General features: G+C 36.3%; 52 protein-coding genes and 2 tRNA genes (1 of these 54 cut by a window edge). 36 read left to right on the forward strand and 18 right to left on the reverse strand.

What is annotated here, in order from left to right; all coding sequences use genetic code 11:
• A protein-coding gene (gene pcaF, locus CHB66_RS07995; RefSeq protein ID WP_089239758.1) for a 3-oxoadipyl-CoA thiolase crosses the window boundary here: on the forward strand, positions 1 to 120 show its final stretch. Its footprint begins 1,089 nt before the window's first position; only the last 120 of its 1,209 coding nucleotides appear in the window; its start codon lies beyond the left edge, outside the window; the stop codon is at positions 118 to 120.
• A gap of 29 nt (positions 121 to 149) precedes the next feature.
• On the opposite strand, the gene CHB66_RS08000 is transcribed toward pcaF, so the two are convergent.
• Positions 150 to 1,334: an aspartate aminotransferase family protein gene (locus tag CHB66_RS08000; protein ID WP_089239760.1), complete on the reverse strand. Its 1,185-nt coding sequence runs from the start codon at positions 1,332 to 1,334 to the stop codon at positions 150 to 152.
• A gap of 36 nt (positions 1,335 to 1,370) precedes the next feature.
• Positions 1,371 to 2,270, reverse strand: coding sequence for a class I SAM-dependent methyltransferase (locus tag CHB66_RS08005; protein WP_089239762.1), 900 nt, complete (start codon positions 2,268 to 2,270; stop codon positions 1,371 to 1,373).
• Positions 2,271 to 2,380: 110 nt separating this feature from the next.
• Between CHB66_RS08005 and CHB66_RS08010 the strand changes: the two genes are divergently transcribed.
• The gene (locus tag CHB66_RS08010; RefSeq protein WP_141107380.1) at positions 2,381 to 3,049 is read left to right on the forward strand and encodes a hypothetical protein; all 669 of its coding nucleotides are present in this window, start codon (positions 2,381 to 2,383) and stop codon (positions 3,047 to 3,049) included.
• Here the strand turns inward: CHB66_RS08010 and CHB66_RS08015 are convergent.
• Positions 3,046 to 3,879, reverse strand: a complete 834-nt coding sequence (locus CHB66_RS08015; RefSeq protein ID WP_089239766.1) for an SDR family NAD(P)-dependent oxidoreductase — start codon at positions 3,877 to 3,879, stop codon at positions 3,046 to 3,048. The two genes, CHB66_RS08010 and CHB66_RS08015, sit on opposite strands and share 4 nt — an antisense overlap.
• Before the next feature lie 243 nt (positions 3,880 to 4,122).
• Here CHB66_RS08015 and CHB66_RS08020 point away from each other — a divergent pair, with 243 nt between their 5' ends.
• The 3 genes from CHB66_RS08020 to CHB66_RS08030 are packed head-to-tail and all read left to right on the forward strand — an operon-like array spanning position 4,123 to position 6,265.
• Positions 4,123 to 4,944, forward strand: a complete 822-nt coding sequence (locus tag CHB66_RS08020) for a 1-acyl-sn-glycerol-3-phosphate acyltransferase (protein ID WP_089239768.1) — start codon at positions 4,123 to 4,125, stop codon at positions 4,942 to 4,944.
• A gap of 5 nt (positions 4,945 to 4,949) precedes the next feature.
• Complete coding sequence (locus CHB66_RS08025; protein ID WP_089239770.1) at positions 4,950 to 5,903, forward strand: GNAT family N-acetyltransferase; 954 nt, start codon at positions 4,950 to 4,952, stop codon at positions 5,901 to 5,903.
• On the forward strand, positions 5,900 to 6,265 hold the full coding sequence (locus tag CHB66_RS08030) for a CoA-binding protein (RefSeq protein ID WP_089239772.1): 366 nt from the start codon (positions 5,900 to 5,902) through the stop codon (positions 6,263 to 6,265). Before CHB66_RS08025 ends, CHB66_RS08030 begins: the two co-directional genes overlap by 4 nt.
• Here the strand turns inward: CHB66_RS08030 and CHB66_RS08035 are convergent.
• The 3 genes from CHB66_RS08035 to CHB66_RS08045 all read right to left on the reverse strand — a co-directional run bounded on the left by CHB66_RS08035 (position 6,262) and on the right by CHB66_RS08045 (position 9,081).
• Positions 6,262 to 7,134, reverse strand: coding sequence for a Brp/Blh family beta-carotene 15,15'-dioxygenase (locus tag CHB66_RS08035; protein ID WP_089239774.1), 873 nt, complete (start codon positions 7,132 to 7,134; stop codon positions 6,262 to 6,264). The genes CHB66_RS08030 and CHB66_RS08035 overlap by 4 nt on opposite strands.
• Positions 7,121 to 8,263, reverse strand: coding sequence for a lycopene cyclase family protein (locus CHB66_RS08040; RefSeq protein WP_089239776.1), 1,143 nt, complete (start codon positions 8,261 to 8,263; stop codon positions 7,121 to 7,123). Before CHB66_RS08040 ends, CHB66_RS08035 begins: the two co-directional genes overlap by 14 nt.
• A 68-nt stretch (positions 8,264 to 8,331) precedes the next feature.
• Positions 8,332 to 9,081, reverse strand: coding sequence for a bacteriorhodopsin-like (locus tag CHB66_RS08045; protein WP_089239778.1), 750 nt, complete (start codon positions 9,079 to 9,081; stop codon positions 8,332 to 8,334).
• A 379-nt stretch (positions 9,082 to 9,460) separates the two neighbouring features.
• Here CHB66_RS08045 and gyrB point away from each other — a divergent pair, with 379 nt between their 5' ends.
• Both gyrB and ppk1 read left to right on the forward strand, forming a co-directional pair.
• The gene (gyrB, locus tag CHB66_RS08050) at positions 9,461 to 11,422 is read left to right on the forward strand and encodes a DNA topoisomerase (ATP-hydrolyzing) subunit B (protein WP_089239780.1); all 1,962 of its coding nucleotides are present in this window, start codon (positions 9,461 to 9,463) and stop codon (positions 11,420 to 11,422) included.
• A 125-nt stretch (positions 11,423 to 11,547) separates the two neighbouring features.
• Positions 11,548 to 13,671, forward strand: coding sequence for a polyphosphate kinase 1 (gene ppk1, locus CHB66_RS08055; RefSeq protein ID WP_089239782.1), 2,124 nt, complete (start codon positions 11,548 to 11,550; stop codon positions 13,669 to 13,671).
• Between the two features lie 41 nt (positions 13,672 to 13,712).
• Here the strand turns inward: ppk1 and CHB66_RS08060 are convergent, their stop codons facing one another.
• The 4 genes from CHB66_RS08060 to CHB66_RS08075 form a co-directional block, all read right to left on the reverse strand.
• Positions 13,713 to 14,603 carry a Ppx/GppA phosphatase family protein gene (locus CHB66_RS08060; protein WP_089239784.1) on the reverse strand — a complete coding sequence of 297 codons (891 nt, stop codon included), beginning with the start codon at positions 14,601 to 14,603 and terminating at the stop codon, positions 13,713 to 13,715.
• A gap of 108 nt (positions 14,604 to 14,711) precedes the next feature.
• The gene (locus tag CHB66_RS08065) at positions 14,712 to 14,921 is read right to left on the reverse strand and encodes a hypothetical protein (RefSeq protein ID WP_089239786.1); all 210 of its coding nucleotides are present in this window, start codon (positions 14,919 to 14,921) and stop codon (positions 14,712 to 14,714) included.
• A gap of 48 nt (positions 14,922 to 14,969) precedes the next feature.
• Positions 14,970 to 15,956: a TerC family protein gene (locus tag CHB66_RS08070; RefSeq protein WP_089239788.1), complete on the reverse strand. Its 987-nt coding sequence runs from the start codon at positions 15,954 to 15,956 to the stop codon at positions 14,970 to 14,972.
• A gap of 55 nt (positions 15,957 to 16,011) precedes the next feature.
• Positions 16,012 to 16,293, reverse strand: a complete 282-nt coding sequence (locus CHB66_RS08075; protein WP_076502075.1) for a DUF202 domain-containing protein — start codon at positions 16,291 to 16,293, stop codon at positions 16,012 to 16,014.
• 125 nt (positions 16,294 to 16,418) lie between these two features.
• Between CHB66_RS08075 and CHB66_RS08080 the strand changes: the two genes are divergently transcribed.
• Positions 16,419 to 16,901 (forward strand): deoxycytidylate deaminase, encoded by a 483-nt coding sequence (locus tag CHB66_RS08080; RefSeq protein WP_089239790.1) that lies wholly within the window; start codon positions 16,419 to 16,421, stop codon positions 16,899 to 16,901.
• Here CHB66_RS08080 and murB read toward each other — a convergent pair.
• On the reverse strand, positions 16,898 to 17,974 hold the full coding sequence (murB, locus tag CHB66_RS08085) for a UDP-N-acetylmuramate dehydrogenase (protein ID WP_089239868.1): 1,077 nt from the start codon (positions 17,972 to 17,974) through the stop codon (positions 16,898 to 16,900). The two genes, CHB66_RS08080 and murB, sit on opposite strands and share 4 nt — an antisense overlap.
• 28 nt (positions 17,975 to 18,002) lie before the next feature.
• On the opposite strand from murB, the gene CHB66_RS08090 reads away from it, so the two are divergent.
• Positions 18,003 to 18,944: a succinylglutamate desuccinylase/aspartoacylase family protein gene (locus CHB66_RS08090; RefSeq protein WP_089239792.1), complete on the forward strand. Its 942-nt coding sequence runs from the start codon at positions 18,003 to 18,005 to the stop codon at positions 18,942 to 18,944.
• An 18-nt stretch (positions 18,945 to 18,962) separates the two neighbouring features.
• On the opposite strand, the gene tamL is transcribed toward CHB66_RS08090, so the two are convergent.
• Positions 18,963 to 21,377 (reverse strand): translocation and assembly module lipoprotein TamL, encoded by a 2,415-nt coding sequence (tamL, locus tag CHB66_RS08095; protein ID WP_089239794.1) that lies wholly within the window; start codon positions 21,375 to 21,377, stop codon positions 18,963 to 18,965.
• Between the two features lie 17 nt (positions 21,378 to 21,394).
• Here tamL and CHB66_RS08100 point away from each other — a divergent pair, with 17 nt between their 5' ends.
• From CHB66_RS08100 to CHB66_RS08110, 3 genes are read left to right on the forward strand one after another with little or no spacing between them, the layout of a single operon-like run.
• The gene (locus CHB66_RS08100; protein WP_089239796.1) at positions 21,395 to 22,135 is read left to right on the forward strand and encodes an RNA methyltransferase; all 741 of its coding nucleotides are present in this window, start codon (positions 21,395 to 21,397) and stop codon (positions 22,133 to 22,135) included.
• 11 nt (positions 22,136 to 22,146) lie between these two features.
• The gene (locus CHB66_RS08105; RefSeq protein WP_089239798.1) at positions 22,147 to 23,142 is read left to right on the forward strand and encodes a bile acid:sodium symporter family protein; all 996 of its coding nucleotides are present in this window, start codon (positions 22,147 to 22,149) and stop codon (positions 23,140 to 23,142) included.
• Position 23,143: 1 nt separating this feature from the next.
• Complete coding sequence (locus tag CHB66_RS08110; RefSeq protein ID WP_089239801.1) at positions 23,144 to 23,932, forward strand: PhzF family phenazine biosynthesis protein; 789 nt, start codon at positions 23,144 to 23,146, stop codon at positions 23,930 to 23,932.
• Positions 23,933 to 23,993: 61 nt separating this feature from the next.
• Here CHB66_RS08110 and CHB66_RS08115 read toward each other — a convergent pair whose 3' ends face one another.
• Positions 23,994 to 25,073, reverse strand: coding sequence for a 3-oxoacyl-ACP synthase III family protein (locus CHB66_RS08115; RefSeq protein WP_089239804.1), 1,080 nt, complete (start codon positions 25,071 to 25,073; stop codon positions 23,994 to 23,996).
• A 310-nt stretch (positions 25,074 to 25,383) separates the two neighbouring features.
• Between CHB66_RS08115 and CHB66_RS08120 the strand changes: the two genes are divergently transcribed.
• From CHB66_RS08120 to CHB66_RS08150, 7 genes are all read left to right on the forward strand, one after another.
• Entirely contained in the window at positions 25,384 to 25,716 is a 333-nt protein-coding gene (locus CHB66_RS08120; RefSeq protein WP_089239806.1) for an arsenosugar biosynthesis-associated peroxidase-like protein, read from the forward strand.
• A gap of 27 nt (positions 25,717 to 25,743) precedes the next feature.
• Positions 25,744 to 26,787, forward strand: coding sequence for an arsenosugar biosynthesis radical SAM (seleno)protein ArsS (gene arsS / locus CHB66_RS08125; RefSeq protein ID WP_089239808.1), 1,044 nt, complete (start codon positions 25,744 to 25,746; stop codon positions 26,785 to 26,787).
• A gap of 3 nt (positions 26,788 to 26,790) precedes the next feature.
• Positions 26,791 to 27,411 carry a TIGR04282 family arsenosugar biosynthesis glycosyltransferase gene (locus tag CHB66_RS08130; protein WP_089239810.1) on the forward strand — a complete coding sequence of 207 codons (621 nt, stop codon included), beginning with the start codon at positions 26,791 to 26,793 and terminating at the stop codon, positions 27,409 to 27,411.
• Positions 27,408 to 28,379, forward strand: a complete 972-nt coding sequence (gene arsM, locus CHB66_RS08135) for an arsenosugar biosynthesis arsenite methyltransferase ArsM (protein WP_089239812.1) — start codon at positions 27,408 to 27,410, stop codon at positions 28,377 to 28,379. The genes CHB66_RS08130 and arsM overlap by 4 nt, the downstream gene beginning before the upstream one ends.
• Positions 28,380 to 28,539: 160 nt before the next feature.
• Positions 28,540 to 29,139, forward strand: coding sequence for a DUF6134 family protein (locus tag CHB66_RS08140; protein WP_089239814.1), 600 nt, complete (start codon positions 28,540 to 28,542; stop codon positions 29,137 to 29,139).
• Positions 29,139 to 29,831: a TIGR04283 family arsenosugar biosynthesis glycosyltransferase gene (locus CHB66_RS08145; RefSeq protein WP_089239816.1), complete on the forward strand. Its 693-nt coding sequence runs from the start codon at positions 29,139 to 29,141 to the stop codon at positions 29,829 to 29,831. The genes CHB66_RS08140 and CHB66_RS08145 overlap by 1 nt, the downstream gene beginning before the upstream one ends.
• Positions 29,832 to 29,845: 14 nt before the next feature.
• Positions 29,846 to 30,922 (forward strand): VOC family protein, encoded by a 1,077-nt coding sequence (locus CHB66_RS08150; protein WP_089239818.1) that lies wholly within the window; start codon positions 29,846 to 29,848, stop codon positions 30,920 to 30,922.
• A 208-nt stretch (positions 30,923 to 31,130) separates the two neighbouring features.
• Here CHB66_RS08150 and CHB66_RS08155 read toward each other — a convergent pair whose 3' ends face one another.
• On the reverse strand, positions 31,131 to 32,465 hold the full coding sequence (locus CHB66_RS08155; protein ID WP_089239820.1) for an amidohydrolase: 1,335 nt from the start codon (positions 32,463 to 32,465) through the stop codon (positions 31,131 to 31,133).
• 90 nt (positions 32,466 to 32,555) lie between these two features.
• On the opposite strand from CHB66_RS08155, the gene CHB66_RS08160 reads away from it, so the two are divergent.
• A complete protein-coding gene (locus tag CHB66_RS08160; RefSeq protein ID WP_089239822.1) occupies positions 32,556 to 33,527 on the forward strand; it encodes a YheT family hydrolase in 972 nt (323 codons plus the stop codon).
• A gap of 294 nt (positions 33,528 to 33,821) precedes the next feature.
• Here the strand turns inward: CHB66_RS08160 and lhgO are convergent, their stop codons facing one another.
• Positions 33,822 to 35,021: an L-2-hydroxyglutarate oxidase gene (gene lhgO, locus CHB66_RS08165; RefSeq protein WP_089239824.1), complete on the reverse strand. Its 1,200-nt coding sequence runs from the start codon at positions 35,019 to 35,021 to the stop codon at positions 33,822 to 33,824.
• 301 nt (positions 35,022 to 35,322) lie between these two features.
• On the opposite strand from lhgO, the gene CHB66_RS08170 reads away from it, so the two are divergent.
• The 5 genes from CHB66_RS08170 to rplT all read left to right on the forward strand — a co-directional run bounded on the left by CHB66_RS08170 (position 35,323) and on the right by rplT (position 39,918).
• Entirely contained in the window at positions 35,323 to 36,546 is a 1,224-nt protein-coding gene (locus tag CHB66_RS08170; RefSeq protein ID WP_089239826.1) for a 6-bladed beta-propeller, read from the forward strand.
• Positions 36,547 to 36,658: 112 nt separating this feature from the next.
• Positions 36,659 to 38,608 (forward strand): threonine--tRNA ligase, encoded by a 1,950-nt coding sequence (gene thrS / locus CHB66_RS08175; RefSeq protein ID WP_089239828.1) that lies wholly within the window; start codon positions 36,659 to 36,661, stop codon positions 38,606 to 38,608.
• Positions 38,609 to 38,697: 89 nt separating this feature from the next.
• Entirely contained in the window at positions 38,698 to 39,249 is a 552-nt protein-coding gene (gene infC, locus CHB66_RS08180; protein WP_076502942.1) for a translation initiation factor IF-3, read from the forward strand.
• Between the two features lie 22 nt (positions 39,250 to 39,271).
• On the forward strand, positions 39,272 to 39,469 hold the full coding sequence (rpmI, locus tag CHB66_RS08185) for a 50S ribosomal protein L35 (protein ID WP_014773228.1): 198 nt from the start codon (positions 39,272 to 39,274) through the stop codon (positions 39,467 to 39,469).
• A 104-nt stretch (positions 39,470 to 39,573) separates the two neighbouring features.
• Entirely contained in the window at positions 39,574 to 39,918 is a 345-nt protein-coding gene (rplT, locus tag CHB66_RS08190; RefSeq protein WP_089239830.1) for a 50S ribosomal protein L20, read from the forward strand.
• 169 nt (positions 39,919 to 40,087) lie between these two features.
• Here the strand turns inward: rplT and CHB66_RS08195 are convergent, their stop codons facing one another.
• Together CHB66_RS08195 and CHB66_RS08200 are read right to left on the reverse strand one after the other, a co-directional pair.
• Positions 40,088 to 40,255, reverse strand: coding sequence for a GIY-YIG nuclease family protein (locus tag CHB66_RS08195; protein WP_089239832.1), 168 nt, complete (start codon positions 40,253 to 40,255; stop codon positions 40,088 to 40,090).
• A gap of 47 nt (positions 40,256 to 40,302) precedes the next feature.
• Positions 40,303 to 40,376 (reverse strand) — tRNA-Met (locus CHB66_RS08200).
• Between the two features lie 227 nt (positions 40,377 to 40,603).
• Here CHB66_RS08200 and CHB66_RS08205 point away from each other — a divergent pair.
• From CHB66_RS08205 to bshB1, 8 genes are all read left to right on the forward strand, one after another.
• On the forward strand, positions 40,604 to 40,999 hold the full coding sequence (locus CHB66_RS08205) for an START-like domain-containing protein (protein ID WP_089239834.1): 396 nt from the start codon (positions 40,604 to 40,606) through the stop codon (positions 40,997 to 40,999).
• Positions 41,000 to 41,080: 81 nt separating this feature from the next.
• The gene (locus CHB66_RS08210) at positions 41,081 to 42,946 is read left to right on the forward strand and encodes an LptF/LptG family permease (RefSeq protein ID WP_089239836.1); all 1,866 of its coding nucleotides are present in this window, start codon (positions 41,081 to 41,083) and stop codon (positions 42,944 to 42,946) included.
• A 46-nt stretch (positions 42,947 to 42,992) separates the two neighbouring features.
• Positions 42,993 to 43,268, forward strand: coding sequence for a 30S ribosomal protein S15 (gene rpsO / locus CHB66_RS08215; RefSeq protein ID WP_076502947.1), 276 nt, complete (start codon positions 42,993 to 42,995; stop codon positions 43,266 to 43,268).
• Between the two features lie 106 nt (positions 43,269 to 43,374).
• Positions 43,375 to 45,510 carry a polyribonucleotide nucleotidyltransferase gene (gene pnp, locus CHB66_RS08220; protein WP_089239838.1) on the forward strand — a complete coding sequence of 712 codons (2,136 nt, stop codon included), beginning with the start codon at positions 43,375 to 43,377 and terminating at the stop codon, positions 45,508 to 45,510.
• Positions 45,511 to 45,608: 98 nt separating this feature from the next.
• A complete protein-coding gene (locus tag CHB66_RS08225) occupies positions 45,609 to 46,472 on the forward strand; it encodes a sigma-70 family RNA polymerase sigma factor (protein ID WP_014773234.1) in 864 nt (287 codons plus the stop codon).
• Between the two features lie 205 nt (positions 46,473 to 46,677).
• Entirely contained in the window at positions 46,678 to 47,616 is a 939-nt protein-coding gene (gene trxB / locus CHB66_RS08230) for a thioredoxin-disulfide reductase (RefSeq protein WP_089239840.1), read from the forward strand.
• A 15-nt stretch (positions 47,617 to 47,631) separates the two neighbouring features.
• Positions 47,632 to 48,666, forward strand: a complete 1,035-nt coding sequence (locus CHB66_RS08235; RefSeq protein ID WP_089239842.1) for a M23 family metallopeptidase — start codon at positions 47,632 to 47,634, stop codon at positions 48,664 to 48,666.
• 56 nt (positions 48,667 to 48,722) lie between these two features.
• A complete protein-coding gene (gene bshB1, locus CHB66_RS08240; protein ID WP_089239844.1) occupies positions 48,723 to 49,439 on the forward strand; it encodes a bacillithiol biosynthesis deacetylase BshB1 in 717 nt (238 codons plus the stop codon).
• 21 nt (positions 49,440 to 49,460) lie between these two features.
• Here the strand turns inward: bshB1 and pdxH are convergent, their stop codons facing one another.
• The gene (pdxH, locus tag CHB66_RS08245; RefSeq protein WP_089239846.1) at positions 49,461 to 50,096 is read right to left on the reverse strand and encodes a pyridoxamine 5'-phosphate oxidase; all 636 of its coding nucleotides are present in this window, start codon (positions 50,094 to 50,096) and stop codon (positions 49,461 to 49,463) included.
• A 139-nt stretch (positions 50,097 to 50,235) separates the two neighbouring features.
• On the opposite strand from pdxH, the gene CHB66_RS08250 reads away from it, so the two are divergent.
• The 3 genes from CHB66_RS08250 to CHB66_RS08260 all read left to right on the forward strand — a co-directional run bounded on the left by CHB66_RS08250 (position 50,236) and on the right by CHB66_RS08260 (position 52,904).
• Positions 50,236 to 50,805 carry a YqgE/AlgH family protein gene (locus tag CHB66_RS08250; protein WP_089239870.1) on the forward strand — a complete coding sequence of 190 codons (570 nt, stop codon included), beginning with the start codon at positions 50,236 to 50,238 and terminating at the stop codon, positions 50,803 to 50,805.
• Between the two features lie 50 nt (positions 50,806 to 50,855).
• Positions 50,856 to 52,706 carry a DUF349 domain-containing protein gene (locus tag CHB66_RS08255; protein ID WP_089239848.1) on the forward strand — a complete coding sequence of 617 codons (1,851 nt, stop codon included), beginning with the start codon at positions 50,856 to 50,858 and terminating at the stop codon, positions 52,704 to 52,706.
• Positions 52,707 to 52,831: 125 nt separating this feature from the next.
• Positions 52,832 to 52,904 (forward strand) — tRNA-Thr (locus CHB66_RS08260).
• The last annotated feature ends 163 nt before the right edge of the window (positions 52,905 to 53,067 follow it).

Raw genomic sequence — 53,067 nt, forward strand, 5'->3', positions numbered from 1 at the left:
GGCACTAGAATAACCTTAACTGCTGCCAAATCATTGGAGAGATTAAATAAGAAATATGCATTAGCTACCATGTGTATTGGGGTAGGGCAAGGATACGCTGTGGTTTTGGAACGCGTATAAAGTAAAAATTCCGGCTTAAACCGGAATTTTTATTTTACTTCATCAATTGCTGTTAGAATAACAGCGCAAGCTTCGTGGATTTGTTCTTCTGTAATGATCAAAGGAGGAGCAATACGCATAGCATCATCACAGAATAAAAACCAATCTGTAATCACACCTTTGTCAATTGCAAGGTCAATAATAGGTTTCAAAACATCAAATGATTCAAATTCAACAGCCATCATTAAACCTTTGTTTCTGACTCCTTTGATTTTTGGATGCTTAAGTAATTTTTTGAACAGCTCTGCTTTACCCTCCACTTGATCCAAAAGATTTTCTTTTTGAATCACCTCTATCGTGGCTAGTGATGCCGCTGCACTCACAGGATGTCCTCCAAATGTGGTAATGTGTCCAAGTAGAGGGTTATTTTTGAAAACCCCCATGACTTCTCTATTTGCTACAAAAGCCCCAATTGGCATACCACCACCCATGCCTTTGGCACAAACCAAAATATCTGGAACTATATCAAAGTGCTCAAAAGCCCAAAACTTTCCTGTTCTACCAAATCCTGCTTGGATTTCGTCTAGGATCAATAAAGTACCTGTTTCGTTGCAACGCTTTCTCAATGCTTGGAAGTAATTGCTACAAGCGACTTTGATTCCAGCTTCTCCCTGAATAGTTTCTATGATGACGGCAGCTGTATCAGTTGTAATTTCTAATAGTTGATGAAACGAGCCGTAGACCACATTTTTGATACCTGGAAGTAATGGTCTATAGGCTCTCTTAAATATTTCATTTCCTCCAACTGAGAGTGAACCATGGGAAGATCCATGGTAAGCATTGATACAGGAGATGATTTCTCTTCTATTGGTGTATCTTTTGGCTAATTTCAGCGCTCCTTCTACGGCTTCACTACCGCTATTCACGAGGTAGACATTGTCCAAATGCTCAGGCAAAGTATCAGTTAGTGCTTTTGCTAATTTGGTTTGTGGACTTTGTACATATTCACCATATACCATCAAGTGGAGGTATTTATCCAATTGCTCTTGAATTGCAGTCAAGACTTTCGGGTGTCTATGGCCTACATTACTCACACCAATACCAGAAATCAAATCTAAATACCTCTTTCCTTCTGGTCCATACATGTACACTCCTTCCGCCTTTTCGATTTCAATCATCAAAGGGAAGTCGGTGGTTTGTGCTAAGTGGGAAAGAAATAATTGTCTATTATTCATTCTTTATATTAGTTCAGTAGATTTTGGTTCAAGTAGCTATTTGATTTTTCTAAACCTGAAAAATATTCCAAGTGGAAGTTTCTTTGCAAACCTATCTACTAAATACAACTCTCCATGTTCAGCGTTGTTAACTTCCTTGAAATTAGAATTCACCAAATTGGCAGCGATGATAGAAGAGAAGCTCAAAGAGTACATATTGAGTATAAGAAAATGATGCTCTGGCTCTAAAAGTTCTGCGCAAAGTTTCAACATTTCATTGATTTGCTCTTCCAAAATCCACTTTTCACCATCGGGGCCACGTCCATAAGCCGGTGGATCTAGGATAATACCATGGTATTTATTACCTCTTCTGACTTCTCTTTTAATAAATTTCATGGCATCATCTACTATCCAGCGAATATCATTCAGATTAGAGGACTCCATGTTATGTTTAGACCAGGTCACTACTTGCTTTACAGAATCAAGGTGGGTCACATCTGCTCCCGCAGCCTTAGCCGCCACACTTGCAGCTCCAGTATAGGCAAAGAGATTCAAGACTTTAGGGTTCTTTACAGGCAATTTTTTGATTGTATCAGAAATATAATCCCAATTCACTGCCTGTTCGGGAAATAAGCCAATGTGCTTAAAAGAAGTCATTGCCAAGTTCAAAATAAGTTTTACTTGATCTTGGTTATTATATTTTATTTGCCAGTTATGAGGGATTTTTTTTTGCTCTATCCATTGTCCTTTTTCAGGGTTGTTTTTTTCTTTAGCAAAAATGGCGTGAGCCATGCTATTCCATTCGTCTGAAGATAAACTTTTATCCCAAATAGCTTGTGGCTCAGGTCTGCTAAGAATAAAAGACCCAAAACGTTCTAGTTTTTCAAATCCACCGGTATCGATCAATTCATAATCCTCCCAATACTGTGGAGTCAATGACAAAATTGTTTCCTTCATCTTGCAAAAATAAAGATATAATTGAAGGCGTGTATAAATGATTCGAATTTGCTGGTTAATTTCCTATATTTATTACCCATAATATGCTCATGATCAAGGATTATTTTATTATGAAATTTCTATTTATTTTCGGATTGACTTTTATTCAGGTTTTAACTCTTGTCGCGCAAAATGACAAGGATGTTGCTTATTACGAGCAAGGTTTTGATGTGATCATGATCAATGCAAGAAGTACAGGAATCAAAGGAACGCCATTTTTATTTGATCATGCACTTTACGGAAATATCACGCTGAAATCAGGAAAACAACATGAAAAAATTCCTTTTAACATTGATTTACTAAAAGAAGAGCTTATCATTCAGGCTGAAGGAAATAATGAGTTACCACTTCCTGTTCGAAATTGGGTGAGTTTAGAAACTTTAGGTGAAGTCAAAAGAGAGTTTAGGATCGAAATGATTCATGCTAAACCTAAGATTGTGGAGTATATTGGGGAATGGGAGGGATCTATCGTTGTAGCATTGCATGGCAAAAAAATTGTAAAGCCTACGGCAACTCGGGACAGCTATTCTCCAAGGCAGTTTGATACATATACTCATAGTGTTAGTTATTTTAGAATATCAGGGATGTCCCAAGAGGAATTTAAAGTCAATCAATTTATCAAAGAAATAGGAAGCAGTGAAGCTAAGAATTTGATCAAAGCTAATAAATGGAAGATCGATGATCCTGTTGATTTTAAAAATCTCCTTCAAGCATTACAAACTAAGAGGCTATTGCTTTAAAGCCAATCTGCTAACAATTCCTCACATTTAGTCCATAGCTTTACACGCATATTTTTAGATAAAGCTGAAGAGGATGGTTGTATTGCTTTTGAGTTTTTGAAGTATGATCCATTAAAGCTTTCGGGAAGTTCTGACTTTGCCAAAAAGATGCTAGTCTTTGCACCATCTTCCGGACTGATCATAAATGGAGATGCAAGCTTCCAAAGAAAAGCAAAAACACCACTTGTATCCGATCCAAAATTGGTTTTGACTACTCCAGGGTGAAGCGCATAGCTTTTAAGACCGATACTTCCATATTTATCAACAAGTGATTTTGTAAACAGGATATTGAAAAGCTTTACATTGGCATAAGCACCAAATGAACTGTAATTAATCTCTCTGTAATTAAGGTCTGTAAACTTCACTCTGGCTGCTCTGTGAGCTTCAGAGCTGACATTGATTACTTTAGAACCTTTGGCTTTTAGTAATAGTGGCATTAATTTTTGGGTCAAAAGAAAATGCCCTAGGTGGTTTGCAGCAAGACTTGTTTCAAATTGATCTTTGGTAAATTCTTTTTGCTTGAATATTCCCCCTGCATTGTTGATCAGAACATCAAGTTGATCGCAATGATTAGATAATTCTTGGGCAGCATTCACTACAGAGTCCATATCAGTCAAATCACAATAAATAAAAATGCATTTTTGTTGAGAGTCTATTTTTAATTCGCGTAACAAATTTTCTGCTTTTTGCTTATTTCTTGCCAAAATGAATAATTGATTAAATACAAGAACAAGATTTTTCAAAGTATATTCACCAATTCCTGATGTGGCTCCAGTAATCGCTAGATTCATAATTTTAACTTTACAAATAAACCAAAGTGGTTCTAAAATGTTATAGAAAGGCTTAAAAATGAAATTTTGTATAATGAAATAAAACTTATATTTAAGGCAAAATTTAGTAATTTTAGGCTTTTGAAATTTTAATATTTCAAAAAATATAGAAACTTATTCTTTACTGTTGTTTTATAAATATTGTGATAGTCAATGTTTTAAAAGGAACTTGTGAGGATATATTGACTTAATTCCGATAAAATAGTGAAAGTAAAAGAACCATTTATTGATGTAGAGAAAATATTGAAGGATAAAAATCCTAAACTTCATCGCTGGTTACCTTCTTTTGTACTTAGCTATATCAAAAGGATTGTTCATGAAGGTGAGGTAAACCGCATTATGGCCAAGAATGGTCATCTTCAAGGTCTTGATTTTGTGAATGCCTTAATTGAAGAATTTGGTGTTGTAGTAGAGCTCAAGGGTGAGAAAAATATACCGATGGGTAGATCTGTCATATTCGCATCCAATCATCCATTAGGGGGTATGGATGGAATAGCTTTTATGTATGCACTTGGAAAGTATAGATCAGATATTCGCTTTCTAGTCAATGACATTCTTACCAATATCAAGAATTTTGAACCGATGTTTATACCTGTTAACAAGCATGGTGCTAATACAAGAGAGGTGACAAAATTAATCGAAGAAACTTATGCTGGAGAACACGCCATTTTGGTTTTCCCGGCAGGGCTAGTCTCAAGAAAGCAAAATGGTAAAATTAAAGATCTAGAGTGGAAAAAAAGCTTTATCAGTAAAGCCAAAAGATACAAGAAAGATATTGTACCAGTTTATATTGAAGGCAAGAATTCTAACTTCTTCTATAACTTGGCTATGATTCGGAAAAACATAGGTATCAAAGCCAACATTGAAATGTTTTATCTATCAGACGAGATGTTTTCGCAAAAAGGTAAAAAAGTAGTAATTCATGTGGGAAAACCTATTTCTTATCAGTATTTTGATTCATCAAAAAGTGAAAAGGAGTGGGCGGAAGAAATTAAAGAGACCGTTTATCAAATGGCCAAAAAATAAGGTTTATGCAAGCAATTATACCTGCGGTAAATAAAGAAATTTTGAAGAAAGAGCTTACACCCGAGCGATTTCTTAGATATACAAATAATGGGAATAATCACATTTATCTGATTGATTTTCATACTGCTCCCAATGTCGTGAAAGAGATCGGCAGATTGAGGGAATTAACCTTTAGAGGCGCTGGTGGAGGTACAGGATTAGCGCTTGACATTGATGAAAACGATACTTGTGAAAACTGCTATCAGCAATTGATCACTTGGAATCCAGAGGAAGAAGAAATAGTAGCGGGCTACAGATTAATTTATTGCAAAAATGCTTCATTTGATGAAAATAACGTCATCAATCTCTCCACTGCGCACCTATTTAAATTCTCTGATAAATTTATAAAGGAATATATTCCACATACCATTGAATTGGGCAGGTCGTTTGTACAGCCCAAGTATCAACCTAGCTTAGATAATCGTAAAGGGCTATTCTCTCTTGATAATTTATGGGATGGGCTAGGTGCTGTAGTTATGTTACATCCAGAGGTAAGGTATTTGTTTGGCAAAGTAACAATGTACCCTCACTATAATCGAGAAGCTAGAGATCTTTTGTTATATTTCATGAATCATTACTTTCCAGACAAGGATCAATTAGTGAGCCCTTTGGATCATATCCGATTGGGATACGAGACAGATTTATCAGGTATCGCCCATATCTTTGATAGATTGGATTATAAAGAAGGATACAAGTTATTGAACTCAAGAGTAAGGGCAGCTGGAGAAAATATTCCTCCATTGATCAATACTTACATGAACCTTTCTCCAAGTATGAAAACTTTTGGCACTGCACTTAATGACGAGTTTGGAGCGGTAGAGGAGACAGGTATTTTGATTACTATTGACGATATCTATGAAAGCAAAAAGCATAGACATATGGATACTTTTGAAAGAGATAGAGTTTTTGGATCAAGATGAAGAAAACTGTAATTATAGGAGCTACAGCCAATCCCTCTAGAACTGCTTTCATAGCTGCGGAGATGTTTTTAGCTTACAAAATTCCATTTGTACCAATAGGGATTAAGCAAGGGGTAGTTTTTGGACAAGAAATTTTAGATTTGAGATCTAAGCCAGAAATAGAAGATGTTCATACAGTTACGCTCTATATTGGACCCAAAAATCAACCAGAATGGTATGAATACATTCTTTCTTTGAAATCAAAAAGAGTAATATTTAATCCAGGAACGGAAAATCCGGAATTTATTAAAATAGTTCAGGAAAATAATATAGAGGCTATGGTGGCTTGTAATCTTGTTTTATTGAGAACTAAACAATTTTAACCTTTTTGTTGCTCTATAAAATTATTCATCACAAATATATGTGGAGCCGAGATCAATGATACTAGCACGAAAAACAAAAGGATGATTTGTTCTTCGTTCAAAAATTCTTTTGAAAGGTAGAGAATAAGGGAGATTCCAAGGATGCTGATACTACTAAAAGGGAGCAGTTGCTTGAAAAACACTTTTAATTGACTCGAATTCAATTGTTTTGTCAAGACATAATATTCGGCCTTCATGCTCGGTAAAGCATGCCAAAAGCCAAAATATATCCCAAAGCTTAAAATCAGCGGAGCGAAATAGAGTAATAAACTCAAAAAGCATATTTCTAATGCCAATTTGAATGACCCTTTCTGCCTTTGAATTAAAGTCAATCCCACAGATGTCGTAAATAAAATTACCATTAAGGTTAAGGACATGGGTTCTAAAATGCTGATATCAACTATGGAAATTAGGATATCGTAAGTTGACTGAAAATCACTTAAGAGAATAATCAACAGGAAATTGGAACCAAGAATGAAATAAGTAATTGGTTTAAATTTGATTTGGTCAAAATCTAAAAAATGCGTTTGGCCAAAATGATATGCTGAAATTATTATAAAAACTGCCAAGGATAATTTTGGGAAAAAGTACCATGAAATTAGATATAATGCCATGATGCCAAGATATTTAAATAGAAAAAGACCTAAAGAAGATTTTTTATTTGAACCTTGGGGAAGTAAGTGATCTATTGCTCCATGTGGTATTCCTATACTGAGTAACACTACAGCAAAGACAATCCATTGGAAAGTAACATTCTCCTTGAAAAAAAGGAAAAACAAAAGACTTAGCACTAAAGCAAGGCCTTTGCCAATATTTTCAATGCTGCTCATAATTCAATAAAGATTTGATGAATATACCGAAAGAAAGCTTACGAAGTATATTCACTTCCTCAATGAAATTGGTTTCTTCATTCAAAAATTTAAGTACCTGATCACCTGGAATTCTAGAAAACATCTCCTGAAAAATATCAGGTAGTTTATCAGGCCATTTTGAAGCAATATTCAAAAGGATATTGTCATAAAATTTAAACCTAAATGGTCTATTCCACGACAAGTTAGTTTTTTTGCTACCATTGACTAGCTCTTTCACCAATTGTTTGGAGTGTCTTTGTATCGTATGATAGGTATAACCTGTAGAAGGCTTTGTACAACCTCCAATTGTACCTACATTGATCCAATTGGGATTAGTCGAAGTAGAAAAGGCTTTGGTTGACATTGGAATAGAGCCTTTTTCTTCAAAGGTTATTTCAAAATCTGCTGAAAACTTTTTTTCGATGTATGCTTTGAGAATTTGAACCATCTCATTTTGATCTACATCTACTTTGTCATACAAGGTGTACTCAACAAGTGCTTCTTTTTCATTGTAAGGAAGGATATAAAAGAAAGAGAAATTTTCACTTTGATTTGGAACAAAATCCATCAAGGTGATATGTTTAGGATCAAATACAGGAGTTTTTGTTTTTATTTTCCAACCAAGGAATATTTGCTTTAGTACATTTTCAGGAAGTTCACCACTCAACTTTGGAATTGAATTAATGACTTTTTTTCCTGAAAAACTACCCAATGAGGCTGTTAATAATTCGAAACTTCCTTCTGCTGTTGTATTGACTCCGAGAATTTCATCATTGATAAATTTTATATTTGGTTTATCAGCAATCATTTCCAACATCTGATGATAGAAATCTGATGATTTAATATGATAGTATTTAAGATTTTTGAGACTGCTAACAGTGTTCTTATCCCCAGTTAGGGCTATTGAATTCCAAAAAGTGGGATTGTCCTTATTTGGATGTGTATCCAAAGGAGTTGGTGACCAGTAACACCAAGTTCTATCATTTTGATCCTTTTTTGAGGAGTCTATCACTAGAACGTTTTGATCATTGAGTGGGCTATCTAGCAAATAATAGAGGAAGCTAAATCCAGCACATCCAAGACCTGATATGATGAAATCGTAGGTCATAGTTGGGGAGGGATGATTATAAATAAAAAGGTCACTCTGGTAATACCAGAGTGACCAAATTAAGTGTATTAAGCTGCTACAGATTTGTTTTTGTTGGATTCTGCAATAGCTACAGAATAGATCACTAAACCGAATCCGATTTTGTTGATAGCATCAGCCAAGTTGTAGAACAAATCAATGCTACTTACTTCAAACATACCAGACAACAAGTTTCCAGGAAGGACCATGTAACCGATTGGGTAGATTGACCATCCAAGCGTAATGAAGATCTTCAACAAGAACATTGCTCTACCCAAAGCAGGGCTATCAGAAGATTTAGCCAATTTGGCTACATCACCAGCAAATACTTCATACACAATGTATAGATAACCTACAGTTGATAAAACACCCCAAAAAACATTGTTATCGATTCCAGAAGTCTCACCAATGTAACCAGTCACCAACATTACCAAAGATGCAACAATCAATTTGGTCAATGTAGATCCTTTAGCACCGAAAGGTTTTGTCAAAAGATAAAACTCCACACACATCAATGGAACAGTAAGTGTCCAATCAACATATCTGAAAGCTGTCGGTGAACTACCCGTTTCCAGGTAGAAATCTCTCATATAATAGTAATGCACTGCCGCAATACCTGTAATGAGACCTGATACAAGAAGTGAAGTTTTCCACTTCCCATCCACAGAACTTCTTTCTACAAAGAAGAAGACTGCTGATGCAAACATAGCCATGTACCCAATAAAAAAGGTAATGGCAACAGGGTCACTGTTAACGATACGATCCAATCCGATCATTTCTGCTGTTAAAATTGTGTTCATTGTGAATTGATTTTAGATGTGATTGATTTAGTGAAATAATATTTTGGGTAATAATGACATCTAAAGAGATTTGGGAGTTTATTTGTTTAATAAAAAATCAATAATATTAAACAAAAGTGTTTTAATGACTTATTTTTGGTAATCAACAGCAGGTAATTGGTATTTAAGATTTTAACTTTCAATGCATTATGAACCATCAAAACATTCGAATTTTAAAACTTTCAAATGAGTTTTCTTTGCTTGCATGAGATTTACTCAAATAATGTAATTTAAGGTTATGGGTGGGTATGTGCTCTCGAAAAATTTGCGTATTATTACGCTTTAATACGACTGTCAAAAAACCTCTTTTTTACATCAATAAAGGAGCTTAAAATTAGTTATGAGCGACAACAAGGAAGAAAACAAGAATGATTATTCAGCTGGGAATATTCAAATTCTCGAAGGATTAGAAGCTGTAAGAAAAAGACCTGCTATGTACATTGGTGATGTTGGAGTCAAAGGACTACATCACTTGATATGGGAAGTTGTAGATAATTCCATTGATGAAGCCCTTGCAGGACACTGTGACACAATTCATGTAACCATCAATGAAGACAACTCTGTCACAGTAGAAGATAATGGGAGAGGAATTCCTACAGATTTTCACCCAAAAGAAAAAAAATCGGCCCTTGAAGTAGTAATGACTGTACTTCATGCTGGTGGTAAATTTGACAAAGACACCTACAAAGTATCAGGTGGCCTTCATGGAGTAGGGGTTTCTTGTGTGAATGCCTTATCTACTATGCTAAAAGCTACAGTGCATCGTGGGGGCAAAGTTTTTGAACAAGAATATTCGATAGGTATACCACAATACCCTGTAAGAGAAATTGGGACTACTGATAAGAGGGGGACAATCATCCATTTCAAACCTGATTCAAGTATTTTTGCAATTACTGAATATAAATACGAAACAATAGCCAATAGACTTAGAGAGATGTCATTCCTGAATGCAGGAATACGCATCCATCTCAAAGACATGCGTGAATTGGAAGAAGATGGTACGCCGAGGTCCAATGAGTTTTATTCTGAAGGTGGATTGGTAGAATTTGTTCAGTACCTAGATGATACCAAAGAAAAAATAATTGAAGAGCCTATTTATATAGAGTCTGAGCGCAACAGTGTACCAGTACAGGTGGCGATGAGTTATAATTCTTCCTATTCTGAAAATGTAGTTTCTTATGTAAACACCATCAATACTTATGAAGGTGGTAGTCACGTATCAGGATTCAGGCGAGCTTTGACCAGAACTTTGAAGAGTTATGCGGATAAGTCAGGAATGCTCGATAAACTGAAAATCGAAGTTTCAGGGGATGATTTCAGAGAGGGTTTAACAGCTGTTATTTCTGTAAAAGTAGCAGAACCACAGTTCGAAGGACAGACCAAAACTAAATTGGGTAATTCTGATGTGGTAGGCGCTGTCGATAGTGCTGTATCTGAAGTTTTACAAATCTGGCTTGAAGAACATCCAAAAGAGGCTAAAATCATTGTTGGAAAAGTGGTTTTGGCTGCCCAAGCTAGACATGCGGCTAGAAAAGCCCGTGAGATGGTACAGCGAAAAAACGTGCTTGGAGGTGGAGGATTGCCTGGTAAACTTGCAGATTGTGCTAATTCTGACCCAACTGTTTGTGAGCTATATTTAGTAGAAGGTGATTCAGCAGGTGGATCTGCAAAACAAGGAAGAGATAGAGATTTTCAGGCTATTCTCCCGCTCAAAGGTAAAATCCTCAATGTAGAAAAAGCCCACGAACATAAAATCTACGATAACGACGAAATAAAAAATATCCTTACTGCACTAGGAGTAAAATTTGGTACTGTAAATGGTGATAGAGAATTAGATTTGTCCAATTTGAGATATCATAAAATCATCATCATGACAGATGCTGATATTGATGGTTCTCACATCAGAACTTTAATTTTGACTCTGTTCTTTAGGTACTTAAGATCTCTAATTGAGAATGGCTATGTCTACATTGCTCAGCCACCGCTATACTTACTGAAGAAAGGCAAAGACGAGCGATATGCTTATGACGAAGAAGACAGAAAGAAAATCACTAAAGAAATGGTAGGTGATACTGGCAAAGAAGAAAGTATTAACTTACAGCGATACAAAGGGCTTGGTGAAATGAATCCAGAGCAGCTTTGGACTACTACCATGGACCCAAATACCAGAACACTCAAGCAAGTTACCATAGAATCAGCTGCTGAAGCTGATCACCTTTTTAGCATGCTTATGGGAGATGAAGTCCCACCAAGGAGAGACTTTATTGAAAAGAATGCGAAATACGCAAAAATTGATACTTAAAAATTTTGAAAAATATCTTTCAGGGAGCGAATCGCTCCCTTTTTTATTTCGTTATAAAATTCTTAAACTTAAGCTCAATTTTGAGGATTAATATTAAGTAGATTTGCCTTTAGAATACTTTGATTATGAATATTGCAACCAAAGATAAATTTGATAGCATCATATATGCGAGTGATTTAGTTAGTAGAGATTTGAGCTGGCTTAGGTTCAATGAGCGTGTTTTTGATCAATCCAAAAAAGAGTCAAGGTCTATTTTTGAGAAGTTGAAATTTCTGGCCATCACAGCGTCAAACTTGGATGAGTTTTTTATGATTAGGGTAGGATCTCTTTACAATTACCTTGATTATGACAAAGAAAGAGTAGACTATTCTGGACTTCGAGAAGAACCATTCAAAATAAAGTTAATGCTTGAATGCCAGGCTTTTCATAAAAGGCAACAAGAGCATTTTCAAAAGAACCTTCTACCAAACATGGTAGATTCAGGTTTTATTTTGAGTAATGTCAAAAATCTCACACAGGATGAGCAGGAGTATATCAGATCATATTTTAATAAGGCGATTTATCCTATGCTTACGCCTATGGTTTATGATGGGTACAGGACTTTTCCTATTTTGATGAATAAACTTTTGGTTTTCGGTGTAGTAACATTGGCCCCAGGAGAAAAAAAGGAAAATAGAAAGCTTTCTTTCGTTCAAATTCCAGCGAATATTCCAAGATTCTTTGAAGTTGAACGAGAAGATGTGGTGATTTATATTCCTATTGAAGAAGTAATAAGGGAAAACCTGATTTCACTTTTTCGAAATGTAAATATAGAATCGGTAAACCTCTTTAGAATTACGAGAAATGGTGATTTTACTTTAGAAGAAAGTGAGGATATGGATGCTAACTTCCTTGAAGAAGTAAAGCGAAAACTGAATGAAAGAAAAACTGGTAGGGTAGTGCGTATTGAAATTGAAGAGGGGTACAGCAAATGGATGATCAATTTGCTAAAGGAGCGCTGGAATATTCAGGATGACAGTATTTTCAAAGTGGAGAGAAGAAGTATGTTGGATTTCACAGGACTTTGGCAAGTAATTGGAAATAAGCGTTTCAAAGACAGATTACCCCAAATGCCCTCGCCAGTTCATCCTTTATCTTATCCGGAAGAAGGCACAGAGGATATTTTTCAAGTTTTAAAAAATAGGGATATTCTTTTACACCACCCATACAACAACATCGATCCGATTCTTGATCTAATTGAAAAGGCAGCAGATGATCACAATGTGATGGCTATCAAGATGACTATATATAGACTTGCCAGTGACTCGAGGATTACCAAGGCGCTACTTAGAGCGGCTGAGAATGGCAAGCACGTATCGGTGCTTTTTGAAGTCAAGGCTAGGTTTGACGAGGAAAATAACATTCGTGAAGCCAAAAAGCTTCAAAAAGCGGGCTGCTTCGTAATCTATGGTATCAGTAACTTAAAAACGCATACCAAGCTAATGCTAATCGTCAAGAAAGACGAAAATAAGGTTACAAGATATGTGCACTTAGGTTCAGGAAATTACAATGAAGATACAGCAAGGCTTTACACTGATATTGGTTTGTTGACTACAAATGAAATTCTCGCTAATGATGTGTCAGAATTCTTCAATGTTATCACAGGACATTCAATGCCAGACACCTATGAAAGCCTGATCACTGCACCTCGAGATATGAGGAATCAACTGATTAGTTTTATTGAACAAGAGTCAGAAAATGCTAAAAATGGGCTTCCAAGTGGAATTTTTATTAAAGTTAACTCTTTAGAGGATTCTGAGATTATTTATGCTTTGTACAGAGCTTCACAGGCAGGTGTTCAAGTTAAGCTGATCATAAGAGGGATTTGTTGTCTCCGGCCAGGAAGACCTGGGTTGAGCGAAAATATCGAGGTTTTTTCTATTGTTGGAGATTACTTAGAACATTCAAGGATTTACCATTTTCATAATAATGGAGAGACAAGAACGTATGCTGGCAGTGCAGATATGATGGTAAGAAGTTTTGATAAGAGATTGGAGTCTCTTTTTAAAGTGGATGCGCCTCTTTTAGAAAAGCAATTAATGAATATCATTTCATTTAATCTGAGAGATAATGTCAATTCATATATGATGCTAGAGGATGGTACCTACATTAGGAAAATGCCTCAAGCAGATGAAGAGGAGTTCAATATCCACAAGGAGTTCTTTCACCTCAACGTAGATGAAGTCATGCAAGTGAAGTTGATAGATTAAGGTATGAAAAAACGCCTCACTCTGATTAGTGAGGCGTTTTTTCATTTAACCACTTTCTTGATCTTATTTCTCTCGTAAAGTACATTCATCAAACCATCTTTTAAACCTACATCTGGTACGATCATTTTCTTCGAAGAAGCTGCGGTCATGGCTGCCAAATAAATTTTGCTCGCTGGAATGATGACATCAGCACGATCAGGATTTAAGTTCAGCTTGTTGATCCTATCTTCATATGAAAAGGATTCTAAGTATTGTTGAATTTCTTTAATTTTATCTGGGCTGATGTATCTTTTATTTTTAGCAGGGTTAGACATCTCAAAAATCTTATTAATGTTACCACCAGTTCCTATACAGGTGATTTTATCCTTACTCGTAATGTTTTCTCCTATGAATTTATTCATACTCTTCCAGACAGAAAGCGGTATGTTGTCATCTAAGGCTCTAACTGAACCTATTTTAAAGGATTTTGAAGCAATTTTCTCCTTGTTCTTGTATATATTAAGCTCAGTACTCCCTCCTCCAACATCGATATGCAAGTAAGGTTTCTCGTCAATATATGACCAGAGTGCAAGGTTGATCAATTCTGCTTCTCGATTTCCATCTATAATTTGGATTTTCAATCCGATATCCTGCTTGACTTCATCTGCAATCTCTTTTCCATTAGCTGATTCGCGCATAGCTGAAGTAGCACATACTATGTAATCATCTACTTCATAGAGATCTATTAATAGTTTGAAAGCCTTCATCAGTTTGACAAACTTCCTCCTATTTTTATCACTTATCTTTTGAACATGGAACACATCCATTCCTAGCCTAAGAGGGAATCGGAGATATTCCAGTTTTTTGAAAGTAGTTTTGTCTTGATAGTGAGTTACATTAGTGATTTGTAGCCTGATGGCATTGGATCCGATATCTACTGCTGCTAGTTTCAAATGGAAAGTTTTATTTTAGTAAAACAAAAGCGCTTAAAATCTAATTGATTTTACTTAAGAAAATCAAATCTAATTTAACTAAAATTAGCTTCCTAAAGCTATAGCTTATTATTTTTTTCTTCCAACTAAAAGCACCACTAGTCCTGCTGCAATGCTAATTCCTCCTGCATAATTAGGCCAATTTAATTTGTTTTCTTTGGTTTTGTTTACCTGAATTGGACCAGCATCTATGATATTTTCTTCCGTGTTGAAACTGAACCCTGAAAAAAGAAACATTGCAATTCCTGCGACAATCAAAATAATTCCTAAAGTTTTCATAGCTTTTTGTTGGTTTGTATATTTTTAGGGAGCAATAAGCTTACCAAACTATGATTTTGTACGAATTGACTTGAATCTATTCCAGGATGCTATAATACTGATTAATAGTATTCCAAATACTACTGAAAGAGAAATGTAGGAGGGAAAATGATAAGCAGCGGATAATACCATCTTGAAACCTATAAATATCAAAATGAATGATAGTCCATGTTGTAAATAATGAAACATCTCAAAGCTATTTGCTAAGAGGAAGTAAAGTGCTCTTAAGCCAAGGATTGCAAATATATTGGAAGTATATAGTATCACAGGATCATTGGATATAGCAAAAATCGCGGGGATTGAATCTACTGCAAAAAGAAGGTCAGTGAATTCAATTACTGCAACTACTACAAGTAGCTGTGTTGCAAATCTTTTACCATCAATCTTTACAAAAAACTTTTCCCCATGGTATTTTGGATCTACTCTGAATAGTTGATGAATAAGTTTGGTTCCCAATGATTTTGAGAAATCTTTATTTTCCTCTACTTCTTCATCTTGTTTCCAAGTCTTAATTCCAGCATATAATAGAAAAATGCCAAAGATGGTTAAAATAATATTTATATGTATCTCAATACCAAATAGATAAAATGGATCAATAAAAGTTAATTCTATTAATTTAACACCAAAGAAAATAAAAATAGCCCTCATGATGATAGCGCCCAAAATGCCATAAAATAAAACCTTATGCTGGTATTTATCAGGAACTTTGAAAAACTTAAAAACTAGAATAAAGACGAAGAGATTGTCTACACTTAGTGCTTTTTCAATCAAAAAAGCTGAATAATATTGGGAAGCTTTTTCAAGTCCAAAATCCCAATAGATGTAAACCCCAAAAAGTAATCCAATACCTATCCAAACGATAGACCAATTAAGGGCTTCTTTGGTCGATACTTTATGCGCTTCTTTATTGAAGACAAATAAATCAATAGCAAGTAGGACTAAGACAATTATGGCAAAACCAATCAAGGCATAGCCTTCATCTTTTAGATATTCCAATGGAAATTTATTTATTCAGTGAGTATTGTTGGGTAAGCATATTCAAAGTAGGTAATTACATTTTAATGTAGTTGCCTTTTTTAAGCTTTTTCTTGACTTTGAAGTAATTAAAAAAACCAAGAAAGATCAATCCAATACTCAATGCAAATGCTAAATATCCAAGGTCACTGATATGACTGAGCACATTTACCTCCATCAAAGCTGTACCACTGACCAAAAAGTAAAGCGAAGTTCTGATATAAGAGAGAAGTGTTCTGTCGTTGGCAAGTGTAGTCCTTTGCCTTGCTAGATAATCTCTTACGATCATTTGCTCTTCAGTTAAATTCTCTTTTTCCATCTGCTATTTGATTAGGTTACAAAAGTAGGAAATTATTTACTTTAAAAACTGTGGCATAAAACCAGAAAACCATTAAGATTTATTTTCTTTGCTATCAAATTATATTTATATAAATCCCTTCAGGAATGAGCAAGCCTAATTTTGATGATATTTTTATGGAACTAGCTGTGAATCTTGCTAGAAGATCACACTGTATCAAAAAACATGTAGGGGCTGTGCTTACAAAAGAAACTAGAATTATTTCCATTGGTTACAATGGGCCTCCTTCAGGCACTCACAATTGTGACGAAGAGTTTCCGCACGAAGGTTGCGCAAGAGATAGCAAAGGAAGCTGTACGCTTGCGCTTCATGCAGAACAAAATGCCATATTATATGCTGTCAAAAACAATACTTCTGTGGAAGGATCCACCCTGTATGTAACTTTAGCTCCCTGTCTGGCCTGTGCGAGAATCATCTTCTCCATGGGTATCCAAAGGGTCATTTACATGTATTCTTACGCTGAATACAAAGGATTACCATTTGATGAAGGCTTAGAGTTTCTAAAGAAGTTCGGGGTAGAAGTCGAGAAGTATGTCAATGAGATCAAGATTGAAGATCCGTTGATTTAAATGAAATTGACCTCTGGGTGAAGGTGAATCCCAAATTTTTCTTGAATTGAGGTTTGTATTCTTTTACTAAGATAGGCTATTTCTTTTCCATCGCCATCACCATAGTTGACTAGGACAAGTGGTTGTAGCTTGTGTACACCTATCTTACCAAAAGTTTGTCCTTTCCATCCAGCTTGTTCGATCAGCCATGCTGCTGGGACTTTTACACCTTCTTCATTTGGGTATCCTGGGATGTTTGGATACTCGGACTTTAGCCTGTCGAATTCCTCTTGAGAGATCGTTGGATTTTTGAAGAAACTTCCAGCGTTTCCAATTACCGCGGGATCTGGTAATTTACTTTGCCTTATTTGAATCACTGCATCTGATATGGCTTTGATGTTGATTTCTTCTATTCCCATAGCCTTCAATGTATCTTCTATAGCTCCATAAGAAATATTGAAAATGGGTTTTTTCTTTAATTTAAAAGATACGCTGGTGATGATGTATTTATCTTTCAAATCATTTTTAAAGACACTATCCCTGTAGCCAAACTTACATTGGTTCCAATCAAATACTTCTGATGTTCCAGTATTCCTATTGATTGCTCTCAGTTGATGAAACACTTCCTTGATCTCTATCCCATAGGCTCCAATATTTTGCATAGGGGATGCCCCTACTGTTCCAGGAATCAGTGAAAGATTTTCCACACCAGCCCAATCCTGCTCAATGCAATAAAGTACAAACTGATGCCAGTTTTCTCCAGCACCAACTTCCACAATGACATCTTCTTCCGATTGTTTTATTACATCTATCCCACTTATTTCCATCTTAAGCACAAGTGCATTGACATCCTGGGTCAGAAGGATATTACTTCCTCCACCTAATACTAATAAAGGAATATCCAATTCATTGGACTTGACCAAAGCCCCTTTGACATCTTCTTCTGAAGTGGCAACTGCAAAAAATTTAGCTTTTTTATCAATCCCAAAAGTATTGTATGGCTTTAACGAGATGTTTTCTTGTATATTCATGGCTGAAAATTCTTCCTGCGAATTAAGCAAGATTTTATCCAAATAGAAAGACTCAAGACACATATCTATCACCTTATAAATTTGCGCTAGAATGAAAGAAATGGTAATCAATGGAGTAAGAATAAGGCCCGGTCAGACGGTCAATATAGAAATTGCTATTGCAAGATTGCCTACACATACTTTGATTGACCTTCCAGTTTTCATCAAAAGAGCAAAGGAGGATGGTCCAGTGGTCCTGATCTCTGGGGGTGTACATGGTGATGAAATCAATGGAATAGTAGCTGTAAAGAGGATGCTAGAGGAAGATGAAATCACACCTTCCAAAGGAACTATTATTTTGATTCCACTTGTAAATGTCTACGGATTTTTGAGTTATTCAAGAACTTTTCCAGATGGTAGAGATTTGAATAGAAGTTTTCCAGGAAGTAAGAAAGGCTCACTTGCTTCTCAAATTGCATTTATTTTGACTAATGAAATTATTCCATTGATCGATTATGGTATAGACATGCACACTGGAGGAAGAATGCTTTCCAATTACCCTCAAATCAGAGTAGACTACAAAGACAAGAAGGGTGTTGAGCTTGCCAAGGCTTTTGGAACGCATTTTATATTGAACTCTCCTCATATTGATAAATCCTTCAGAAAAGAGGCTTACAAAAAGAAGAAAAGTATTCTTGTGTATGAAGGAGGAGAATCCATGCGTTTAGATGATTTTGCAGTAGAAGAAGCAGTTGCAGGAACGAAAAGGATGCTTCATTACTTGGGGATGTTAGAAGCTGCACCCGAAAAGAAAGAATTGACTATGATTTCTGAAAGTTCTTGGCTGAGAGCAAAGATTTCTGGGATTTTTATGACTTCTGTACAGTTAGGGGATCATGTCAAAAAAGGTCAAATTCTCGCTAGGATTTCAGATCCTTATGGACAAGTAAAGGTTCCCATTAAGTGTACGACAAATGGATTCATCGTGGGATTGAATAATAACCCAGTAGTAAATGCAGGCGATGCCTTGGTACATATAGGGAAAGTAGTATAAAGAGAAAGATTCGATCGTTTAGAATGGATACCCAATTCCTATATTAAAAACAGTTTGGCCTCTTTCTCCTAGAAACCCATTGAAGAAATTACCTAAAATAAATCTTTGACCTTCTTCTCTTGCAGGGTCTACTGCTTTTACGCCCATATCTAGTCTTAGTACCAAAAAGTCAAAATCCATTCTTAAACCCAAACCAGTGCCTACAGCAATCTCTTTATAGAATCTATTGAATTCAAAATTAGCACCTTGTCTAGTAGGGTCATCGAGAAAAGTCCAGCTATTCCCAAAATCAATAAAAAAAGCCCCATCAAAATAACCGTATAATTTTCTTCTGTACTCAAGCATGCCTTCGAAAAGGATATCTCCTGGTTGCTCAAATCTATAATCAAATGAACCGTCTTCATTTAATGGAGGCGTATAAGATCCTGGGCCAAGCCGTCTAGGCTGCCAGGCCCTGATACCAGTACTACCACCAGCAAAGAAATATTTTTCATAAGGCAGAATTCCATCACTGATACCATACGGCTTGGCCATGCCCAAATTGAGTCTGTAAGCAAAAGTCTGTTTGTTGCCTAAAGGAATATATCTCCTAAAATCTGCTTGAAATTTCAAGAATTGGAAATATGCAAGACTTCGATTTTCTATAAATTCCCTATTGACAAAATTAAGGGTGGTACCACCACTTTCTAGAAAAAGGCGTAAGAGTGATGCACTATTTTTCTGAAAAACCCCATATTGATTGAAGTTAATAATAACTTGACCCGATATGCTACTTACATATGAAGGAAGGAAAGAATTAATTAAGTTATTCCCCTGATTTTGAAGGTCTTCAAGTATTTCTCTAAAATCATTACTTAAATTAGATCTGATAAAGTTAGCATCAACCAGATTGAGCGAAAATTGCTGTCTAAGATTACGTGTATTCCAATTATAAGCAAGAATTCCATTGACACTTTCTCTGTTGTATTCAGGCCGATCTACATAATTGTAACCAATCAATGTTCTAGTCCTAGGATTATACCTACCAAATCGCTCAAGGGCAAATTTATTCATTGGCACCAAAAACTGTGGGAAAATAATAGATGCAGACGTGTTCAATTCCCTAGACCTAAAAACACCACCTTCGCCTGTTGCAGATACAACCCCTTCAAGTCCAGCTCTGAAGTTAAACTCGAAAATTTCGGCTCCTCTAAATAGGTTTCGATTTCTTAATGAATGGCTAAAAAATGGTCCAGGAACTTGTTCTGTAATACTTGCACCAAGTTGGTTTGTTATCAGATATTTTTGATTTGGTTGCGTAAAAATTCTTGGCCTAAGAACTGTTCCTAAGGTATCAAAAGAAATATTCACAAATCTAAAGAGATCTAAATTAGCTAATTGTCTTTGAGTTTCTAGTACATCTGTTTTATTGTAGAGGTCGCCTTGATTGAGGAATATCCTAGAGGAGATAATTTTTTCAGAATAGCGGTCTCTATAGATTTTGAAGTTGATGTCTTTATATATCGAATTGGCTTCATCTTCAAAAAAGGTATCTCCCGAAGGGGCGTCAATTGAGAAGTAGATGGAATCTAGGGTATAAACTTTATGAAAATCATTAGTAGCAGGTTTTCTGATGACTTGCTCTATTTGAACAGTTTTTTCTAAGGTGTCTTTGTAGACATTATATTCGATGTAAGATTTTGAAAAAGTATAATAACCGTTCTCCTTCAAAAAATCTTCCACTCGCTGACGTTCTCTAGAGAGTTGTGCTTGCTCGTATCTACTATGAGGTTTGATTTCTGAGCGCCTTTTATTTTTTTCAAGAAGTTGATAGATGTTTTCATCATCTGATCTAGAATAGACAGAATCAATGATATATGGTTGATTTTCGGTGAGTAAATATTTCACTTTAGCTTTTTTACCATCATAAGCTACAGCATAATCAACCTCGTTTTCAAAGAAACCATTATTGGATAAATAAAAGGAAATTTGCCTTTGCGAATCTTCAGTCTTAGTGCTATCATGAATCACTCTTGGGTTGCCAGTTCGCATGAAAAAATTCCCAAACTCCAATTTTTTTTCTATTGAAGTGATTTGATTATTGATTTTATTAAATCGCTTGATTTCCCTTCGAGATAGATCCTCTTCCTTTTTGTTTAAAAGTGCTCTCCTTTCTTTTTCTAATTTTTCTCTTCTTTGAATGTGAACGGTACTATCAAAAGTCCATTCCCCAAATCTATAAAAGGCTACCCCAATGGATGTATTGAGCAATGGAATTCGGGTATTGGGTTCTTGTTTGATAAGATTTGTTATTGCATCCTTATCGCTTTTTTCTACACCCTCTACTTGTACTTGATAGACTAAATATTCATTATCCTTCAAGCCTTTGGTCAAAGAACATGAAGAAATCAAAAAAAGGAGAAAGATAAAGTTTATATATTTGGCCTTATTCACTATTTGATGCTCACCGAATGTTAAGCAAAAATACGCTTAAGTTTATTAAATCCTTGCAACAGAAAAAATTCCGCAAACAGGAAAGCGCATTTTTTGTGGAAGGTAGCAAAAATGTAACGGAATTGTTGGATTCAGATTTCGAAATTTCCCATCTTTTGTATACAGATAAGTTTGAATCTGAAAATAGGGATTTGTTAAAGAGGTTCAAAGGAGAGGCTTTTCTCGTCACACAAAAGGTACTTGAGTCAGCAGGATCTTTTCAGTCTAATGACAGTGCCTTGGCTGTTGCAAAAATCAAAGTCAATGATCAACCTCAAATATCTAATTCAGAATTGATACTCGCATTAGATGATGTCAGAGACCCTGGGAATCTGGGAACTATTATAAGAATTGCTGATTGGTATGGAATCAAGCATATCATTTGCTCTGAAGAATCAGCTGACTTTTATAATCCTAAAGTGCTCAACTCCAGCATGGGTAGTTTTTCAAGAGTCAATGTGTATTACACTGATTTATTTACTTATTTGCCTACTCTAGATCTGCCAATTTATGGTGCATTTTTGGGTGGTAATAATATTCATCATCAAAAGCTCAAGCCTGTAGGAATCATTTTAATGGGAAATGAGTCCCAAGGAATATCTGATAGAATTGGAGAGCTTGTTACGGAAAGGCTGACTATTCCGCGTTTTGGACATGCTGAATCCCTCAATGTGGCTATAGCCACTGCTATCATATGTGATAATTTCAAAAGATCTTAAGTCATACCAATATGTCCAATTTGTTCGGTACGCTCAAAAAAGTTGGTCTCAATACCTTTTTCTTTCTGTTATTAGGCGTCATCATTTTAGCAAAGCTTTTTCCTGAGTGGGGAACAGCAGACAGCCCAGTACCACTCAAGCCAATTACAGGACTTGGAATATCTGTGATATTCTTTTTTTATGGAGTGAAACTCAATCCTAGAAAACTACTCCAAGATCTTTCTAATTGGAAGCTACATTTGCTAGTTCAGAGCACTACTTTTTTGATTTTCCCATTGCTTGTTTTAGGTCTTTATGCGATTTGGGGAGATCAAAATTCTTATTTGTGGTTAGGGACTTTTTATTTGGCCGCTTTACCATCGACTGTTTCCTCGTCTGTAGTGATGGTTTCTATAGCTGGAGGCAACCTGCCAGCAGCAATTTTCAATGCCAGTATTTCAAGTATGGTTGGGATATTTATTACTCCTGTTTGGATGGATCTACTTCTGCCAGCTTCTGCTATTGGATTTCATCTTACAGATACATTTATCAAACTCAGCCTTCAGGTTCTATTTCCTTTGATTATTGGGCTTTTTACGCATCAGTATTTATCTTCTTGGGTAGGAAGGCATGGTAAGGCATTGAAAAACCTGGATCAAACAATCATTCTCTTGATAGTCTTCACTGCTTTTGCTGAGTCCTTCGCCGAGAAAATGTTTGATGGGAAAACAGCAGGAGAGTTAGTCACTCTTGGTGGATTGATGTTACTTTTCTTTTTGGTGATGATGGTTTTGATGCATTTCCTTGCCAAAAGTTTGAAGTTCAATGATGCTGATAGGATTACAGTTCTTTTTTGTGGAAGTAAAAAGTCTCTTGTTCAAGGTGCTGTAATGGGAAGAGTTATGTTTCCTGACCCAGTCATATTTGGAGTTATTTTACTCCCTTTGATGATGTATCATGCATTGCAGCTGATATTTGGAAGCGCTATAGCACAGCGTATTGGTGAAAAGATGAAAAATACCATTTGATATGAAATTGAAAATATACCAAGTAGATGCATTTGCAGAGGAAGTTTTTAAAGGTAATCCTGCCGCTGTGGTTCCTTTGAAAAGCTGGTTGTCGGATGAACTTATGCAAAAAATAGCCATAGAGAATAACTTATCTGAAACAGCATTTGTGGTTGCAGATGGAGAATATTACTTGATCCGCTGGTTTACTCCAATGGTGGAAGTTGACCTCTGTGGCCATGCAACTTTAGCCTCAGCGCATGTTTTATTTGAGCATGAAGACTACACTGGAGATTTAATCAAATTCATTTCCCCAAGAACTGGTGCTTTGGATGTGAGGAAACAAGAGCATGGGATGCTTACTTTAGATTTTCCAGTAGATGAAATAAAAAGAATTGACCCAGATTCAAATATGTTTCAAGGTTTTAGTAAAGCCCCTAAAGAGCTTTGGAGAGGTAAAAGTGACTATGTTCTAGTATATGAATCAGAAGATGACATACTCGATATTCATGTAGATTTGAAAGAGATAGAGAAAATAAAAACTCGTGGATTTATTATTACTGCGCAAGGAAAGGAAGTGGATTTTGTGAGTCGTTGGTTTGGTCCGCAAGTAGGGGTGGAAGAAGACCCTGTCACTGGTTCTGCACATACTACTTTGACTGCCTTATGGGCAGAGAAATTAAATAAGAATAATTTGACTGCTATTCAACTGTCTGCAAGATCTGGAAGCTTGACCTGTAAACTAGTTGGCGATAGGGTTCATATAAGTGGTAAAGCGGTAACATATCTTCAAGGTGATATTTTCATTTAAAAAGGAAAAACCCTGGCAGAATTTTTTCTGGCAGGGTTTTTCAATATTACTTAAGTAAATTTTAAGGAACTAAGTAAATGAATGCATTAACATTCATTCCGGCACCCACAGAAGCAAATACAATATGATCACCTGAATTAATTTTGTGTACATCAAGTTCTCCTTTGACAATCATGTCATATAAAATCGGTACTGTTGCTACAGAATTATTGCCTAGTTTAGAAATGGTCATTGGCATAATAGAAGTAGAATCTTCTAGTTTTTGATCATAAAGTTTGAATAGCCTCTGAATGATTGCTTCATCCATTTTAGCATTGGCTTGATGAATGAGTACTTTCTTGATCTTTTGGATAGGAACCCCTGATTTGTCAATCGTAGCTTTGACAAGAGCAGGCACTGTATTGAGTGCGTATTCATAGAGTTTTCGCCCATTCATTTTCATAAATAAGGTATTGTCCTCAAACTCGGGATGATAAGAAATATCCATTTTCAAGAAATGTGCTTCATTGAGTGTATCAGTACGAGTCTTATGACAAAGAATGCCAACTGGGTTAGAACTTTCCTTGGCCTCTAAGATTACTGCTCCTGCACCATCTGAGTAAATCATGCTATCAATATCATGTGGATCAGCTATTCGAGAGAGATTTTCTGCTCCAATGACTAGCACGCGCTTTGCATCGCCTGACTTGATGAAATAATCCGCTTGAATGACTCCCTGAACCCACCCTGGACATCCAAATGGTAAATCATAAGCTACGCAATCTGGATTTGCAATTTGAAGTTTATGTTTGACTCTAGAAGCCAAAGTAGGAACCAAATCCGATTTGATATTATCATGAAGGATATCTCCAAAGTTGTGAGCAACGACAATATAATCTAATGATTCAGGATCAATTCCCGAGTGCTCAATGGCTTCTTTGGCAGCGTAGTAAGCCATATCAGAAGTATTGAGGTCAGGACTGAGATACCTTCTTTCTTGTATGTCTGTGATTTCTTGAAACTTATTGACAATATCCGGAACAGGCTTTTCTAATTTTTCTCCCTTTTCATTGATAAAATTACGAGTGTGAAAGCTTTCGTTCTTGACAATTATCTCTGGAATGTATTTTCCAGATCCAGTAATAATGCTGTAAATAGGCATAAAGAGTTTTTAATTGGGTGAAAATCTGGTTGGGATCGAAATTTAAAAAATATATAATTAAGGAAGATGATTTTTTATAAATGCTTTACTATAATATTAAAAATAATGCTTTAATCAGAATTAAGTTTTGATAAAATGCAGTATCAACTAATAAAATGTCTTTTCAAGAAATGTCTTGATCATGCCATAAAGCTAGCTTTTAATGGTTGTTGTGCTAAAAACTTTTATTGCTTCCTTATTGAGGTTATTATTACATAAACATAAATCTATATCTTAGACTTATAACGTATATCAACCAAAACTATCAAAAATGAAAACTTATTATAACCCTGAAGACCTTAAGAAATTTGGAAAAATTGGAGATTTTCAAAAATCTATGGCGGATAAATTCTTCGACTATTACGGAGAAGTATTTCAAGAGGGTGCTTTAACGGCTAGAGAAAAATCCTTGATTGCGTTAGCAGTTGCACACGCTATTCAATGCCCTTATTGTATAGACGCTTACACTGTAGATACAATGGAAAAAGGCTGCGATGAAGAACAGATGATGGAAGCTGTGCATGTAGCTGCAGCCATTAGAGGTGGAGCATCACTCGTCCATAGTACTCAAATGATGAGCAAAGTAAAAGAGATCTCAATGTAATGTCTTGTAAAATTTTGATAACAATAGATGAAATCTTTAAAAGCTCAACAACACCCGCTTTCTAAAATTGAATACGAATTAGAAGTTCTGGATACACCAATCAATGGACTAAGTTTTGCTGATAAGCTTGCTGACTCAAATCTTTTTCCATTAAGCCCAACCCAAATTGATATTCTTCAAATCAATATGGGTAAGATGTGCAATCAGGTATGTAAGCACTGTCATGTGGACGCAGGTCCAGACCGTAAAGAAATCATGACAAGAGAAACAATGCTGATGATTTTAGAAGTAATCAAAAAGGGCGGTATCAAAACAGTGGATTTGACTGGTGGAGCTCCTGAGATGAACCCTGAGTTTCGTTGGTTTATCGAAGAGGTAAGAAAAATTAGCTCAGAGGTTCATATCATTGTGAGATGTAATTTGACAATCATTTTGGCAAATCCAAAATATCATGATCTCCCAGAATTTTATAAAAAGCACCATATCGAGGTAGTATCTTCTCTACCTTATTTTACTGCTGTCAAAACAGACTCACAAAGAGGAGATGGTGTTTTTGATAAATCAATCAAAGCTTTGAAAATGCTCAATGAGATTGGCTATGGATCGGAAGGTTCAGATTTGCAATTAAATTTGGTCTATAACCCTGCTGGTGCATTTCTTCCAGCCTCTCAGGAAGGACTGGAGTTAGAGTTTAAGAAACGTCTAAAGAATTCCTACGACATCACTTTTAATTCATTGTATACCATCACCAATTTGCCAATCAGTAGATTTTTAGAATATCTGCTCAGGTCAGAGAATTATGATAGCTATATGGAAAAGCTGCTAGATGCTTACAATCCAGTGGCTGCTGCTAATGTGATGTGTAGAAATACGATATCAGTGGGCTGGGATGGATACTTATATGATTGTGATTTCAATCAAATGCTTGAATTAAAAGTAGCTTCACCTACAAGCCAACATATAGCAGATTGGAATCAAAAATCTCTTTTAGAAAGAGAAATTATCGTGAAGCAACATTGTTTTGGCTGTACTGCTGGAGCTGGGTCTAGTTGTGGAGGGGCTACTGCATAAGCTATGAGAGAAAATAAAAAAGCACTCATTGTATTTCAGAAGAATCCTGTACTAGGTAAAGTCAAAACTAGGTTAGCAGCCACCGTTGGAGATGCTAAAGCCTTAGAAATCTATATGAAATTGCTGCAGCATACCTATAAGGTCATTAATCAAATAGAAGCTATTGACACTTTTATTTATTTCAGCGAGAAAGTTGAAAGTGGATTAGAAGAAATGTTTGTTGATCGGGTTAAATTAAGCGTTCAGAATGGTGCTGACTTAGGCTCAAGGATGAAAAATGCATTCGAAGAAATTTTTCAGGAAGGATATGATCAAGCTGCCATCATAGGTACTGACTGTCCTGAAATCACCGAAGATTTGATCAATCAAGCGTTTGAGACTTTGGCTTATTCAGATACCGTTTTTGGCCCAGCTAGAGATGGAGGTTATTATTTACTGGGTATGAATCAGTTTATCCCCCATCTTTTTGAAAAGATGACCTGGAGTCATGATAGAGTTTTGATGGATTCCATTGAAAAACTTAACTTAAATAGAAATTCATTTACGCTACTTGAGATGTTGTCTGACATTGATAACGAAGCAGACTGGATCAAATACAAAAATACACTTTCACAAACTATATGAGTACTTACTTAGAAACAACAGCGAATGTATACAGAGACGCAGCCTTGAAGCCTGACGTTGGTTTATGCTGCACTACTACACCGATTTGGCAATTTCCAGGATTGAAAATTCCGAAGATTATGCAAGAAATGAATTATGGCTGTGGAAGTACAGTTCATTTCAGAGACTTAGTCAATGATCCTAATATCCTCTATGTGGGAGTTGGTGGCGGAATGGAAGTTTTGCAATTCTCTTATTTTTCCAGAAAGGAAAATGGTGTAATCGGAGTAGATATCGTTGACGAAATGATCAAGGCTTGCGAGGACAATCTTGAAATAGCCGAGAAAGAGAATGATTGGTTTAAAAAGGAGTTTGTATCTCTAAGGAAGGGGTCAGCACTAGCTTTACCCATTGCTGATGAAAGCATAGACGTTGCTGCTCAAAATTGCCTTTTTAACATTTTCACCAAAGAAGACCTTGCTTTGGCTTTGAAAGAAATGTACAGGGTGCTGAAGCCACATGGTCGCTTGGTGCTCAGCGACCCTGTGACAGAGCAAGCTATGCCTGAGAGTCTTAAAAATGATGAGCGGCTGAGGGCTTTATGTCTTAGCGGTTCTCTTTCTCTTCAAGAATACCTCAAGATGATCACTGACGCTGGATTCGGTACTGTTGAAATCAGAGCTAAAAGACCTTATAGGATATTGGCTCCTAGTCATTATGATACTGAGGAGATGATATTTTTGGAAAGTGTGGAGGTATGTGCCATCAAAGATCCAATGCCGGCTGACGGACCATGTGTTTTTACAGGTAAAACAGCCATTTACTTCGGATCAGAAGAGTATTTTGATGATGAAAAAGGACATATTTTGATGCAAAATCAGCCACTTTCTGTATGTGATAAGACAGCAAGTGCGATAAAAAATTTAGGAAGGGAAGACATTTATATTACTGAATCAACTTTCTTTTATGATGGTGGAGGTTGTTGTTAGGCTAAAAATTCAGAAATTGTAATTCAATTTTGTTTAGAAAAGGTCACGAGTTGGATATAAACTTTTCCAAAGTTTGATAAATAGTCAAAGTAAACATATTTCTCAAAATTGAACTTTGGAAAAGTTACTCTAAACTAAATACCATAGAATTATAATTTAAATGATGAATTACATAAAAAAAATTTTAGCTGGAATAATCATTCTCTTGAGCTTACCTGGTTTAGCTCAGGAGAAAATGGATTTTGAAATCTCTGTTGCTGGGTTTTCAATTGGTGAAATGACGGCAGTTAAAACAGAGAAAGGAGATGAATCATTCTACGATTTAAAAAGTGAAGTCAGCTTTTGGTTTTTTGGGAAAGTAAATGTGGATTATTCAATCAATTCACAATTCAAAGGCGAACAATTGATCAAGGCAAGGGCAGAGACTAAAAGTAACAAAGGAGAGTTTTCTTCAGATATTATCTGGAAAAATGATCGATATATAATCGAAGCGACTAGTTATCAATATGAGAAGGATACGGTGATCAATAATCCACTTTTTTTCAGCTCTGCTAGATTGTATTTTGAAGAGCCGGTAGGTCAGCAAATCTTTATGGCTGAAAATTTTGGACTCCCATCTCCGATTACCAAATACAAAGATTATTACGAGGTCAATGTCAATGGTAATAAGAACAGATTCTACTATGAAAATGGGAAATTTCAAAAAGCTGTCATGCAGAGTCCTATCAAGAATTATGTGATTAAAAGAAAAAGTCCCTAATGAAAATTTCAGTAATCATTCCAGTTTTGAATGAAGCAGAAAATCTTATAGAGCTATTACCCATAATTTTTAAGTTTGGTGGGGAATATTTGGCAGAAGTAATTGTAGTGGATGGTGGAAGCAATGATGATACAGTCCACATTGCAAGAACTCAAGGTGCTATCTTATTGCGTTCACAAATTAAAAGTAGGGCAGCTCAGCTAAATCGGGGTGCCTCTGAAGCCACAGGTGGAATTTTTTACTTTGTGCATGCAGATAGTAGACCTCACGAAGATTTTGCTAAAGATATCTTAGAATCAATAAGAAATGGAAATTTAGCAGGATGTTACCAATACAAATTTAATTCTACTCAACCATTACTAAAAATGAATGCTTGGTTTACAAGATTTAATGGTATATTTTCAGGAGGTGGAGATCAGACTTTGTTCATTGCAAGGTCAGCATTTGAGGAGTTGCAAGGTTTCGATGAGTACTTTACTATCATGGAAGATTTTGAATTAGTTGGTCGAATTAAGAGGAAGTTTGGTTTTACGGTTTTGCCAAAAAGTATCCTTGTTTCTGCTAGAAAATACGAGACCAATTCTTGGTTGAGAGTTCAGCTTGCTAATTTGACAGTTTTCATGCTTTATTACCTCAAGAGAAACCCTAATGAACTCAAATCTATCTACCACAAAATGCTGAAATATAGATAATTGATTGTTTAAATATGAGTAAAAGTAATGGACTATTACCGATCATCAGCGGTATCCAACAAGTAGGTATCGGTGTGACTGATGCCAAAGAGGCATGGTCTTGGTATAGAAAGTTTTTTAAGATGGATGTGCCAATTTTTGAAGATGCTGCAACTGCTAATTTGATGACAAGGTATACTTCTGATAAAGCACAGGAACGCTTTGCTATTCTTGCGATGAATATGCAAGGTGGAGGTGGGTTTGAGATTTGGCAATACACGAATAAAAAGCCTGTCAGGTCAGATTTTGAATTATCACTTGGGGATTTGGGGATTTTTGCTGTAAAAATTAGAACGAAGGATATTCAGAAGACTTATGATTATTTTGTCAATGAAGGTGCTCAAGTCTTGACAGCACCGGAACTTTCTCCTTGCGGAAGAATGCATTTCTATGTACTAGATCCATATGGTAATACCTTCGAAATGGTAGAAAGTCCCTCTTGGTTCAAGTTGAACAAAGATCATACTGGGGGGGTAGCTGGTGTTTCTATTGGAGTTAGCAACATAGATAAAGCACTCAAATTGTATCAAGGAATCCTAGGGTATCATGAAATCAAGTCTGACGTGACAGGTCTTTTTGAGGATTTGATTGGGATCCATGGTGGAGAAGCCACTTTCAGGAGAGTATTGATACATAGACCAGAGGGCAGGGTAGGAGCATTTAGTAAGTTATTATGTAAGTCTGAAATAGAACTTTTTGAAGTGAAAGATAGCGTTCCCAAAAAGATATTTGAAAACAGAGATTGGGGAGATTTAGGGTTTATTCATGTATGCTTTGATATCACCGGAATGAAAGAATTATCAGAAAAATGTGCTGAAAATGGTTTCCCTTTTACTGTAGATAGCAGTAACAGTTTTGATATGGGAAAAGCAGCCGGCCACTTCTCGTATTGTGAAGATCCTGATGGGACATTAATAGAATTTGTAGAGACTCATAAAATCCCCATTATGGAAAAATGGGGCTGGTACTTGAACCTCAAGAATAGAAAGCCTGAAAAGTCTTTACCAAATTGGATGCTTAAGTTGCTGGCGTTGAACCGTGTTAAGCCTTGATTAAGGATTGTTATATTTGAAAAGTTCATTAACCTGCACCAAGGAGAATCATATTTACTCAAAAAAAACTATTAAAAAAGCGGTTTGATTTTCAGACCGCTTTTTGAGTTTAAATCCTATTGATTCCCTATGAAGAAAGTTTACAATTCAAAAGTAAAGTAAAGATTCAAGGAAGTGGTTAACACAAAATCATTCAATTGTTACTAAATCAATTTCCTCTATTTATCATGACTTCCTGATTTTTGAAAATATCCATCGCAAAGCTTGTCATGGCCTTGACACCAGTTTTGATAGTAGGTTCTGGTAGAGGGGCAAAGTATGGGCTATGAAGTCCAGGAATATCGATATTATTAGCTTTTGCTTCTTCAAGAAATTCAGGATCATTGGCTCCTAAGAAGAACATGCTGATTGGAATTTTTCTTTCTTGATTGCCATAGGCACTAAAATCTTCCCCAACCATTTGAGCGGCTACTTCTACTACTTTATCTTCCCCAAAGGTTTGTTGGAAAACATTCACCATCTGATCAGTCAAAGCTGCATCATTGATCAAAGGCTTGGTAAATGGCTCTCTAATCCAATATTCTGGCATTTTATCCTCGCCCAATCCTGCTGCTCTGGAGTAATTTTCACTGATTTCTTTGATTCTGCTGATTATTTTTTCTCTTACATCTAAGGAGTAAGTCCTGATTGTCAGTTGCATCATCACTTCGTCAGGAATGATATTGTGAACCGATCCGCCATGAATGGAACCCACTGTCACCACCGCAGGATCGGTTGGGGTTAATGTCCGGCTGACGATCGTTTGATAAGCTTGAATGATCTGTGCAGACAAAACAATCGGATCAATAGTCGTGTGTGGAGCTGCACCATGTCCACCTTCACCGAAAATTTTGACATTCATCATGTCAACGCCCGCCATCAGTGGACCCGCTTTGTATCCCAATGTTCCGGCAGGCAAAAAAGGATCATCATGCAAAGCAATCGCATAATCCGGATGAGGGAATTTTTCATAAAGTCCATCATTCATCATGTTGAAAGCACCGAGACCATTTTCCTCCGCAGGTTGTGCCACCATCAGAACAGTTCCTCTCCAGCTGTTTTTGTAATCCATCATCATCTTGGCAGTGCCGACAAATACCGACATGTGGATATCGTGTCCACAAGAGTGCGTGATGAAGGTTTCTTTGCCATCATTGGAAGTTCCTTTTTTAGTGGATGCATAAGGCAAACCCGTTTTTTCTTCCATCGGTAAAGCATCCATATCTGTTCTGATTAGGAGAACAGGCCCTGGACCATTTTTGAACATGCCGACTACACCATAGCCACCAATATTTTCAGTGACTTCATAACCTAGTGCTCTAAGTTCAGCAGCCATCTTTTCGGATGTTTCTTTTTCCTGAAGAGAGAGCTCAGGGTTTTGATGCAGCTCTTTGTAAAGCTTATCCAAATGTGGATAAAACTGCTCAATCGAGCGATCCAAATCTTGGGCGGAAAGGCTAAAAGTTATTGCTAGGGTAAGTATAAAACTGAGGTAAATTTTCATGTTTGCTTTTGTTTTGATCAATGAATTAACAAAAAATTTACTGATTAGGCGATATGTTTTTACTTTCGTGGTATTAAATCTCTTTTTTCTATGCCTATTATTTCAAACTCGACTTACGGAAGACCCCCAAGACATCTTTTCAATGGACATTTGGAAACCATTATTCCTAGTATTTTTAGGAAAATAGAGGGAGTAACTTACCAAAGAGAAAGAATTGACACGCCAGATGGGGATTTTTTGGATTTGGATTGGTCGAGAACTGGAAGTAGAAAATTGCTGATCATTTCCCATGGATTGGAAGGGAGTTCTGAGCGGCATTATGCCAAAGGACTGGCGAAACTATTCAATCAACATGGATTTGATGCCTTGGCTTGGAACAATAGGACTTGCAGTGGAGAGATGAATTTGCAGCCTATTATGTATCATCACGGTGCTTCGTATGACTTGAATACCGTTTTTGAGCATGCAGAAGCAGCAGGTGTGTATGATGAATATTACTTGGCTGGTATCAGTATGGGAGGTGCACAGACCTTGAAGTTCTTAGGAGAAAAAGGACTTGACTTGAATTCAAAAATCAAAAAAGCCGCTGTCTATTCCACGCCCTGCAATTTGACAGATTCAGCGGTTACGCTTTCATTCAAAGGAAATGGTTTCTACAGAAAGCGCTTTCTCAGCAAGTTGAAGTTAAAAATGCAGCTCAAAGGTGAGCAATTCCCGGGATTGGTAGATTTAGACTTGCTTCAAAGGGTTCAGGATTTTGATACTTTTGATACGCATTTTACAGCAAAGCTTCATGGCTTTAAAGATGCAGCTGATTTTTACAAGTCTGTCAGTGCAGACAATTGGATGGAACATATCCAAATACCAACCTTAATCATCAATGCCCTCAACGATCCCTTGATCCACGACCGCTGCTATCCCATCAAGCTAGCAGAACAATCACATCATATCTTTTTAGAAATGCCCAAAAGAGGAGGCCACACCGGTTTCCTAGTCAAAGGTCAAGAATTCACCTGGGCAGAAATGCGTTTTTTGGAGTTTTTGAGGGGATCTTTCTCCTGAAAAAGTCGAAATCCCTACATAAAAGTTCAACCCCTCACGGGGTTGTCTTGTTTATCGTCATTCATCCTATCCCTAGGTTTCACCTAGGGCTATTGAAAAGTTTGACAGCTTCACCGTCGGTTTTTAGATTGAAATTTGCAGATTTCTTATGGTCATTTTCCGATCCTGAAGGGATCAAACCTCTCAATAACCGCGGGTGAAAACCGTGGAAAAACGATGGCCCAAATTCCACCCACCACTGACCCTAAAAGGGTCGAACTTACTCTCTAGACCAAGTTTTAAAGCATCATAATTCTAAAACCTCTTCAAAGCCAATTCACTTACCGTCTGCCCGATGGATAGCGAACTTGTGGCGGCAGGAGAGGGGGCGTTGAGAACATTGATGGCATATTGATTTTCTTTGATGCTGAAATCATCCAAAAGGCCACCTGTTCTGTCGCAGGCTTGTGCTCGAACGCCCGCACCACCTTCTACCAAATCTGACTCCTGGATATCAGGGATCAACTCTTGTAGGGCTTTGGTGAAAGCTGCTTTGGAAAAAGATCTGTACATTTCTCCGAAACCTGTTTTCCAGTATTTGGCAGCTACTTTTTGGAAACCTGGCCAAGCGAGTGTTTCTGATAATTCCTTTAGATTGACATCCGAGCGCTTGTATCCTTCACGCTTGAAAGCCAACACAGCATTTGGTCCAGCTTCTACGCCACCTTTCATCATTCTGGTAAAGTGTACGCCTAAAAATGGGAAGTTTGGATCCGGCACGGGGTAAATCAGGTTTTTGACAAGGTATTCTCTTTCTTTTTTGAGTTTGTAATATTCTCCTCTGAAGGGAATGATTTTGACATCCAATTCCTCTTCTTGATTCATTTGAGCAACTTTATCCGAATAGAGTCCACCACAATTGATGATCAATTTGGTATCGAAATGTTGTTTGTTGGTTTGAACTACTGTATATCCTTTCAAGGAATTGGTTCTCTTAACTTCATGTTCTAGAAATATCTCACCGCCAAGTTTCTTGAATTTTTCACCATAGGCCAAAGCCACCTGCTTGTAATCCACAATACCAGTTTGGGGTACATGAATAGCTGCTACTCCCGCACAGTAGGGTTCGTATTCTTTGAGTTCATCAAGCGTGATATGTCTTGTTCCATTGAGGCCATTTTGCAATCCTCTTTCATAAATTCCATTTAGAATTGGGATTTGTTCTTTTTGAGTTGCTACGACAACTTTTCCTGTGATTTCATAAGGAATGTTTTCTTCATCACAGAATTGGATCAGCTGATGATATCCAGCGATACAGTTGGTGGCTTTCAGTGATCCAGGCTTATAATACAGCCCTGAATGGATCACACCGCTGTTATTACCAGTCTGATGCTTCGCTAGTTCATTTTCCTTTTCAAGGATGGCTATTTTAAGTTCAGGTTTCTGTTCTTTTATTTTCAATCCAGTAGCAAGTCCAACAATTCCCCCGCCTATGATGATGATATCGTATAGCATAATTTTTTCAAGCTTTGGACAAATATAAGTCTGAATCTGATATTGTTTAAATCATGCAGTATTGAGTTTAAAATTTATTTATTAGTTTTATAGCTGTGGATAAATTAAAATTATTAGGGTTTGCTTCATTCTTGGACAACAGGTGTTGAAATGTATAAGTATGTCCAAAATCTCAAGAAAGAAATGAAAGAAGAAGCTTGGCAAGAATTTATAAATGGAAAAGGGGCGAACTTAGTAAGTACTGCGATCCTTGCTAAAGAGAGTGAAAATAGGGTTTTAATTATTTTTAAATGGAAATGAAATGTTGAATATTCAAAAGAAGAAAATCGGTCAAATGATCATTTGCGCATCCTTTGCTTTTTTTATGGGGTGCACTTCCCAAAATGAGTCTAAAGAGGTAATAGTAAAAGATGGGATCATTACAATCAAGGTTGACTTGGATTCAGTCAAAGATGGAAAGTTGACAGACTATTTTGAGCCTGAGATCGAGTATCTATTGCTTCAAGAAGGGGATAACCCAGAAGCACAGATTGGCGAAATTGCCAAATTGGTTGGATATAATGATATGATTTTTGTTTTTGATTGGTGGATTGGAAAAAGTGTTCAAATTTTTGATAGACAAGGTAATTTTATTAAAAGAATCAGGCAACAGGGTGATGGTCTTGGAAAATACATAGAACTAGCAGATATTCAAGTGGTTCAGGATACAATATATTTATTAGCACACCCAGGGAAAATTATCAAGTTTGATCTTGAAGGAAGTTTTATACATGAAATCAAGATTCCAGTTATGGGCAGGACTTTTTATTATGATATTAATTCCAATCATTTTTTTGTTTATAGTGGTGCTCGTTCTGAGAATCTAGTTTCGGAGATTGACCATAAAGGCTCAGTTCTCAAAAGCTATTTTTCATCTCATCCAAACATATTTTATAGGAATATGGGGGATCCTGTTAACTTTTATGAAAGCAATGATGGATTTTATTTTACAAGAACTTATGTGGATACTTTGTACAGGTTTACATCTGATGGTTTTAAACCTGAAATCATTTTTGATTTTGGAAAAAATGCAATGAATCATGAAAAAATGAAGGAAAAGCAATTGGAAATGGATGATAAAGCTTTTAGAGAATATTTTCAGGAAAACTCTGGGGCATCTTATTCTCCATTTGGATTTTCTAATTCCAAATATATGTTAAGTAGATTATCAACAGCTGGGAGAGGAATTGTTTCAATTTTTGATAAGCAGAATAAAACCCATGATTTGGTCAATTTCAACTTGATCAATGACATTGATGAATCATTTGATTTTTATCCTCCTGTATATCAATTAGAAGGTACTGAAGTATCCATTGCTTATCGAGGCCCATCCTTATACAACAAAGCAGTAGAGAAAAAACAAACCATGTCTGATGAAGACTGGAAAGCTTACCAAGCAGGAAAGGGCAAAGATTTTATTGAAGCAGCTTTTTATGGAAAAGAAACTGAGAACTATGTCCTCCTGATTCTCAAAACAAAAAAATAAAGGAATCAATTGACCTCAACCTTTATAAAGCGCTTATGAATTTGCATATTTGCAGGCTATAAAGCATCTGTTTGTATAGGTGCGATGTTTCATCAATTGATTTTAAAACTAAATGTCAGATCAACAAATCAACATTACCCTGCCGGATGGATCGGTGAGGTCTTATGAAAAAGGAGTTTCCGGGCTACAGATTGCACTTAGTATCAGCGAGGGTTTAGCTAGGAATGTTCTTGCAGCAAAAGTAAATGGAGAAGTTTGGGATGCTACCAGACCGATTCATACCGATGCTACTGTACAATTATTGACTTGGAATGACAAGGACGGGAAGTCTACTTTTTGGCATTCTTCGGCGCACTTGATGGCAGAAGCTTTGGAAGCACTTTATCCAGGTGTGAAGCTAGGAATCGGACCTTCTATCGAAACAGGTTTCTACTACGATGTGGATTTTGGCGATAGAGAGTTTGATGGTGCAGAGTTGGAAAAAATTGAAGCCAAGATGGCTGAGTTAGCCAAACAGAAAAGTGAATACATCAGAAAAGACATTTCTAAAGCAGAAGCAGTAGCATATTTCACAGAAAAAGGAGACGAATACAAGCTAGACTTGCTTTCTGGCCTTGATGATGGTACCATTACTTTCTACGAGCAAGGGAATTTCGTAGATCTTTGTCGTGGTCCACATATTCCGAATACAGGCTTTATCAAGGCTGTTAAGCTACTCAATATTGCAGGAGCATATTGGAGAGGTGACGAGAAGAATAAGATGCTCACCAGGATTTATGGTGTAACTTTCCCTAAAGCCAAAGAATTGACTGAATACCTTCACATGCTGGAAGAGGCAAAAAGAAGAGATCACAGGAAATTGGGTAGAGAGCTTGAGCTGTTTACTTTTTCAGAGAAAGTTGGAATGGGACTTCCTCTTTGGTTGCCAAAGGGTACACTATTGAGAGAGCGCTTGGTGAATTTCATGAAGCGGGCCCAGGATAAATCAGGTTATCAGCAGGTAGTTACGCCGCATATTGGTCACAAAGCTTTATACGAAACTTCTGGCCATTATGAAAAATACGGGAAGGATTCATTTCAGCCCATTGCTACACCTAATGAAGGGGAGGAGTTTTTGCTAAAACCAATGAACTGTCCTCACCACTGTGAAATATACAAGCATAAGCCAAGGTCGTACAAAGACCTTCCGATTAGGTATGCAGAATTTGGGACAGTCTATAGATATGAACAAAGTGGAGAGCTTCATGGCTTGACAAGAGTAAGAGGCTTTACTCAGGATGATGCCCATATTTTCTGCCGTCCTGAACAAGTCAAAGAGGAATTTATCAAAGTAATAGATTTAGTGCTTTATGTATTCAGGGCACTAGGCTTTGAAGATTATACAGCTCAGATATCATTGCGTGATCCAGCAAAAGCAGAGAAGTACATAGGATCAGATGAAGCTTGGAATAAAGCAGAGGCTGCTATTATTGAAGCTGCTGCCGAGAAAGGGCTAGATACAGTTACCGAATTGGGTGAGGCAGCATTCTATGGTCCAAAATTGGACTTCATGGTAAAGGATGCTTTGGGAAGAAAGTGGCAACTAGGAACCATTCAAGTCGATTATCAATTACCAGATAGATTTGAACTAGAATACATAGGTTCTGATAATCAAAAGCACAGACCAGTAATGATTCATAGAGCACCATTTGGTTCTTTAGAAAGATTTGTAGCTGTTTTGATTGAGCATTGTGCGGGTAACTTCCCACTTTGGTTATCACCAGAACAAATGACCATTTTGCCTATTTCAGAGAAATTTACGGAATATGCTGAACAGGTGAAGAGTTTGCTAGAAGATCATGATATCATGGGAGCAATTGATAATCGAGATGAAAAAATCGGAAGAAAAATCCGTGATGCCGAGGTGAAAAAGATTCCATTTATGCTGATTGTAGGAGAAAAGGAAATGGCAGATGGTAAGCTTTCTGTTAGGAAGCACGGCGAGGGAGATTTGGGAAGCTTCACACCAGAGGACTTTGCTGCTTATTTCAAAGGAATCATTACAGAATCTTTAGCACAATAATTTAGGTAAAAAAGATTGGTATTTTTTATAATCCCAATTTTATTCCGATATTTGCAGGCAATTTCATTAACAAACCATAAATAAATATTTTGAGAGGAAGAACACCGTTTAGACAAAGACAAGAAGAACCTTATAAAGTCAATGAAAAAATAAGGGCGCGAGAGGTAAGAGTTGTAGGTGACTTTGTGGAAGGAGGCAATGCAGTATTGCAAACTTCAGAAGCCATCAAACTAGCTCAAGCAAATGAACTTGATCTTGTAGAGATTTCCCCATCTGCTGACCCACCTGTTTGTAAGATCATCGATTATGCGAAGTTCAAATACGAGCAGAAAAAAAAGCAAAAAGAAATCAAAGCCAATGCTGCAAAGACCGTTTTAAAGGAAATCAGATTTGGCCCTAATACGGATGATCACGATTTCAACTTCAAGTTGAAGCATGCAATCAATTTTCTTAAAGAAGGAGCAAAGGTAAAGGCGTATGTACATTTTGTAGGCCGTACAATTGTATTCAAAGAAAGAGGAGAGATGTTGCTATTGAAGTTTGCTCAGGCACTCGAAGAATATGGTGCAGTAGAACAAATGCCTAAAATGGAAGGTAAAAGGATGTTTTTATTCCTAGCACCTAAAGCAACTAAGAAATAATTTTCAACAAACAAATACAGTTATGCCAAAAGTAAAAACCAAATCAAGTGCAAAAAAGAGGTTCAAGCTTTCTGGAACCGGTAAGATCAGAAGAAAGCACGCTTACAAAAGCCACATCTTGACTAAGAAAGATACCAAAAGAAAGAGAAATCTGACTAAAATGGGTATGGTTCATGAGTCAGATGAAGGAAGAGTAAAAGCAATGTTGAGAATCGGTTAATTCAGATATCAACGAAATCAATTAAGGTTAATTATTCACCAGACGCTTAGGTTCACAAGAGTAAGACGAAAGAATTACCACCTAGAGTCAAAAAATTTATTACTATGCCTAGATCAGTAAACGCGGTAGCGTCAAGAGCAAGAAGAAAAAAAGTGTTAAAAGCAACCAAAGGTTACTTTGGAAGAGGTAAAAACGTTTGGACTGTTGCTAAAAACAAGTATGAAAAAGGTTTACAATACGCCTACAGAGACAGAAAAGCAAAGAAAAGAGAATTCAGAGCTTTATGGATTCAGCGTATCAATGCCGGTGCCAGAATACATGGCTTATCATATTCACAATTAATGGGAGCATTGAAGAAAGCAGAAATCGAATTGAACAGAAAAGTTCTTGCTGATTTAGCTATGAATCACCCAGAGGCATTCAAAGCTGTAGTTGAAAAAGTAAAATAAGATCGCACTATCTTATTTTAAATTGAGCCCCGTATTTCGGGGCTTTTTTTATATCTATTTTTGATTCTCATCATACTCCAAATCCGAAATTTTAGTATATTACAAAAGAACAAGGAAACCTTTCACCTTACCTTGATTTAAAGTCCATTTATCGGCAGTGCTAGAGAGTTTATCCTTGGATAAATTCAACATGGATACAGAACCAAGGTCTGTACTTAATGGTAAATCCTTTTGTTGATTTGTAGTTATGGGATTGAAATCTAGTGATTAGGTCAGAAGTCATTCCAGTATATGAGTTTTGATATTTGAAAGAATATAAGAGGTAAACACAAAACATAGATTAAAAATAAGTTAAAATAAAAAAAGCCCCAAAAGAGGGGCTTGTAGCGAGGACGGGAGTTGAACCCGTGACCTCAGGGTTATGAATCCTGCGCTCTAACCAACTGAGCTACCTCGCCAGGTATTTAATGTTAATATTTCAATATATTTAGAGAGTCGAACTTGCCTGATGGCAAGCAGGCCTGTGTCCGCCGCGGCGGAAATGAATCCTGCGCTCTAACCTCCCGATAGCTATAGGGAAGAGCTACCTCTCCAAATCGGAATGCAAATATGCTTGGTTGGGTTGTTAAATGCAAATGTAAAAAGATAAAAAATGTGATTTTTTATTCATTAAAACGCTAAAATTATGGTAAAGAACAAGTTTGTTGCTGACTATCAAATAAATACTTCAAGGAAAATTTTATTCCCTTATTTGAGTTCAGCTAGTGGATTGTCAGAATGGTTTGCCGATGATGTAAGAATCACAGAAGATAAGGTATATGTCTTCAATTATGACGGAGAAGATCATTATGCAAGATTAGTTGCTCAAAGGCTTAACACACATGTAAAGTTTGATTTCTTTGATCCCAATAATCTGGAAGAATCTGATCATTCTTACATTGAGTTTAAACTAGAAGAAAATGAGTTAACTCAGACATTATTTCTCAAAGTTATAGATTACTCTGATTCTTATGATGATGATGAATTGGAGTCGATTTGGGAAAGTCTCATTTCGAATCTAAAAGAAATAATAGGGGGGTAATATCCATTTGATTTCCTATTTTTGAGATCTTGAAAGACTGCTATTCGTTGATAGTATGACTTGAATAGGTTTGTGCGCTTCATGAAGAAACTGGATAAATTGATTTTAGGGTCTTTTATTGGACCCTTTTTATTGACTTTTATTGTCGTGGATTTCATCCTTTTGACAGTAAATATGCTTAAATATTTTGATGAGATCTTTGGAAAAGGTCTCAGTTTCATGGTATACATGGAGTTGATCAGTTATTTTTTGATCAGTATTTCCCCGATGGCATTACCATTAGCGGTTCTTTTATCTTCGTTGATGACTTTTGGGAATTTAGGAGAACATTTTGAGCTCACAGCCATCAAGAGTAGTGGGATTTCACTGCTTAGAGCTTTAAGACCTATTGGTATTTTTGTTTTTTTGCTTTCAATCTTGGCATTTTTATCTAATAACTATTTAGTGCCTAAGGTAAATCTAAAAACCTTCAGTTTGCTCTATGATATCAGAATGAAATCACCCGCTTTAGATATCAAAGAAGGTGTATTTTATAGCGGTATTCCTAATTACAGCATCAAAGTCAATCAAAAAATAGATGACATTAGACTAAGGGATTTGATCATATATGATCATAGTGAAGGGCAAGGGAATGTCAATGTGATTCTGGCAGATTCTGGCAGAATGGAACCGTTTTTTAATGATTCATACATGAGCATGACTTTATATAATGGAATAAGCTATAAGGAGTCAAGAGATAAAAGAGCTTCATTTAATAAGCCAACAGATTTTACGAGAACAAAATTTTCTGAAAACCAGATTATCTTCAACTTGGAGTCCTTTCAGATGAATAGAACTTCGGAAGATCAGTGGTCAAATAACCGATCTATTAAAAATATATCTCAATTGAAGGTTGGATTAGATTCTATGTCAAGTGAGATCAATAGAATGGTTTATACCAATTTTGCTTCCACCGAATCGTCCTATCCTTTTTATGCTAGAAACAGGAAATTTGAAATTCCAGCTGATATAATAAAAAAGAAACAGTATGATGATTCAATAAGAGTAGAAAAAAATAAACTTTTATCTCAAAGAGATTCAATAAAGAGAGCCAATATTGAAGTGTCATCAGGAATTTCTGATGGATCTACATTCGTATTTGATTCGATCATGATAGATAGCGCATCATTGATTCCATTGACAGATCTGCCCCTAGAGGTTGATACTGTAGAGGATGTACCAGATAAAGCAAATACTGAGCCTTCAGAAGTCGTTTCAGAGAAGAAATTAGCGACTAGAGATTGGTCCAAAGAGAAAGACTTGCAACTTGGTACCACTGACGCGCTCACACCAGAACTTGATACAGCCAATAGTAAGAGTGCTTTAGTTACTGCTGCACAAGCTAAGAAAATAATTAAACCAACTGAATTTACAGAGGCACAGAAAGCTAGAATGGACTCCATTATTGAAAAGGGTAATTATACCTCTAGGTCAGCTACAGTAGGTTTAAATAATGCTCGAACCTTAAAAAATGCCTTCAATAGAAAAGTATTTGAAATTAATGATATCGAAAGGGAGTACCGAAGGTTTCAGATAGCAATGTACCAAAAATATACTACAGCCTTTGCTTGTTTTTTGATGTTTATGATAGGAGCACCACTAGGTGCAATTATCAAAAAAGGAGGTCTGGGTATGCCAGTTTTAGTTTCAATTATTTTCTTTATCATATATTATATGCTTACCATCACTGGGGAGAAGTGGGGAAAAGAAGGTATGGCCAATCCACTTTTTGGGACATGGTTTTCCATTTTGGTATTACTACCAGCTGGTTTTTTCTTTTTAAGACAGGCTAGGAGGGATGCAAGATTATTTGAACCCGATATTTATATTGATGCTTTCAAAAAGGTTAATAAATGGCTTCAAACAAAATTTACTAAAAAAAGTAAGCCTCTTTTAAATTCCAAATAAAGGAATTATCTTTGTGGCTGTTTAAACATAAAAAATTTAACTAATCATGTATTTAACTTCAGAGAAAAAAGTAGAGTTGTTTAAAAATCATGGTAGGTTAAAGTCTGATACTGATACAGGTTCTCCTGAGTCTCAGATTGCTTTATTCACATACAGAATCAAGCATTTAACTGACCATTTGAAATCAAACAAAAAGGATCACTCTTCCAGATTGGGTCTTTTGAAACTAGTAGGTAAAAGAAGAAGTTTGCTAAACTATCTTTACAAAAATGATATCGAAAGATACAGAGCTGTACTTGCCGATCTAGGATTACGTAAATAATAATTACTGTAAGGTTCTCATATAGAGAACCTTACTTTTTTTGCTTTCCCCCAGATATTAAACCTTACTTTTAAAACTATTACACATTTATTCTTAACAAAATCGTATGTTACCTAACATAATTTCTAAAACTATCACCCTAGAGGACGGTAGAGAAATCATTATTGAAACAGGTGCCCTTGCTAAGCAAGCTGATGGAGCTGTTGTTGTCCGTATGGGCAAAGCAATGCTTTTGGCGACCGTAGTTTCTAAAAAAGAAGCTGGAGAAGGCGTAGACTTTCTTCCGATGTCAGTTGATTATCAAGAAAAGTTTGCCGCATCAGGAAAGATTCCAGGCGGATTCTTGAAAAGAGAAGGAAGGTTGTCAGATTATGAAATCCTTATTAGTAGAATAGTAGATAGAGCTATTAGACCAATTTTTCCTGATGATTATCATGCTGATACTCAGATAGCGATCACATTGATGTCTGCCGATGCAGATGTACTACCTGATTGTTTGGCAGGACTTGCAGCATCTGCAGCCTTGGCTGTCTCAGATATTCCATTCAATGGACCTATTTCAGAAGTTCGAGTAGCAAAAATCGATGGACAGTTGGTTATCAATCCAACTCCAACGCAATTAGAAAAAGCATCTTTGGAATTCATCGTTGCTGGTTCTGAAGAATATATTTTGATGGTAGAAGGTGAAGCCGATGAGATTTCTGAAGATGAAATGGTGGAAGCGATGCAACTTGCCCATGAAGAAATCAAGAGGCATTGTCAGGTTCAGAAAGAATTAACAAAGGCTGTTGGTAAAGAAGTAAAACGTGAGTACAATCACGAAAAATCTGATTCAGCACTCTATGAAAAAATGCATGCAGAACTCTATCAGAAATGCTATGATGTAGTAAGCAAGCAAATTGCAAATAAATCAGAGAGATCTGATCTAATCAAGGCAATCAAGGAGGGTTTTATTGAGTCATTGGGTGAGGAGCATGAATTTGAAGCAAGCCTAATAGGTCCTTATTTTTCAAAAATCCATAAGGAAGCAGCTAGAAATCTCACTTTAGACGAAAAGAAAAGACTCGATGGTAGAAAATTAGACGAGGTAAGACCAATTTGGTCAGTCGTTGATTACCTGCCATCAGCACATGGTTCTGCCGTATTCACAAGAGGTGAGACACAATCTGTGACTACTTGCACACTTGGGACTAAAATGGACGAGCAGATGATAGATGGTGCCATGATCTCAGGGTACAATAAGTTTTTCCTTCATTACAACTTCCCTGGATTTTCCACTGGTGAGGTAAAACCAAATAGAGGACCAGGCAGAAGAGAGGTTGGTCATGGTAATCTAGCCATGAGAGCTTTGAAAAAAGTACTTCCTAAAGATGACGAGAATCCTTATACTATCCGAATTGTTTCTGATATCTTAGAATCAAATGGATCATCATCGATGGCCACCGTTTGTGCAGGGTCACTTGCATTGATGGATGCGGGTATTCAAATCAAAGCTCCAGTTACAGGTATTGCAATGGGAATGATCTCAGATGCAAAGACTGGCAAATATTCCATTCTTTCAGATATATTAGGTGATGAGGATCATCTTGGAGATATGGATTTCAAGGTAACTGGCACTGAAAAAGGAATCACTGCTTGTCAAATGGATTTGAAGGTTGAAGGTTTAGATTACAATGTATTGAAAGAGGCACTGTATCAAGCTAAAGAAGGAAGATTACATATCTTGAGAGAAATAACTAAAACACTTTCTGCTCCTAAGCCTGAATTGAAGCCACATACACCAAGGTCATTTATCATGACAATTCCTAAAGAATTGATAGGTGCAGTAATCGGTCCTGGTGGAAAAGTAATTCAAGAGATTCAGAAAGATACAGGAGCTACAATCGTGATTGAAGAGAAAGACAATGCTGGTAAAATCAACATATTCTCTAATGATCAAGATTCAATGAATGCTGCAATTTCTAGAATCAAAGGAATTGTTGCTCAACCAGAGATAGGTGAGACTTATACAGGTAAAGTTAAAAATATTATGCCTTTCGGAGCGTTTGTTGAATTTATGCCAGGCAAAGATGGCCTTCTACATATCTCCGAAATCAAATGGGAGAGATTAGAAAATATGGAGGGTGTACTTGAACCAGGAGAAGAAATTCAAGTTAAATTGATTGATGTAGATAAAAAAACAGGTAAGTTTAAGTTATCTAGAAAGGTATTATTGCCAAAGCCAGAAAAAACAGATAATTAAGTTTGATGTTTAATTAATCATTTTGATTATTTTGAACCTTAATACTCAAATATTCTGTTTATATCAGAGTCCTAATTGTAACAAAACATTATTCTTGAATGAGGCAGCTAAAAATTAGCAAACAGATAACCAACAGAGAAAGTCAGTCCTTAGATAAATATTTACAGGAAATCGGCAAAGTAGATTTACTTACCGCAGACGAGGAGGTGGTTTTAGCAAAGAGAATCCGTGAAGGCGATCAGCTTGCATTGGAGAAATTGACCAAAGCCAACCTTCGATTTGTAGTTTCTGTAGCCAAGCAATATCAAAATCAGGGTTTATCCTTAGGTGATTTGATTAACGAAGGAAACTTAGGTTTGATCAAGGCAGCTCAAAGGTTTGATGAAACCCGAGGTTTTAAATTTATATCTTACGCTGTTTGGTGGATCAGACAGTCAATCCTTCAGGCACTTGCTGAACAGTCTAGAATTGTAAGACTCCCGCTCAATAGAGTTGGTTCTTTGAACAAAATCAGTAAAACATTCTCAGAGCTTGAGCAGAAATTTGAAAGAGAGCCTTCTCCAGAAGAGTTAGCTGAAGTTTTGGAAGTGACGGCAAGCGAGGTTGTGGATACTATGAAGATATCTGGTAGACACGTTTCAATGGATGCTCCGTTTGTTCAAGGAGAAGAAAACAGCCTTCTTGATGTTTTAGAAAATGACGGAGAAGAAAAGCCTGATGATGGTTTGATGAATGATTCCTTGAGAAAGGAAGTTCAAAGGGCATTATCTACCTTGACTCAAAGAGAAGCAGATGTCATTACTTTGTATTTTGGACTGAATGGAGAACATGCGATGACTCTTGAAGAAATCGGTGAGAAATTCAATTTAACAAGAGAAAGAGTAAGACAAATTAAAGAAAAGGCAATCAGGAGATTAAGACATACTTCTAGAAGTAAAACTTTAAAGCCGTATCTTGGTTAAGTTTAACTTTATTGATATAAAGTTAAATGTTAAAAGGGGAAGAGATTCCCCTTTTTTATTGTGTGATGGCCAAGTTACTTTATTTTGAAAGTTTAACATGACTTTAATCACTGACATTAATAAGTTTTTTATGGAATTTTAACAAGAATATACTTTGTTGTATATTTTAATTTAACAAAATTTGCCAACCCTAAAATCAAAATAAATGGCTCCAGAAATAGAAAAAGTAAAAGTGTTAATTATAGGCTCTGGTCCTGCAGGATATACTGCTGCAATTTACGCTGCAAGAGCTGGAATGAATCCTGTTCTATATACAGGAGGACAACCGGGTGGACAACTTACAATCACCACTGATGTTGAGAACTATCCTGGTTACCCAGATGGTATAATGGGACCTGAAATGATGGAGGATTTCAGAAAGCAAGCAGAAAGATTTGGTACAAAGGTTAGATATGGTCTGGTGACAAAAGTGGACTTCAATGTGCAGCCTCATCAAGTGATAGTAGACGATCAAGTAGAAATTCATGCTGACACAGTGATTATATCTACTGGAGCATCAGCCAAGTGGCTTGGAATAGAAAGTGAAGAAAGGTTGAATGGTAAGGGCGTCTCAGCTTGTGCAGTCTGTGATGGATTTTTCTTTAAAGGTCAAGATGTTGCTATTGTTGGGGCTGGGGATACAGCTTGTGAAGAGGCTTCTTATCTAGCAAATATTTGTAATAAAGTTTACATGATCGTAAGAAGGGATGAAATGAGAGCATCCCAAATCATGCAAAAAAGAGTAATGAATAACCCTAAAATTGAGATTCTCTGGAATACGGAAACAGAGGAAATATTAGGTGAAGAAGAGGTGATAGGGGCCAGAGTAAAAAATAATGTTACTAGGGAAGTAAGAGAGCTTAAAGTTTCGGGTTTCTTTGTAGCCATTGGTCATCAGCCTAATACGGATATTTTCAAGGAATTCATCAATATGGATGAATCTGGTTATATTAAAACTATTCCTGGCAGTACTAAAACAAATATAGAGGGAGTTTTCGCCTGTGGAGATGCCCAAGATCACATCTATAGACAAGCAGTGACCGCAGCAGGAACTGGCTGTATGGCGGCATTAGATGCTGAAAGGTATTTAGCATCCAAAGAATAGTCTTAATAGGTAAGAATGATTTATAGAAAATTATTATTGATTATTTTATTCTTGAGTGTAGGTTTTACAGAGACCTACGCTCAAGTTTTTCCAAAAATCATCAAAAAACCTACCGAACCTTCGAAGGTTGATTCAAACCCTCTTTTGCGAGATATTAGACTTTTTGATTCCCAAAGATTTTTGCAAGGATTGACAAGAGAAACTGATTCACTCTTTTTTAGAGACTACGTCAACATCAAAAAAAGACTAAGTATAGTATCTGAGGATACATTATCATTAATATGGGCTCCTACCAATCAACTCGTAAGAGTTTCCGAGCAAATTCAAATAGATAGTATTTGGGTGACAGCATATGAATACTTTTCTTCTTGGGATAGCCAAAAAATCAATATATATGATTTCAACCCTAAAGATTTTAAAGATACAGTATATGTGAAACTTTATGATCAATTTTTTGGGACTAATTGGGCTATGCCACTTGAAGAGACTAGAATTACGTCTGAGTTTGGATTTAGAAGGTATAGATGGCACCACGGTACGGATCTGAAGTTAAGAACAGGAGATCCTATATTCAGTACTTTTGATGGTATAGTAAGAATTAGATCCTATGATAGAAATGGCTATGGTTATTATGTTGTGGTAAGGCACAAAAATGGATTAGAGACACTTTATGGTCATATGTCAAAAATTCTAGTAGATGTAGGGCAAGAAGTAAAAGCAGGAGATGTTTTGGGTTTAGGTGGAAGTACGGGTAGAAGTACAGGGCCTCATTTGCATTATGAGGTTCGTTATCAAGGTTTATCGATTAATCCGACGCAGCTGTTTGACTTTAATTCCGGCAGGTTGAGATCTGATATATACATGATAACCGCCTCTAGTTTTGATCATGTAATTGAAGCTCAGAAGTCTGTTTATCATAGAGTTAGAAGTGGGGAAAACTTGAGTGTTATAGCAAGAAGGTATGGTGTTTCTGTTGCTCAACTAACACGGCTTAATAATATGACTACTAGAAGTGTTCTAAGAGTTGGACAAAATCTTAGAATAAGATAAACCTTTTTGTAGTTTTAAAGTGTTGTATCAAGGAAAAAATCACTCGAAAGCTTTACATGAAATTAGATATACTTGTTTTTGCAGCACATCCTGATGATGCTGAGTTGGCTTGTTCAGGTACAATTGCAGCTTCTGTTGCCCAAGGTAAAAAAGTTGGCATTGTAGACTTTACAAAAGGGGAGTTAGGTACAAGAGGTACTCCTGAACTTCGATTGCAAGAGGCAAATGAGGCAGCTCAGATTCTTCAACTTTCAGCAAGAGAGAATCTTGGCTTTGAAGATATTTTGTTTTTGGACGATTTTGCACATCAAATAGAAATTGTGAAAATGATCAGAAAATATCAGCCTGAAATAGTGCTAGCTAATGCAGTATCTGATAGACACCCTGATCATGGGAAAGGTGGTGAAGTTACATCAAAGGCTTGTTTCATGAGTGGGTTGAGGAAAATAGTGACTGAATTAGATGGAATACAGCAAGAGCCTTGGCGACCTAAATACGTTTATCATTATATCCAGAATAATTACATCCAACCAGATTTTGTGGTGGATATTTCTTCGTATTGGAATACGAAATTGGCTAGTATTAAAGCTTTCAAGTCTCAGTTTTTTGATCCAAATAGCAAAGAACCTCAAAGTTTTATTTCTTCAGAAAATTTTCTTGATTTCATAGAAGCAAGAGCACGAGAATATGGACACAGTATCAATGTGAAATATGGAGAAGGTTTTACAAAGGAAAGATCAATAGGAGTTCAAGACTTGTTTGATTTAAAGTAAAAAAAGCCCAAGAGGGCTTTTTTATGGGGCTATTCTGCTGATAGACCAATTTCCATTGTTGTCTAGCTGGTATAAAATACGATCGTGTAGCCGACTTGGTCTTCCTTGCCAAAATTCAGCTTCATGAATAATTATTCTATAGCCCCCCCAGTGAGGAGGCCTACTAATAGTTTCCGGTGTGAATTTTTCCTGTAGCATTTTTTCTTTTTTCGATAAAACCTCCCTATCAGGAATAGTTTGGCTTTGAGGAGAAACCCAAGCACCTACCTGTGATGAAAAGGGCCTAGAAAAGAAATATTTGTCTGATTCTTTTTGGCTCACTTTTTTAACTTTCCCTAGAAACCTGACTTGCCTTTCAAGTTCCGCCCAAAAAAAAGTGACTGCTACATTTGGGTTATTTTTCAACTCTTCACCTTTTGTGCTGTTATAATTGGTGTAAAAAACCAATCCATCTTCAATCCCCTTGAGTAATACAATACGAGAGTTTGGAGTGTTATCATTTTGTATAGTTGCTAAGTTCATGGCATTAACTTCCAATACCTTAGCATTAACAGCTTCATCAAACCAATTTTTAAATTGCTTCAGTGGCTCGTTTTCTACATCCTTTATATCAAGTGATTTTAAGGCATATTCAATTCTTATATCAGAAATTTTCATTTGTTTAAGTATCTAATTTATAAACCTGCGGTTTAAGTAAATGTTAATATTGATAAATATCTTCTTTTAAAATTACTATTCTTATTGCATTTAAAAAATTTAGATTTATATTCAAATTCATCAAATGAAATCAATTTTTATGGAAGAAAATTCTAAAAAACAGGCGAAATCAGGAGATCTATTGATATCTGAACCTTTTTTGCAAGACGAAAATTTTGTAAGATCTGTAGTATTATTATGTGAAAATAATTCAAATGGTGCTTTTGGATTGGTTTTAAATAAATTGTCTATTCTAAAGCTTGGAGAGCTGATTGAGGAGTTAAGCTTCATGGAATGTGATGTCTATGTTGGTGGGCCTGTTGAGCAAAATACTCTGCATTATATTTATTATGGAGAACAAATGCTCGATGGAAGTATAAATTTAGGTAATGGTCTTTGGTGGGGGGGGGACTTCAAACAGCTAGAGGCCAAATTGATTAACCAAGAGGTAGATTTAGACAGCATCAGGTTTTTTATAGGTTATTCAGGTTGGTCTGAAGGTCAATTAGAAGGTGAAATTGAGGACAATACCTGGATTGTAAGTGCCTATGATAACTCAGAAAACTTACTCTTTGCCTCAGCAGATGAATTATGGAAATTAATATTGAAAAATATGGGGGGAGAATATCAGTTTATGGCAAATTATCCTATTGACCCAAGATTAAATTGAACAAAATCCTTACTTTTGTTCTAACTGTTTTTGATAAGCATTGATTAATTATGAGCACAGACAAAGAAATGTCCGAAGAGGACAAGGTGACCCAAGCAACTGATATTCAAGAAGTGCAGGGTAATGTTGAAAATCTCGAAGTAGAATCTGAAAAAGAGGAGGAGACCAGTCATGAAGAACATGATTTGGATGAAGAGGTAGATTATTCGGGATTCACTAAGAAACAATTGTTAGATGAGTTAAAGTCAGTAGTGGCTACTGGGAATTTTATAAAAGCAGATGCTAAGATAAATGACCTGAAAACACATTATGATGAATTTTTTAATAAGGAAAAGGAGGAAGCTTTAAAAGAGTTTCTGGCTTCTGGAGGAGCAGAAGGTGATTTTGAGTTCAGAAGATCTGATACAGATAATGTCTTTTATGCATTAGCACATGAATTCAAAGCAAAAAGAGCTGAGTTTTTCAAAAACCAAGAAAAGCAGAAAGAAGGAAATCTTAATGCAAAGAACGCGATTTTGGATCGTCTGAGAGATTTGGTGGATGGTGAAGAGACTACTTTAAGTATCAATGCCATCAAAGCTATTCAAGAAGAATGGAAGAAAATAGGACAAGTTCCTGCATCCCAAAATAAAAGCCTTTGGGCTTCCTATAATGCTCTAATGGATAGATTCTATGATAATAGGAGTATATACTTTGAATTAAAGGAGCTTGACAGAAAGAAGAATTTAGAGCATAAATTAGAATTATGTGAAAAAGCAGAAGCGCTTGTCAAACATGAAGATTTAGGTGAAGCAATCAAGGCTTTGAATGACCTTCATGAAGAATTCAAGCACATAGGCCCTGTGCCAAGAGAAGAACAAGAAGCACTTTGGACTCGCTTTAAAACAGCTTCTGATGCTGTTTATGATAGGAGAAAAGAATTCTTTGAAAGTCAAAAGGAGGTATATAATAAGAACTACGAACTCAAAAAAGAACTTATTGCCAAATTAGAAGCTTATACGGATTTTTCTGCTTCTAAAATTAAAGAATGGAATGCAAAAACCAAGGAGGTTTTGGCTATTCAGAAAGAATGGGAAGCTATTGGCCCCGTTCCAAGAGAGCTTGGAAAAGATATTAATAAAATATTCTGGAGTGCTTTCAAGCTGTTTTTTCACAATAAGAATTTATTTTTTAAAGAATTAGATGAAATCAGAGCTGCAAATAAGGTAAAAGCTGAAGCATTGATAGAGCAAGCTGAAGCGCTTGTAGAAAGTACAGATTGGCAAGACACTGCTAATAAGCTCATTTCATTGCAGCAGGAGTGGAGAAAACTTGGTCCAACTCCAGAGAAATTCAGAGATGAATTGTATACTAGGTTTAAGAAAGCTTGTGATGATTTCTTTGATAATAGAAGAGCAGCCAACAAAGCTGTGAATAAGGAATTCGAAGACAATCTATTAGCTAAGAACGCTTTATGTGACGCAATTAAAGCTGAAGCAGATTCTGATTCAAAATCTGAAGACTCCCTTGAAGCTAAGATTCATGAGTTTAACGCCATAGGCTTCGTTCCAAGGAAAAATATGAAAGAAGTTTTAGCACGATTTAACGAAGCAGTGGATTATTACGTGCAGCAACTTGGTATAGAGGGAGGAAATAAGGATGAATTCTTGTTCAGGCTAAATCTGAATAAACTTCAATCTGATCCAAATGCTAACCGTGCCCTCAATAAAAAAGAACACGGAATCAGAAAACAGATTTCTGATCTGGAAAATAATATCACATTGTGGAAAAATAACCTCGAGTTTTTCGCCTCATCAAGAACTGCTGATAAGTTGAAAGATCAGTTTGATGATAAGATCAAGAAAGCTGAAGCAGAAATTGATAAACTTAAGAAAAAACTTTCGATAATCAGAGAATTTTAATGTACTCATAAATAGGGAGATAGTTTTATCTCCCTATTTTTTTTCAAAATACATTTTGGAGGTAAAATCTAAGCTTCTATATTTGCAGAGTCTTAAGGGAGTTAAGCTCTCAGACAGATAAAAAAGCCTCTTTAGCTCAGCTGGTAGAGCAACTGACTTGTAATCAGTAGGTCGCTGGTTCGATCCCGGCAAGGGGCTCAAAAGGGTAGCAAAAGCTACCCTTTTTTATTTTGACCAAAATTTTTCGAGGATGAAGCAGTTTTATGGGATCAGTCCTAAAAGTTGGGGAATTGGGTTCAATCGATTTTCTTTGTTAAAAAAAAGAATTGGAAGAAAAGGATTACCTCAGTTTGCTTTTGCC

The organism is Belliella buryatensis (genome assembly GCF_900188245.1).
Classification (GTDB): domain Bacteria; phylum Bacteroidota; class Bacteroidia; order Cytophagales; family Cyclobacteriaceae; genus Belliella; species Belliella buryatensis.

Coding starts and splice junctions, on each gene's coding strand:
- CHB66_RS08000 (WP_089239760.1), bottom strand. CDS start 1,334: ATGAATAATAGACAATTATTTCTTTCCCACTTAGCACAAACCACCGAC.
- CHB66_RS08005 (WP_089239762.1), bottom strand. CDS start 2,270: ATGAAGGAAACAATTTTGTCATTGACTCCACAGTATTGGGAGGATTAT.
- CHB66_RS08010 (WP_141107380.1), top strand. CDS start 2,381: ATGAAATTTCTATTTATTTTCGGATTGACTTTTATTCAGGTTTTAACT.
- CHB66_RS08015 (WP_089239766.1), bottom strand. CDS start 3,879: ATGAATCTAGCGATTACTGGAGCCACATCAGGAATTGGTGAATATACT.
- CHB66_RS08025 (WP_089239770.1), top strand. CDS start 4,950: ATGCAAGCAATTATACCTGCGGTAAATAAAGAAATTTTGAAGAAAGAG.
- CHB66_RS08030 (WP_089239772.1), top strand. CDS start 5,900: ATGAAGAAAACTGTAATTATAGGAGCTACAGCCAATCCCTCTAGAACT.
- CHB66_RS08035 (WP_089239774.1), bottom strand. CDS start 7,134: ATGAGCAGCATTGAAAATATTGGCAAAGGCCTTGCTTTAGTGCTAAGT.
- CHB66_RS08040 (WP_089239776.1), bottom strand. CDS start 8,263: ATGACCTACGATTTCATCATATCAGGTCTTGGATGTGCTGGATTTAGC.
- CHB66_RS08045 (WP_089239778.1), bottom strand. CDS start 9,081: ATGAACACAATTTTAACAGCAGAAATGATCGGATTGGATCGTATCGTT.
- gyrB (WP_089239780.1), top strand. CDS start 9,461: ATGAGCGACAACAAGGAAGAAAACAAGAATGATTATTCAGCTGGGAAT.
- ppk1 (WP_089239782.1), top strand. CDS start 11,548: ATGAATATTGCAACCAAAGATAAATTTGATAGCATCATATATGCGAGT.
- CHB66_RS08065 (WP_089239786.1), bottom strand. CDS start 14,921: ATGAAAACTTTAGGAATTATTTTGATTGTCGCAGGAATTGCAATGTTT.
- CHB66_RS08075 (WP_076502075.1), bottom strand. CDS start 16,293: ATGGAAAAAGAGAATTTAACTGAAGAGCAAATGATCGTAAGAGATTAT.
- CHB66_RS08080 (WP_089239790.1), top strand. CDS start 16,419: ATGAGCAAGCCTAATTTTGATGATATTTTTATGGAACTAGCTGTGAAT.
- murB (WP_089239868.1), bottom strand. CDS start 17,974: ATGTGTCTTGAGTCTTTCTATTTGGATAAAATCTTGCTTAATTCGCAG.
- CHB66_RS08090 (WP_089239792.1), top strand. CDS start 18,003: ATGAAAGAAATGGTAATCAATGGAGTAAGAATAAGGCCCGGTCAGACG.
- CHB66_RS08100 (WP_089239796.1), top strand. CDS start 21,395: ATGTTAAGCAAAAATACGCTTAAGTTTATTAAATCCTTGCAACAGAAA.
- CHB66_RS08105 (WP_089239798.1), top strand. CDS start 22,147: ATGTCCAATTTGTTCGGTACGCTCAAAAAAGTTGGTCTCAATACCTTT.
- CHB66_RS08110 (WP_089239801.1), top strand. CDS start 23,144: ATGAAATTGAAAATATACCAAGTAGATGCATTTGCAGAGGAAGTTTTT.
- CHB66_RS08115 (WP_089239804.1), bottom strand. CDS start 25,073: ATGCCTATTTACAGCATTATTACTGGATCTGGAAAATACATTCCAGAG.
- CHB66_RS08120 (WP_089239806.1), top strand. CDS start 25,384: ATGAAAACTTATTATAACCCTGAAGACCTTAAGAAATTTGGAAAAATT.
- arsS (WP_089239808.1), top strand. CDS start 25,744: ATGAAATCTTTAAAAGCTCAACAACACCCGCTTTCTAAAATTGAATAC.
- CHB66_RS08130 (WP_089239810.1), top strand. CDS start 26,791: ATGAGAGAAAATAAAAAAGCACTCATTGTATTTCAGAAGAATCCTGTA.
- arsM (WP_089239812.1), top strand. CDS start 27,408: ATGAGTACTTACTTAGAAACAACAGCGAATGTATACAGAGACGCAGCC.
- CHB66_RS08140 (WP_089239814.1), top strand. CDS start 28,540: ATGATGAATTACATAAAAAAAATTTTAGCTGGAATAATCATTCTCTTG.
- CHB66_RS08145 (WP_089239816.1), top strand. CDS start 29,139: ATGAAAATTTCAGTAATCATTCCAGTTTTGAATGAAGCAGAAAATCTT.
- CHB66_RS08150 (WP_089239818.1), top strand. CDS start 29,846: ATGAGTAAAAGTAATGGACTATTACCGATCATCAGCGGTATCCAACAA.
- CHB66_RS08155 (WP_089239820.1), bottom strand. CDS start 32,465: ATGAAAATTTACCTCAGTTTTATACTTACCCTAGCAATAACTTTTAGC.
- CHB66_RS08160 (WP_089239822.1), top strand. CDS start 32,556: ATGCCTATTATTTCAAACTCGACTTACGGAAGACCCCCAAGACATCTT.
- lhgO (WP_089239824.1), bottom strand. CDS start 35,021: ATGCTATACGATATCATCATCATAGGCGGGGGAATTGTTGGACTTGCT.
- CHB66_RS08170 (WP_089239826.1), top strand. CDS start 35,323: ATGTTGAATATTCAAAAGAAGAAAATCGGTCAAATGATCATTTGCGCA.
- thrS (WP_089239828.1), top strand. CDS start 36,659: ATGTCAGATCAACAAATCAACATTACCCTGCCGGATGGATCGGTGAGG.
- rpmI (WP_014773228.1), top strand. CDS start 39,272: ATGCCAAAAGTAAAAACCAAATCAAGTGCAAAAAAGAGGTTCAAGCTT.
- rplT (WP_089239830.1), top strand. CDS start 39,574: ATGCCTAGATCAGTAAACGCGGTAGCGTCAAGAGCAAGAAGAAAAAAA.
- CHB66_RS08195 (WP_089239832.1), bottom strand. CDS start 40,255: ATGTTTTGTGTTTACCTCTTATATTCTTTCAAATATCAAAACTCATAT.
- CHB66_RS08205 (WP_089239834.1), top strand. CDS start 40,604: ATGGTAAAGAACAAGTTTGTTGCTGACTATCAAATAAATACTTCAAGG.
- CHB66_RS08210 (WP_089239836.1), top strand. CDS start 41,081: ATGAAGAAACTGGATAAATTGATTTTAGGGTCTTTTATTGGACCCTTT.
- rpsO (WP_076502947.1), top strand. CDS start 42,993: ATGTATTTAACTTCAGAGAAAAAAGTAGAGTTGTTTAAAAATCATGGT.
- pnp (WP_089239838.1), top strand. CDS start 43,375: ATGTTACCTAACATAATTTCTAAAACTATCACCCTAGAGGACGGTAGA.
- CHB66_RS08225 (WP_014773234.1), top strand. CDS start 45,609: ATGAGGCAGCTAAAAATTAGCAAACAGATAACCAACAGAGAAAGTCAG.
- trxB (WP_089239840.1), top strand. CDS start 46,678: ATGGCTCCAGAAATAGAAAAAGTAAAAGTGTTAATTATAGGCTCTGGT.
- CHB66_RS08235 (WP_089239842.1), top strand. CDS start 47,632: ATGATTTATAGAAAATTATTATTGATTATTTTATTCTTGAGTGTAGGT.
- bshB1 (WP_089239844.1), top strand. CDS start 48,723: ATGAAATTAGATATACTTGTTTTTGCAGCACATCCTGATGATGCTGAG.
- pdxH (WP_089239846.1), bottom strand. CDS start 50,096: ATGAAAATTTCTGATATAAGAATTGAATATGCCTTAAAATCACTTGAT.
- CHB66_RS08250 (WP_089239870.1), top strand. CDS start 50,236: ATGGAAGAAAATTCTAAAAAACAGGCGAAATCAGGAGATCTATTGATA.
- CHB66_RS08255 (WP_089239848.1), top strand. CDS start 50,856: ATGAGCACAGACAAAGAAATGTCCGAAGAGGACAAGGTGACCCAAGCA.